Annotated in this window: 51 protein-coding genes (2 of these 51 only partly in view); 31 read left to right on the plus strand and 20 right to left on the minus strand. The window is 71.8% G+C overall.

Annotated features, from left to right (window positions below):
- The 5 genes from ACFWVC_RS06410 to ACFWVC_RS06430 form a co-directional block, all read right to left on the minus strand.
- On the minus strand, positions 1-1,155 hold the 5' portion of the coding sequence (locus tag ACFWVC_RS06410; RefSeq protein ID WP_384279586.1) for a SpoIIE family protein phosphatase. It extends 840 nt beyond the left edge of the window; the window shows 1,155 of its 1,995 coding nt (coding positions 1-1,155); the start codon lies at positions 1,153-1,155; its stop codon lies beyond the left edge, outside the window.
- Positions 1,156-1,856: 701 nt separating this feature from the next.
- Positions 1,857-2,543: a class I SAM-dependent DNA methyltransferase gene (locus ACFWVC_RS06415; protein ID WP_384278978.1), complete on the minus strand. Its 687-nt coding sequence runs from the start codon at positions 2,541-2,543 to the stop codon at positions 1,857-1,859.
- Between the two features lie 126 nt (positions 2,544-2,669).
- Entirely contained in the window at positions 2,670-3,353 is a 684-nt protein-coding gene (locus ACFWVC_RS06420) for a DUF402 domain-containing protein (RefSeq protein ID WP_384278981.1), read from the minus strand.
- Between the two features lie 97 nt (positions 3,354-3,450).
- On the minus strand, positions 3,451-4,851 hold the full coding sequence (locus ACFWVC_RS06425; protein WP_384278987.1) for a class II fumarate hydratase: 1,401 nt from the start codon (positions 4,849-4,851) through the stop codon (positions 3,451-3,453).
- Between the two features lie 189 nt (positions 4,852-5,040).
- Entirely contained in the window at positions 5,041-6,723 is a 1,683-nt protein-coding gene (locus ACFWVC_RS06430) for a fumarate hydratase (RefSeq protein ID WP_384278994.1), read from the minus strand.
- Positions 6,724-6,863: 140 nt separating this feature from the next.
- Between ACFWVC_RS06430 and ACFWVC_RS06435 the strand changes: the two genes are divergently transcribed.
- Together ACFWVC_RS06435 and ACFWVC_RS06440 are read left to right on the plus strand one after the other, a co-directional pair.
- Positions 6,864-7,538 carry a DUF1707 domain-containing protein gene (locus tag ACFWVC_RS06435; protein ID WP_384279001.1) on the plus strand — a complete coding sequence of 225 codons (675 nt, stop codon included), beginning with the start codon at positions 6,864-6,866 and terminating at the stop codon, positions 7,536-7,538.
- 335 nt (positions 7,539-7,873) lie between these two features.
- Positions 7,874-8,227 carry a WhiB family transcriptional regulator gene (locus ACFWVC_RS06440; protein ID WP_384279007.1) on the plus strand — a complete coding sequence of 118 codons (354 nt, stop codon included), beginning with the start codon at positions 7,874-7,876 and terminating at the stop codon, positions 8,225-8,227.
- Between the two features lie 148 nt (positions 8,228-8,375).
- Here the strand turns inward: ACFWVC_RS06440 and glpX are convergent, their stop codons facing one another.
- Positions 8,376-9,419, minus strand: a complete 1,044-nt coding sequence (glpX, locus tag ACFWVC_RS06445; RefSeq protein WP_384279014.1) for a class II fructose-bisphosphatase — start codon at positions 9,417-9,419, stop codon at positions 8,376-8,378.
- A 159-nt stretch (positions 9,420-9,578) separates the two neighbouring features.
- Here glpX and ACFWVC_RS06450 point away from each other — a divergent pair, with 159 nt between their 5' ends.
- A complete protein-coding gene (locus ACFWVC_RS06450; protein ID WP_384279020.1) occupies positions 9,579-10,109 on the plus strand; it encodes a DUF4245 domain-containing protein in 531 nt (176 codons plus the stop codon).
- A gap of 41 nt (positions 10,110-10,150) precedes the next feature.
- Here the strand turns inward: ACFWVC_RS06450 and ACFWVC_RS06455 are convergent, their stop codons facing one another.
- From ACFWVC_RS06455 to xseA, 3 genes are all read right to left on the minus strand, one after another.
- A complete protein-coding gene (locus ACFWVC_RS06455; protein WP_384279026.1) occupies positions 10,151-10,744 on the minus strand; it encodes a malonic semialdehyde reductase in 594 nt (197 codons plus the stop codon).
- A 142-nt stretch (positions 10,745-10,886) separates the two neighbouring features.
- Complete coding sequence (locus ACFWVC_RS06460; protein ID WP_384279034.1) at positions 10,887-11,150, minus strand: exodeoxyribonuclease VII small subunit; 264 nt, start codon at positions 11,148-11,150, stop codon at positions 10,887-10,889.
- 54 nt (positions 11,151-11,204) lie between these two features.
- Positions 11,205-12,413 carry an exodeoxyribonuclease VII large subunit gene (xseA, locus tag ACFWVC_RS06465; RefSeq protein ID WP_384279039.1) on the minus strand — a complete coding sequence of 403 codons (1,209 nt, stop codon included), beginning with the start codon at positions 12,411-12,413 and terminating at the stop codon, positions 11,205-11,207.
- A gap of 147 nt (positions 12,414-12,560) precedes the next feature.
- Here xseA and ACFWVC_RS06470 point away from each other — a divergent pair, with 147 nt between their 5' ends.
- The 3 genes from ACFWVC_RS06470 to ppgK are packed head-to-tail and all read left to right on the plus strand — an operon-like array spanning position 12,561 to position 14,597.
- Entirely contained in the window at positions 12,561-12,761 is a 201-nt protein-coding gene (locus ACFWVC_RS06470) for a hypothetical protein (RefSeq protein WP_384279043.1), read from the plus strand.
- Between the two features lie 28 nt (positions 12,762-12,789).
- Positions 12,790-13,815: a 4-hydroxy-3-methylbut-2-enyl diphosphate reductase gene (locus ACFWVC_RS06475; RefSeq protein WP_384279049.1), complete on the plus strand. Its 1,026-nt coding sequence runs from the start codon at positions 12,790-12,792 to the stop codon at positions 13,813-13,815.
- Positions 13,816-13,844: 29 nt separating this feature from the next.
- Entirely contained in the window at positions 13,845-14,597 is a 753-nt protein-coding gene (gene ppgK, locus ACFWVC_RS06480; RefSeq protein WP_384279055.1) for a polyphosphate--glucose phosphotransferase, read from the plus strand.
- Between the two features lie 70 nt (positions 14,598-14,667).
- Here ppgK and ACFWVC_RS06485 read toward each other — a convergent pair whose 3' ends face one another.
- Positions 14,668-15,066, minus strand: a complete 399-nt coding sequence (locus tag ACFWVC_RS06485) for a DUF6542 domain-containing protein (RefSeq protein WP_384279063.1) — start codon at positions 15,064-15,066, stop codon at positions 14,668-14,670.
- A 322-nt stretch (positions 15,067-15,388) separates the two neighbouring features.
- On the opposite strand from ACFWVC_RS06485, the gene ychF reads away from it, so the two are divergent.
- From ychF to ACFWVC_RS06505, 4 genes are all read left to right on the plus strand, one after another.
- Positions 15,389-16,477 (plus strand): redox-regulated ATPase YchF, encoded by a 1,089-nt coding sequence (gene ychF / locus ACFWVC_RS06490; RefSeq protein ID WP_384279067.1) that lies wholly within the window; start codon positions 15,389-15,391, stop codon positions 16,475-16,477.
- A gap of 180 nt (positions 16,478-16,657) precedes the next feature.
- Positions 16,658-16,942 (plus strand): hypothetical protein, encoded by a 285-nt coding sequence (locus ACFWVC_RS06495; RefSeq protein ID WP_384279074.1) that lies wholly within the window; start codon positions 16,658-16,660, stop codon positions 16,940-16,942.
- Entirely contained in the window at positions 16,924-17,337 is a 414-nt protein-coding gene (locus tag ACFWVC_RS06500; protein ID WP_384279079.1) for a DNA-binding protein, read from the plus strand. The genes ACFWVC_RS06495 and ACFWVC_RS06500 overlap by 19 nt, the downstream gene beginning before the upstream one ends.
- A gap of 108 nt (positions 17,338-17,445) precedes the next feature.
- Entirely contained in the window at positions 17,446-18,885 is a 1,440-nt protein-coding gene (locus ACFWVC_RS06505) for an ATP-binding protein (RefSeq protein ID WP_384279084.1), read from the plus strand.
- Between the two features lie 81 nt (positions 18,886-18,966).
- On the opposite strand, the gene ACFWVC_RS06510 is transcribed toward ACFWVC_RS06505, so the two are convergent.
- Positions 18,967-21,546: an alkaline phosphatase D family protein gene (locus tag ACFWVC_RS06510; protein ID WP_384279089.1), complete on the minus strand. Its 2,580-nt coding sequence runs from the start codon at positions 21,544-21,546 to the stop codon at positions 18,967-18,969.
- Positions 21,547-21,759: 213 nt separating this feature from the next.
- On the opposite strand from ACFWVC_RS06510, the gene ACFWVC_RS06515 reads away from it, so the two are divergent.
- Positions 21,760-22,359 (plus strand): hypothetical protein, encoded by a 600-nt coding sequence (locus ACFWVC_RS06515; protein ID WP_384279094.1) that lies wholly within the window; start codon positions 21,760-21,762, stop codon positions 22,357-22,359.
- On the opposite strand, the gene ACFWVC_RS06520 is transcribed toward ACFWVC_RS06515, so the two are convergent.
- Both ACFWVC_RS06520 and ACFWVC_RS06525 read right to left on the minus strand, forming a co-directional pair.
- Complete coding sequence (locus ACFWVC_RS06520) at positions 22,356-23,036, minus strand: response regulator (protein ID WP_384279100.1); 681 nt, start codon at positions 23,034-23,036, stop codon at positions 22,356-22,358. The genes ACFWVC_RS06515 and ACFWVC_RS06520 overlap by 4 nt on opposite strands.
- The gene (locus ACFWVC_RS06525) at positions 23,033-24,193 is read right to left on the minus strand and encodes a sensor histidine kinase (RefSeq protein WP_384279106.1); all 1,161 of its coding nucleotides are present in this window, start codon (positions 24,191-24,193) and stop codon (positions 23,033-23,035) included. Before ACFWVC_RS06525 ends, ACFWVC_RS06520 begins: the two co-directional genes overlap by 4 nt.
- Before the next feature lie 203 nt (positions 24,194-24,396).
- Between ACFWVC_RS06525 and ACFWVC_RS06530 the strand changes: the two genes are divergently transcribed.
- From ACFWVC_RS06530 to ACFWVC_RS06545, 4 genes are all read left to right on the plus strand, one after another.
- The gene (locus ACFWVC_RS06530) at positions 24,397-25,452 is read left to right on the plus strand and encodes a carboxymuconolactone decarboxylase family protein (RefSeq protein WP_384279111.1); all 1,056 of its coding nucleotides are present in this window, start codon (positions 24,397-24,399) and stop codon (positions 25,450-25,452) included.
- Between the two features lie 154 nt (positions 25,453-25,606).
- Positions 25,607-26,575 (plus strand): LPXTG cell wall anchor domain-containing protein, encoded by a 969-nt coding sequence (locus tag ACFWVC_RS06535; RefSeq protein WP_384279116.1) that lies wholly within the window; start codon positions 25,607-25,609, stop codon positions 26,573-26,575.
- Positions 26,576-26,720: 145 nt separating this feature from the next.
- Positions 26,721-28,007 (plus strand): M14 family zinc carboxypeptidase, encoded by a 1,287-nt coding sequence (locus tag ACFWVC_RS06540; protein WP_384279121.1) that lies wholly within the window; start codon positions 26,721-26,723, stop codon positions 28,005-28,007.
- A gap of 90 nt (positions 28,008-28,097) precedes the next feature.
- A complete protein-coding gene (locus ACFWVC_RS06545) occupies positions 28,098-28,853 on the plus strand; it encodes a GntR family transcriptional regulator (protein WP_384279126.1) in 756 nt (251 codons plus the stop codon).
- Between the two features lie 568 nt (positions 28,854-29,421).
- Here ACFWVC_RS06545 and ACFWVC_RS06550 read toward each other — a convergent pair.
- On the minus strand, positions 29,422-30,261 hold the full coding sequence (locus ACFWVC_RS06550; RefSeq protein WP_384279130.1) for a helix-turn-helix transcriptional regulator: 840 nt from the start codon (positions 30,259-30,261) through the stop codon (positions 29,422-29,424).
- Between the two features lie 146 nt (positions 30,262-30,407).
- On the opposite strand from ACFWVC_RS06550, the gene ACFWVC_RS06555 reads away from it, so the two are divergent.
- The 6 genes from ACFWVC_RS06555 to ACFWVC_RS06580 all read left to right on the plus strand — a co-directional run bounded on the left by ACFWVC_RS06555 (position 30,408) and on the right by ACFWVC_RS06580 (position 37,907).
- Complete coding sequence (locus tag ACFWVC_RS06555) at positions 30,408-31,115, plus strand: SDR family oxidoreductase (protein WP_384279137.1); 708 nt, start codon at positions 30,408-30,410, stop codon at positions 31,113-31,115.
- 189 nt (positions 31,116-31,304) lie between these two features.
- Positions 31,305-31,742, plus strand: a complete 438-nt coding sequence (locus ACFWVC_RS06560; protein ID WP_384279142.1) for an RpiB/LacA/LacB family sugar-phosphate isomerase — start codon at positions 31,305-31,307, stop codon at positions 31,740-31,742.
- Complete coding sequence (locus tag ACFWVC_RS06565; protein ID WP_384279148.1) at positions 31,739-31,909, plus strand: SPOR domain-containing protein; 171 nt, start codon at positions 31,739-31,741, stop codon at positions 31,907-31,909. The genes ACFWVC_RS06560 and ACFWVC_RS06565 overlap by 4 nt, the downstream gene beginning before the upstream one ends.
- Before the next feature lie 10 nt (positions 31,910-31,919).
- The gene (locus tag ACFWVC_RS06570) at positions 31,920-32,324 is read left to right on the plus strand and encodes a (deoxy)nucleoside triphosphate pyrophosphohydrolase (protein WP_384279153.1); all 405 of its coding nucleotides are present in this window, start codon (positions 31,920-31,922) and stop codon (positions 32,322-32,324) included.
- Between the two features lie 187 nt (positions 32,325-32,511).
- Positions 32,512-35,142: a SpoIIE family protein phosphatase gene (locus ACFWVC_RS06575; protein WP_384279161.1), complete on the plus strand. Its 2,631-nt coding sequence runs from the start codon at positions 32,512-32,514 to the stop codon at positions 35,140-35,142.
- A gap of 146 nt (positions 35,143-35,288) precedes the next feature.
- Positions 35,289-37,907: a SpoIIE family protein phosphatase gene (locus tag ACFWVC_RS06580; protein WP_384279166.1), complete on the plus strand. Its 2,619-nt coding sequence runs from the start codon at positions 35,289-35,291 to the stop codon at positions 37,905-37,907.
- A 31-nt stretch (positions 37,908-37,938) separates the two neighbouring features.
- Here the strand turns inward: ACFWVC_RS06580 and ACFWVC_RS06585 are convergent, their stop codons facing one another.
- The 4 genes from ACFWVC_RS06585 to ACFWVC_RS06600 are packed head-to-tail and all read right to left on the minus strand — an operon-like array spanning position 37,939 to position 41,774.
- Positions 37,939-38,709: a succinate dehydrogenase/fumarate reductase iron-sulfur subunit gene (locus ACFWVC_RS06585; RefSeq protein ID WP_384279170.1), complete on the minus strand. Its 771-nt coding sequence runs from the start codon at positions 38,707-38,709 to the stop codon at positions 37,939-37,941.
- Positions 38,706-40,619, minus strand: a complete 1,914-nt coding sequence (locus ACFWVC_RS06590; RefSeq protein ID WP_384279177.1) for a fumarate reductase/succinate dehydrogenase flavoprotein subunit — start codon at positions 40,617-40,619, stop codon at positions 38,706-38,708. The genes ACFWVC_RS06585 and ACFWVC_RS06590 overlap by 4 nt, the downstream gene beginning before the upstream one ends.
- Entirely contained in the window at positions 40,619-41,470 is an 852-nt protein-coding gene (locus ACFWVC_RS06595; RefSeq protein WP_384279183.1) for a hypothetical protein, read from the minus strand. The genes ACFWVC_RS06590 and ACFWVC_RS06595 overlap by 1 nt, the downstream gene beginning before the upstream one ends.
- Before the next feature lie 10 nt (positions 41,471-41,480).
- On the minus strand, positions 41,481-41,774 hold the full coding sequence (locus ACFWVC_RS06600; RefSeq protein ID WP_319658792.1) for a hypothetical protein: 294 nt from the start codon (positions 41,772-41,774) through the stop codon (positions 41,481-41,483).
- Positions 41,775-42,054: 280 nt separating this feature from the next.
- Between ACFWVC_RS06600 and ACFWVC_RS06605 the strand changes: the two genes are divergently transcribed.
- The 10 genes from ACFWVC_RS06605 to ACFWVC_RS06650 all read left to right on the plus strand — a co-directional run bounded on the left by ACFWVC_RS06605 (position 42,055) and on the right by ACFWVC_RS06650 (position 54,430).
- Positions 42,055-43,791: an ABC transporter family substrate-binding protein gene (locus ACFWVC_RS06605; protein ID WP_384279194.1), complete on the plus strand. Its 1,737-nt coding sequence runs from the start codon at positions 42,055-42,057 to the stop codon at positions 43,789-43,791.
- Positions 43,792-43,933: 142 nt separating this feature from the next.
- On the plus strand, positions 43,934-44,602 hold the full coding sequence (locus ACFWVC_RS06610) for a hypothetical protein (RefSeq protein ID WP_384279201.1): 669 nt from the start codon (positions 43,934-43,936) through the stop codon (positions 44,600-44,602).
- Between the two features lie 145 nt (positions 44,603-44,747).
- Positions 44,748-46,643 (plus strand): translational GTPase TypA, encoded by a 1,896-nt coding sequence (gene typA / locus ACFWVC_RS06615; protein ID WP_384279209.1) that lies wholly within the window; start codon positions 44,748-44,750, stop codon positions 46,641-46,643.
- A gap of 629 nt (positions 46,644-47,272) precedes the next feature.
- Positions 47,273-48,901: an ABC transporter substrate-binding protein gene (locus tag ACFWVC_RS06620; protein ID WP_384279216.1), complete on the plus strand. Its 1,629-nt coding sequence runs from the start codon at positions 47,273-47,275 to the stop codon at positions 48,899-48,901.
- A gap of 156 nt (positions 48,902-49,057) precedes the next feature.
- Complete coding sequence (locus ACFWVC_RS06625) at positions 49,058-49,990, plus strand: ABC transporter permease (RefSeq protein ID WP_384279223.1); 933 nt, start codon at positions 49,058-49,060, stop codon at positions 49,988-49,990.
- Positions 49,983-50,939 (plus strand): ABC transporter permease, encoded by a 957-nt coding sequence (locus ACFWVC_RS06630; protein WP_384279230.1) that lies wholly within the window; start codon positions 49,983-49,985, stop codon positions 50,937-50,939. The genes ACFWVC_RS06625 and ACFWVC_RS06630 overlap by 8 nt, the downstream gene beginning before the upstream one ends.
- Before the next feature lie 11 nt (positions 50,940-50,950).
- Positions 50,951-52,006, plus strand: coding sequence for an ABC transporter ATP-binding protein (locus ACFWVC_RS06635; protein ID WP_384279237.1), 1,056 nt, complete (start codon positions 50,951-50,953; stop codon positions 52,004-52,006).
- Positions 51,999-53,111: an ABC transporter ATP-binding protein gene (locus ACFWVC_RS06640; protein ID WP_384279246.1), complete on the plus strand. Its 1,113-nt coding sequence runs from the start codon at positions 51,999-52,001 to the stop codon at positions 53,109-53,111. Before ACFWVC_RS06635 ends, ACFWVC_RS06640 begins: the two co-directional genes overlap by 8 nt.
- Before the next feature lie 154 nt (positions 53,112-53,265).
- On the plus strand, positions 53,266-53,784 hold the full coding sequence (locus ACFWVC_RS06645) for a SigE family RNA polymerase sigma factor (protein ID WP_384279252.1): 519 nt from the start codon (positions 53,266-53,268) through the stop codon (positions 53,782-53,784).
- Complete coding sequence (locus tag ACFWVC_RS06650) at positions 53,777-54,430, plus strand: hypothetical protein (RefSeq protein ID WP_384279258.1); 654 nt, start codon at positions 53,777-53,779, stop codon at positions 54,428-54,430. The genes ACFWVC_RS06645 and ACFWVC_RS06650 overlap by 8 nt, the downstream gene beginning before the upstream one ends.
- 78 nt (positions 54,431-54,508) lie before the next feature.
- Here the strand turns inward: ACFWVC_RS06650 and ACFWVC_RS06655 are convergent, their stop codons facing one another.
- Positions 54,509-56,206 carry an ABC transporter family substrate-binding protein gene (locus tag ACFWVC_RS06655; RefSeq protein WP_384279263.1) on the minus strand — a complete coding sequence of 566 codons (1,698 nt, stop codon included), beginning with the start codon at positions 56,204-56,206 and terminating at the stop codon, positions 54,509-54,511.
- A 38-nt stretch (positions 56,207-56,244) separates the two neighbouring features.
- Positions 56,245-56,428: the 3' end of a dipeptide ABC transporter ATP-binding protein gene (locus ACFWVC_RS06660; RefSeq protein WP_384279271.1), read on the minus strand. 1,886 nt of this gene lie beyond the right edge of the window; only the last 184 of its 2,070 coding nucleotides appear in the window; its start codon lies off the right edge, out of view; it ends in the stop codon at positions 56,245-56,247.

Consider the following 56,428-nt stretch of genomic DNA (forward strand, 5'->3'; position numbering starts at 1 on the left):
CTCCTGCGGCGACAGGTCCAGGCCCGCCAGGGTCTGCACGGTGGTCCGCAGCTGACCCATGATCGCCGCCGAGGTCATGGAGTGGCCCATGACGTCGCCGACGACCAGCGCCACCCGGCTGCCGGGCAGCGGGATCGCGTCGTACCAGTCGCCGCCCACCCGGGCGGACTCGGCGGCCGGCAGGTAGCGGCTGGCGAGCCGCACCCCGGTGGGCTCCGGCAGGGAGTCCGGCAGCATCTCGCGTTGGAGGGAGTCGGCGATCGACGCCTCGCGGTCGTAGAGCACCGCCTTGTCCACGCCGAGCGCCGTGTGGGTGGCCAGTTGCGCGGCCACCAGCAGGTCGTCGGGGTCGAAGGCGGCCCGCTCGGGGCGGCGCAGCAGCACGGTCGCGCCGATCACCCGGCGGCGGCCGCGCAGCGGGGCCAGGATGGCGCGCCGGCCGGTCGGGAGGTCTAACGTGTCGGAGCCCGCGTCGGGGCAGCCGCCCACCAGTTCGAGGAGCGCGGCCGAGGCCTGCGGACTGTCGGAGAACACCGGGCGCACACCACGCAGCACCTCCGCCAGCGGCCCGTCCAGTGCCACGTTCACGACCTCGGCGGCCGCGCCGTACTGGCCCTCGGTGGAGGGGACCACCGGCATCAGCAGGCCCTCGACGGGCTGCTCGGTGTCGTCCGGCACGCGGTCGGTGCGGCGCAGCCGCAGCACGAGCGGGCCCGAGGGGCGCTCGTCGCCGACCGGCAGCGGGTCGCGCAGATAGACCAGGATCGCGTCGGCGAAGGCCGGCACCGTGGAGCGGCACAGGCCCAGCACGATCTCGTCCAGGTCCAGGCCGCGGGCGATGCGGCGGGTGGCCGCGCCGACGTAGCGCAGCCGCTCGGCCTCGGCCTGACCGGCCCGGCCGCGGTTCTGCGGGCCGACCTTCTTCAGCGGGCGGCCGGTGGTGGAGTCGTCGTCGACCGGGTGGCCGTCCGGCCGGCCGCCGGGGCCGCCGTGCCGGCCGCCCGAGCGCGCGGCGGGAACCCCGTTGTCCGGCATCCGCGCACGGGTGCGCGGCTCGCCGCCCTCGGGCTGCGCCGGACCGGGGGCGCCGGGCGTGCCCGGGGTGCTGCCGCCGGCGGCGGAGGCGCGGCGGCCGGGCTCGACCGGGGCGGCCATGGCGGTGGCCGCCCGCTGGTCGTGCGTGGAGGGGCGGTCCCACGGCTGGCCGGCGGGCCCGTCACCGGGGGAGCCGGGCGAGCCGGGGGAGCGCAGATGCGCGGACTGAGGGGCCCGGGCGCCGTCGGCGGCCGTGCCCGCGATCGTGTGCTGGACAACGGCGGCGCCCTCGCCCGCCACCACGCGGGCGGCCTGACGGTCTCTCACCTCGGCGGCTCTGCGGTCGGGCCGGGTGCCGCGGGTGCCTCGGCGGCCGGTCCGGCCGGTCTTGGCGGGGGCGCCGGCCTCACCGCCGGACTGCCGCTGGGCGGGGGGTACGGGCTGCAGGGACGAGGTGCCGGGGTCGGCTCCGGCCGTGCCGGGGGCCGTGCGCTTGGCCGCGCCCCCGGACCCGCCGCGCCGGGGCCGCCGGGGGCGGCCCGAGGCCGGGGCGGCCGGGGCGGAGGAGGGGACGGGTGCCTGGTGCTGTGCGGGCTGCGCCGTGCCGGACGCGGCCGTGGCGGTGTCGCCGGCCGCCGCGGCGTCCGGGGGAAGCCGGTAACCGGTCCGCGGATCCGGGACCGGTTCGGGGTCGCCCGGACGTGCCGGGCCGGCCGCTGTCGCCTGGGCGGCGGCCTGCTCAGAAATGCGCTCCGTGCTCACGCTGGTCGTTCCATCCGGTCGGGTGCGTCACGTGCGGGGCACGTGGCGGGGCGGCCGCGTCAGGCGGGTCGGCGGCAGTGCAGGAAGAGTTGCTCCTCCGGCGGCACTTCTGTGGTGTGCGGCGCGTAGGCGTACGACTCCTCCCTCAGGACCTCGAATCCTGCGTCGGCCACCACCTGGCGCAAATCGTCCCGTAGATAACCCGATACCCGGATGGTGTTACCAAGGAACGGAATCGGAAAGTCATCCACATCGGCTTCTACCATCGAAAGAGTGAACAGCCCGCCGGGGACGAGTAGATCGCGCACGGCCCGCAGGGCCAGCGGAATCTCGGCGCGGGAGAGCATCAGCAGCGAGAAGAAGGCGGTGACGGCTTCGAAGCGTCCCAGGTCGTGCCTGCCGTGGCGGCCGAAGGGGCCGCCGGGCCGCAGATCGGCGATGTCGGCCTGGTGGAAGGTGGCCGGCGGCACGTACTGACGGGCCAGCGACAGCATCACGGGGGAGAGGTCGATTCCGGTCACCTCGTGCCCGGCGTCGGAGAGCTGACGGCAGGTCGGCAGTCCGGTGCCGCATCCCAGGTCCAGCACGCGGGAGCCGGCCGGCAGCTGGGTCAGGAGCCACTCGCCGGCCGCGAGCTGACCCTCCTTGTGCGGGAAGGCCTCGTCGTAGCGGTCGCCTATGGCGTCGAAGGCCTCCGCCTGCCCGGTGCGGTCCAGCTGTATGTCCTCGTAGCCGCCGACTCCCACAGCCTGGGCCTCCCGTGATGACCTGCGTGACGTAGCGTCAAACTCTAGTGTGAGCCTGTGATTTGTGCAGCACTATGAGGCACGATCTTACGGTTGGGGCTGGGGGGCCCGGCAAGACTCACGCGGTCACCTTGCCGGACGGTCCCAGTCAACCGGAAGAGCCGGTACCGGCCACGCCGGATTCGGACGCCAGTGCTGCCAGCCCTCGTCGAAGGGGTGGCCCCACTCCCCGATGACACCCACCGCGCGCCGCCCGGCCTCGCGCACCCGCTCCGCCGTCGCGGCGGACATCAGGCCCGCGACCTGCGCCTGCTCGAACTCGTCCTCGTCCCGCCAGTGCCAGCCGCGGTCCGGGTCGACGTGGATGTCCAGGAAGTGGTCCTCGGAGTCCACGCCGCCCGACCAGCGGCGGCGCGGCTCCTCCAGGTTCACGTACCAGTTCTTGAAGAGCCAGCCCCGCTCCCAGAACAGCCACACCGACCACGGCTCCCCGGGGCGGGCCAGCTTCAGCACACCGGTGCCCCACCAGCGGTCGACACTCGTGGTGCGCGGCTTGAGGTAGCGCGTCTCCAGCGGCTCCTCGTGGATCGGCGTGCCGTCGGCGAGCACCGGCCGGACGCACTCGGTGCCCGGCGCCATCCAGACCGCCAGCAGCTCCGCGTCGTCGCGCACCACGGTCACCGGACGGCAGATGTGCACCCGGTCCGTCGCGTTGCCGCGGTAGCGCCACAGCACCTGATCGCCGGGCGACCAGTGGTGCTCGCCGTCGCCGTGCTCCGTACCCGGGTGAAGAAGGATGTCCGCCGTCATGGCGAGATCTTACGGACGACGTGTCACGGCGGCGTCACTTCTGCGCCGAGCCTTCGTCACGCGCGGTCGCGAAGAGTCACCGCGCGGACGGATTTCGTCACGGCCGGGTCATGCGCAGCACGTCCAGTGCCTCGTCCAGCTGCTCCAGGGTCAGCAGGCCCCGCTCGACGTAGCCGGAGTCCAGCACCACCTGACGGATCGTCCGGCGCTCGGCCAGCGCCCGCTTGGCGACCTTGGCGGCCTCCTCGTAGCCGATGTACCGGTTGAGCGGTGTGACGACGGAGGGGGAGGACTCGGCGTACTCGCGGGCGCGCTCGACGTTGGCCGTGATGCCGTCGACGGTGCGGTCGGCGAGCAGCCGGGAGACATTGGCGAGCAGCCGCACCGACTCCAGGACGTTCTTGGCGATCACCGGGAGCATCACGTTGAGCTCGAAGTTCCCGGCCGCGCCGGCCGCGGCGATGGTCGCGTCATTGCCCGTGACCTGGGCGGCCACCATCAGCACCGCCTCCGGGATGACCGGGTTGACCTTGCCCGGCATGATCGAGGAGCCGGGCTGGAGGTCGGGCAGGGCGATCTCGGCGAGGCCCGTGCGCGGGCCGGAGGCCATCCAGCGCAGGTCGTTGGAGATCTTGGTCAGCCCGACCGCGATCGTGCGCAGCTGGCCGGAGGTCTCCACGATGCCGTCGCGCGCGCCCTGCGCCTCGAAGTGGTCGCGCGCCTCGGTGAGCGGCAGGCCGGTGGCCCGCGCCACCTCCGCGATCACCGCGGCCGAGAAGCCGGCCGGGGTGTTGATCCCGGTGCCGACGGCCGTCCCGCCGAGCGGCAGCTCCGCCAGCCGTGGCAGCGACGCGCGCAGCCGCTCCACGCCGTAGCGCACCTGGGCGGCGTAGCCGCCGAACTCCTGGCCGAGGGTGACCGGCGTCGCGTCCATCAGATGCGTACGGCCGGACTTCACCACGTCCGCGAACTCGGCGGACTTGCGCTCCAGTGCCGCCGCCAGGTGCTCCAGCGCCGGGATCAGGTCGCCGGTCACGGCGGCGGTCGCGGCGATGTGGATGGAGGAGGGGAAGACGTCGTTGGAGGACTGGCTGGCGTTGACGTGGTCGTTGGGGTGCACGTCGCGGCCGAGCCGCTCGCTCGCCAGGGTCGCGATCACCTCGTTGGTGTTCATGTTGGACGAGGTGCCCGAGCCGGTCTGGAACACGTCGATCGGGAAGTGCTCGTCCCAGCGCCCGTCGGCGACCTCCGCGGCCGCCTCCTGGACCGCCTCGGCGACGTCCTTGTCCAGCACGCCGAGCTCCGCGTTGACCTTGGCCGCGGCCGCCTTGATCCGGGCGAGCGCCGCGATGTGGGCGCGCTCCAGCCGCTGCCCGCTGATCGGGAAGTTCTCCACCGCCCGCTGCGTCTGGGCGCGCCACTTGGCGTGGGCGGGAACGCGCACCTGGCCCATGGAGTCGTGTTCGATCCGGTAGTCGGCCGCACCCTGCTCGGACATCGCTGGAGTTCCTTCCCTCGGGACGGTTCCCAGCGTCCCACCGGCGCCGGGAGGTACTGGTGAGTAGGACAGTGGCGCGGCGCGATTCATTCCTCCCGCCGCCCCGGGGGCACACGTACCCGGGCGGCGCCGGAACACCTCCGCCCCCGGCACGAGGGCGCCGGGGGCGGAGAGGTTACGCGTGCAGCCTCAGGCGCCCGGACGCAGCGGGATGCTGGTGAACGTGGGCGCCGGCGCGGGATCGGTGAAGAAGTCGTTGCCCTTGTCGTCCACGACGATGAAGGCCGGGAAGTCCTCGACCTCGATCTTCCAGACCGCCTCCATGCCGAGCTCGGCGTACTCCACGACCTCGACCTTCTTGATGCAGTCCTGCGCCAGACGCGCCGCCGGGCCGCCGATCGAGCCGAGGTAGAAGCCGCCGTGGGCGGCGCACGCCGCGGTGACCTGCTGGGAGCGGTTGCCCTTGGCGAGCATGACCTTGGAGCCGCCCGCCGCCTGGAACTGCTCGACGTAGGAGTCCATGCGGCCGGCCGTCGTCGGGCCGAAGGAACCGGAGGCGTAGCCCTCGGGGGTCTTGGCCGGGCCCGCGTAGTAGACCGGGTGGTCGCGCAGGTACTGCGGCATCTCCTCGCCCGCGTCCAGCCGCTCCTTGATCTTCGCGTGCGCGATGTCACGGGCGACGACCAGCGGGCCGGTCAGCGACAGCCGGGTCTTGACCGGGTACTTGGACAGCTCCGCCAGCACCTCGTCCATCGGCCGGTTGAGGTCGACGCGCACGACGTCCTCGTCCGACAGGTGGTCGTCGGTGGTCTCCGGCAGGTACCTGGCCGGGTCGGTCTCCAGCTGCTCCAGGAAGACGCCCTCGGCGGTGATCTTCGCGACGGCCTGGCGGTCGGCGGAGCAGGAGACGGCGATGGCGACCGGCAGGGAGGCGCCGTGCCGGGGCAGCCGCACCACGCGGACGTCGTGGCAGAAGTACTTGCCGCCGAACTGCGCGCCGATGCCGATCTTCTGCGTGAGCTCGAAGACCTTCTCCTCCAGCTCCTTGTCCCGGAAGCCGTGCCCGGTGGGCGAGCCCTCGGCCGGGAGCTCGTCCAGGTAGTGCGCGGAGGCGTACTTCGCGGTCTTCAGCGCGAACTCGGCGGAGGTGCCGCCGACGACGATCGCGAGGTGGTACGGCGGGCAGGCGGCCGTGCCGAGCGAACGGATCTTCTCCTCCAGGAACTTCATCATGGAGGCCTCGTTCAGGACCGCCTTGGTCTCCTGGTAGAGGAAGGACTTGTTGGCCGAGCCGCCGCCCTTGGCCATGAAGAGGAACTTGTAGGCGCCGCCGTCGGTCGCGTACAGCTCGATCTGGGCCGGCAGGTTGGAGCCGGTGTTCTTCTCCTCCCACATGGTGATCGGGGCCATCTGGGAGTAGCGCAGGTTGAGTTTGGTGTAGGCGTCGAAGATGCCGTGCGACAGGGCTTCCTCGTCGCCGCCCTGCGTGAGCACGTTCTGGCCGCGCTTGCCCATCACGATCGCGGTGCCGGTGTCCTGGCACATCGGCAGCACGCCGGCCGCGGCGATGTTGGCGTTCTTCAGCAGGTCCAGGGCGACGAAGCGGTCGTTGGGGGACGCCTCGGGGTCGTCGAGGATGCGGCGCAGCTGGGAGAGGTGCGCGGGGCGCAGGTAGTGGGAGATGTCGTGCATGGCCTCGGCGGCGAGCGTGCGCAGCGCCTCCGGCTCCACCTTGAGGAAGGTCCGGCCGTCGGCCTCGAAGGTGCTGACGCCCTCGGAGGTGACCAGGCGGTACGGAGTGGTGTCCTCACCGAGGGGGAGCAAGTCGGTATAGGCGAAATCTGGGTGGGCCGGGCGGGACGAGGCGGGCATTTATGGACATCCTCACTGCGCTGCGTCGTAGAAGCCCGACAAGCGTAGAACGAGTGCGGGCCGCCGGGGGTGTGAGGTGACCCTCACTGGCGGGGACGGGGGCCTAGTCGCGATCTATCGCGTTTGTGTACCGTAGTCGCGTGGATGAGTCCTCGCTCCGGAAGCGTGAGCAGCAGCCCTTGAGTCCCCCTGTCGCCGAAGTCGATATCCGCGCGTCCGACGCGGACCGCGACCGGGTGGCCGACATTCTTCGTGACGCCCTGGCGGAGGGGCGTCTGACCACCGAGGAGCACTCGGAGCGGCTGGACGGCGTGTACGCGGCGAAGACCGTGGGCGAACTGGAGCCCTTCGTGCGGGACCTGCCGGTCCCCACGTCGGCGACCGCCCCGGCCCATGCCCCGGCGCCGCACTGGGTCCCCGACCACTCCGGGGAGAACCCCAACCTCGTCGGCATCCTCGGCGGCGCCGAGCGCAAGGGCCGCTGGCGCGTGGGGTCGAAGATCAACGCGGTCGCCATCATGGGCGGCGTGGTGATCGACCTCACGGAAGCGACCTTCACCGCGCCGGAGGTCGTCATCAACTGCACCGCCATCATGGGCGGGATCGAGATCAAGGTGCCGGAGAACGTCACGCTGCGCGGCGGTGGCGTCGTGGGCATCATGGGCGGCTCCGACGTCCAGGCGTACGAGGCTCCCGAGCCCGGTGCCCCGGTCATCAAGGTGCAGGGCCTGGCCTTCTGGGGCGGTGTGGAGGCCAAGCCGCGGCGCGGCAAGCGGGTCACGAGGAAGGACGGCCGCCCCGAGCTGGACTACTGACGGACCGTCACTCCGTCCCTTCTCCGGCCGGCGGTGCGCGGTGCGGCCCGCACCGCGCGTCGCCGACGTCCGGCCGGCCCCAAGAAGCCCGGTGGCGACCGCGGTTGCCACCGGGCTTCTTGATGGCCGGCGGCGCACCGTCCGGCACGGGCAGCGCACGCGCGGGCGTACGACCCTCCGGACACGGTGCGCATGAACGCGCGCACAGCGGGTAGGGCATGGGGACACGTCGCTCGCCGCCGGACCCTCCACGTCGACAACCCCGTGCCGACGCAGCGGGAAGGGCAGCGACGGGCAAGGGTGACACCAAGCCGAGCCGTCGTCAGGAGTATCCCGTGCTTCAACCGATCGAGCCCGCGGCAGCATCCAGTTCCTCCCCGAGTCACCCCCGGGACCTGGGCGGCCCATGGCATTCGGACGCGGCGTGCCACAGTGATGAGGCAGGTCTCTTCTTCGCCCCCTCCAAGGAGCCCACCGCGGCACGGCTGTCGCGCGAGGAGGCCGCCAAGCGGGTCTGCGCCCGCTGCCCGGTGATGCTGGAGTGCCGGGAGCACGCGTTGATGCAGCCGGAGCCCTACGGGGTGTGGGGCGGGATGACCGCGGCCGAGCGCAGGGTCGTGCTCGCGCGCCGGCGGCGCCGCGAGGCGGAGTTGCAGCGCCCGGCGCCGCGGATCGCCGCGGCGGGCTGACACGCTTTGGGGCCGGGAGCCCGCCGCTGGGCGGGCTCCCGGCCCCTGTGCGTACGGTGCCGGGCTTCTCGGTTTCCAGGGTTCCCGGTCTCCCGGTCTCCCGGTCTCCCGGTTTCCTGGTATTCCGGCCCCTCCGGCCGGGAGGCGGTCAGCGCGCGCGGTCGAAGTCGATCGTGCTGTAGGCGCGCAGCTTCGACAGCCGGTGCGTGGAGTCGATCTGGCGGATCGTGCCGGACTTGGAGCGCATGACCAGCGACTGGGTGGTCGCGGTCTCGGCGCGGTAGCGCACGCCTCGCAGCAGTTCGCCGTCGGTGATGCCGGTGGCGACGAAGAACACGTTGTCGCCCTGGACCAGGTCGTCCGTGTGCAGGACCCGGTCGAGGTCGTGGCCCGCGTCGAGGGCCCGCTTCCGCTCGGCGTCGTCCTTGGGCCAGAGCTTGCCCTGGATGGTTCCGCCGAGGCACTTGATCGCGCAGGCCGCGATGATGCCCTCCGGGGTGCCGCCGATGCCCATCAACATGTCGACGCCGGTGCCCTCGCGCACGGCCATGATGGCGCCCGCCACATCGCCGTCGGAGATGAACGTGATGCGCGCGCCGGTCTCGCGGATCTCCCTCGCCAGGCCCTCGTGCCGGGGCCGGTCGAGCACCACGACGGTCACGTCCTCGGGGGCGCCGCCCTTGGCCTTGGCGACCCGCCGGATGTTCACCGACGGCGGGGCGGTGATGTCGACGAAGTCGGCGGCCTCGGGGCCGGTGACCAGCTTGTCCATGTAGAACACGGCCGAGGGGTCGTACATCGCTCCGCGGTCGGCGGCGGCGAGGACGGCGACGGCGTTGGGCATGCCCTTGGCGGTGAGCGTCGTCCCGTCGATCGGGTCCACGGCGATGTCGCACTCAGCGCCGGTCCCGTCGCCGATCCGCTCCCCGTTGAAGAGCATCGGCGCCTCGTCCTTCTCGCCCTCGCCGATGACGACGACGCCGTTCATCGACACGGTCGAGACCAGGGTGCGCATGGCCTTGACGGCCGCGCCGTCCGCGCCGTTCTTGTCGCCCCGTCCCACCCAGCGGCCGGCGGCCATCGCGGCGGCCTCGGTGACCCGGACCAGTTCGAGGGCGAGGTTGCGGTCGGGGGCCTCGGGGCTCACTTCGAGCTGCGGCGGCATGTTGTGGTTTTCGTGCTGCTCGGTCATCACAGCGCACCTTTCTGTACGAGGACGGCCGGAAAAGAGGGTGGTACGACCTTATCCGCCAGGCGCCAGGATGAGCAGGCCGCCCGTCACATGAGCGCACCCGGGCTCATGCGGGACCCGGGCGGCGGGACGCTCCGGGGCATGAGGGACCATAGGGGCGTGGCAAAGAAGCGCGGCACCGAAACAGTGCGGGACATGGTGCTCTCGATGGCGGCGATCGGCGTCGTGGTCGCGATCATCTGGTTCTTCATCCCGCACGACGAGAACCACGACCCCGTCCAGGTGGTCGGCTACCGGGTCGAGCTCGACCAGGCGCGCCGCAGCGCCCCGTACCCGGTCGCGGCCCCCGAGGGGCTCGGCAAGGGCTGGCGGGCGACCTCGGTGACATACGAGGCGGCGAACCCCAAGGAAGTCCACTGGCACCTCGGCTTCCTCGACCCGCAGAACGAGTACGCGGCCGTCGAGCAGAGCAACGGGGCCATGGCGGCGTTCGTCTCGGCCACGAGCCATGACGCGCACAAGGTCGGCACGCGCACCGTCGGCGGCGAGTCCTGGGACCGCTACGAGGGCCCCAAGTACGACGCGCTGGTGCGCCGGGAGGGCGGGGTGACCACGATGGTCACCGGTACCGCACCGGCCGACCGGCTCGCGGAACTGGCCGCCGCGCTCCAGGAGCGCGGCGGCCAGTAGGGCCGGCTCCCGGCCCGCCGCGGGCCGGGGATCGCGGCGGCTCAGACGGTGGTGACGACCTCGTCGTAGGGCAGTCGCGGCGAGCGGTCGCGCCAGGCGTTCTCGCCCGCCTTGCCGATGTTCACCACGGCGAGGACGGAGTGGTCGCCCTCGGGGAAGAACTCCTTGTTGATGCCCTCGGCGTTGTAGCCGGTCATCGGGCCGGCGGCCAGACCGGCGGCGCGCACGCCGAGGATGAAGTAGCCGACCTGGAGCGCGGCGTTGAAGGCGGCCGACTGCTCACGGACCGGGCGCTCGCTGAAGAGCATCTCCTTGGCCTGCGGGAAGGCGGGGAACTGGACGGGCAGTTCCTCGTGGAACTCGTTGTCCGCGGCCAGGATGGCCACCAGCGGCGCGGTGGAGGTCTTGGCCCGGTTGCCCTCGTTCATGAGCCCGACCAGGCGCTCGCGGCTCTCCGCGGAGCGGACCAGCACGATGCGCAGCGGCTGCTGGTTGTAGGCGGTGGGCGCGTACTTCACCAGTTCGTACACGGCCTGGACCTGCTCGTCGGTGACCGGTTCGGTGGTGAAGGTGTTCGCGGTGCGCGCGTCGCGGAAGAGAAGGTTCTGGGCGGCGGTGTCGAGCTGGAGGCTCATGGGGGTCTACCTCTGGGTGTGGGGGATTCACCCTGTGCGGGTGTTTTTGGAACACCCGCCTCAACATAGGTGAAAATTCAACCATTCCCGGAGCGTGCGGTGACGCCCGTCACCGTACGGACACCTCGCCGTCGTGGCCGCGTCACTCCTCGGCGGACTCCCCGGCTCCCGGGCCGGCGTTCCCGGACGGCCGCTCCGCCGGCTCGCCGGACTCCTCCGCGAGGGCCGCGTCCAGGCGCGCGCGGGCGCCCTCCAGCCAGTCGCGGCACACCTTGGCGAGCTCCTCGCCGCGTTCCCACAGCGCGAGGGACTCCTCCAGCGTCGAGCCACCCGCCTCCAGGCGGCGGACGACGTCCACGAGTTCGTCACGGGCCTGCTCGTACCCGAGCGTGTCCTGATCTGCCATGGCCACAGCCTAGGGCCGCCCTCGGACAGCGTGGGGCCGCCGGCGCCGCACGGGTCAGCGGGTGACGCGGACCGTGAACTCGCCGTCGGCGACCCGGGCCCGCAGCTTCTCCTCGTCGGCCACCTCGCCGGCGGCCCGTACGACCCCGCCGTCCTCGCGTTGCAGGACGGCGTACCCGCGCTGCAGCGTCGCCGCGGGGGAGAGCGCGACGACCCGGGCCCGCGTGTGCTCCAGCTCGTCGTCCGCGCGGTCCAGGCGGTGCCGCAGATGCCGCCGCGAACGCTCCAGCAGCGCGGCCACCTGCTCCTCGCGCTCCTCGACCATCAGCAGCGGGCGCGCCATCGACGGCCGGCTCATCGCCGCCACGAGTCCGCGCTCCTCCCGGTCCAGCAGTCCGCGCATCACCCGCAGCGAGCGGTGCCGCAACTGCTCGACGCGGGTCAGCTCCTCGCCCACGTCCGGCACGACGCGCTTGGCGGCGTCGGTCGGCGTGGAGGCGCGCAGATCCGCGACCAGGTCCAGCAGCGGGGTGTCCGGCTCGTGCCCGATCGCGGACACCACCGGCGTACGGCACTCGGCGACCGCCCGCACCAGCCGCTCGTCGGAGAACGGCAGCAGGTCCTCCACGCTGCCGCCGCCGCGCGCCACGATGATCACGTCGACCTCGGGATGCGCGTCGAGCCCCTGCACCGCCTCGATCACCTGCGGGACCGCGTACGCCCCCTGCACCGGCACATTGCGCACCTCGAACCGCACGGCCGGCCAGCGCAGCCGCGCGTTCTCCAGCACATCGCGCTCGGCGGCCGAGGCACGGCCGCACACCAGGCCGATCAGCTGCGGCAGGAAGGGCAGCGGCCGTTTGCGCTCCGTCGCGAAAAGGCCCTCGCCCGCCAGCCGCTTCTTCAGCTGCTCCAGCCGGAGCAGCAGGTCGCCGACGCCTATCGGACGGATCTCCACCGCCCGCAGCGACAGCTGCCCCCGCGGCGCGTACCACTCCGGCCGGGCGTGCACGACGACCCGCGCGCCCTCGCCGACCGCGCCGTCGAAGGCGTCGAAGGCGGCGCGGCGGCAGGTCACGCTCAGCGAGATGTCGTGCGACGGATCGCGCAGCGTCAGGAAGACCACGCCCGCGCCGGGGCGCCGGGACAGCTGTGTGATCTGCCCCTCCACCCACACCGCGCCGAGCCGGTCGATCCAGCCGCCGATCAGCCGCGACACCTCGCCGACCGGGATCGGCGCCTCCGCGGACGTGTTCAGAGCCATACGCCGAGACTAGCCCCCGCCACGGACAGTGACCCCGCCCCCGGCCCGCCTCCGCGCCCCGCGCCCGACCCGAATGGCGCCCACCGCTGTCCGTCCCCCGGCCGGCGGCGCACGCTGGGGGCAGACCCACGTGCCCGGGAGGTCCCCATGCGCCGACACGGCCCGCCGCCGCCCCCGCGGCCGCCGCGCGTCGGCGGCGGCTTCCGTATCGGGCGCCGCGGCCCCGGCTGCGGCTGCTTCAGCTGCCTGACGGCGGTGGCCGCGGCGGTGGCCGTATCGGTGCTCGCGGGACGGCTGCCCGGCCTGCCGCGCGGGGCCCGCCGGGGGCGGCCCCGGCGCGTCGGATGACCTCCGTCACGCCCCGTACGATGGGCACATGACTGCTGCTGCCCGCCGAGTCCTGCTCGCCGCCCCCCGTGGCTACTGCGCGGGCGTGGACCGTGCCGTGATCGCCGTCGAGAAGGCCCTGGAACAGTACGGGGCCCCGATCTACGTCCGCCACGAGATCGTTCACAACAAGTACGTCGTGCAGACCCTGGAGCGGAAGGGCGCGATCTTCGTCGAGCGGACGGCGGAGGTCCCCGAGGGGTCGATCGTCATGTTCTCCGCGCACGGTGTGGCGCCGGCCGTCCACGACGAGGCCGAGCGCGGGAAGCTCGCGACCATCGACGCGACCTGCCCCCTGGTGACCAAGGTCCACAAGGAAGCCGTGCGCTTCGCCAACGAGGACTTCGACATCCTGCTGATCGGCCACGAGGGCCACGAGGAGGTCATCGGCACCTCCGGTGAGGCCCCCGACCACATCACGCTGGTCGACGGCCCGGGCGATGTCGCCAAGGTCGAGGTCCGGGACCCCTCCAAGGTGGTCTGGCTCTCCCAGACGACCCTGTCCGTGGACGAGACCATGGAGACGGTCGACGCGCTCAAGGAGAAGTTCCCGCAGCTCATCTCGCCCCCCAGCGACGACATCTGCTACGCCACGCAGAACCGCCAGCTGGCGGTGAAGCAGATGGGCGCCGAGGCCGATCTGGTGATCGTCGTCGGCTCGCGCAACTCCTCCAACTCCGTGCGCCTGGTCGAGGTCGCCAAGCTGGCCGGCGCCCGCGCGGCCCACCTGGTGGACTTCGCCGACGAGATCGACGAGGCCTGGCTGGAGGGGGTCGCCACGGTCGGCGTCACCTCCGGTGCCTCCGTTCCCGACGTGCTGGTCGAGCAGGTGCTGGAGTGGCTGTCGCAGCGCGGCTTCGAGGACGTCGAGATCGTCAAGGCCGCCGAGGAGTCGATCGTCTTCTCGCTGCCCAAGGAACTCCGCCGCGACCTGCGCGCCGAGGCCGCCGCCAAGGTGGCGGGACCGGCCGCCGGAACCGCCCCTGAGCAGGCGGGTCAGCAGTCCGAGGGGTGACCGTCCGTCCCACGCCGTAGCGTTGGGCCATGAGCGTTTTCGGTGTGGACATCGGCGGCTCGGGGATCAAGGGCGCCCCGGTAGACCTGGATCGCGGCGATCTGACGGAGGAGCGCTTCAAGGTGCTCACTCCGCATCCCGCGACGCCCGACGCGGTGGCGGACTGCGTCAAGGAGGTCGTCACCCATTTCGGCTGGCAGGGCCCGATCGGCGCGACGTTCCCCGGCGTGGTGACGCACGGCGTCACGCGCACGGCGGCCAACGTCGACAAGGCCTGGATAGGCAAGGACGCGGCCGGCCTGCTCTCGGAGCGGGTCGGCCTGCCCGTGACACTGCTCAACGACGCCGACGCGGCGGGCATGGCGGAGATGGCGTACGGCGCCGGCCGCGGCCGCTCCGGCACGGTGATCCTGCTGACCCTCGGCACGGGCATCGGCAGCGCCGTCTTCGTGGACGGCAAGCTGCTGCCCAACACCGAGCTCGGCCACCTGGAACTGCACGGGCACGAAGCGGAGAAGCGCGCCTCCACCAAGGTCAAGGAGGACGAGGACCTGACCTGGGAGCACTGGGCCCGCCGGGTCAGCAAGTACCTCGCGCACGTAGAGATGCTCTTCTCGCCGGAGCTGTTCGTCATCGGCGGCGGCGTGAGCCGCAAGGCGGAGAAGTTCCTCCCGCTGATCGAGGGCGTCGAGGCGGAGATCGTCCCGGCCACGCTGCAGAACAACGCGGGCATCGTCGGCGCGGGCATGGCGGCGGCCGCGGCGCTCACCCCCGCCGGATAGCGGTCCGGGACGCGGGAAAGGGGCGCGGGAACCGGGTGCGCGACGCGGGAGTGCGGGAGCGGGGCGCGGGTCAGTGGCGCTCGGCGCGCCGCGCCCGCGTCACGTAGGCCACCTTCCGCACGGCGGTGATCACGGCGGCGCACACCGTGCCGCCGTACAGCCACCCGGTCAGCGTGGCGAGCCCGGTGAGCAGCGCCATCACATGCCCGGTCAGTCCTCCGCCGCCGTCCGAGGTCACGGCCAGCGCGATGGTGAAGGCGATGGGCGCGCTCACCGGCGCCGCCGACAGGTCGTACGGCCGTACCCACACGCCGGCCGCGACGCAGGCCAGCAGGAAGACCACGCCGAACAGCGTGCCGGGCTCGCCGTTCATCAGGGAGTCCGCGGCGCCGCCGCACAGGGCGGTCAGCGTGATGAAGACCCCGGTGCCGAGCCCCGTCAGGCGGGACTCGCTCTGTCCCCGTCGCATTCCCCACAACGGGCCCCGGCGCGGCCCTCCGCCCACGGCGGTCGCGCCCGCGGGCCTGCGTGCCGGACGCGCGGCCGGCCTGACCGGCCGCGTGGCGGCACCGTTGTTGTGCGGCGTGCGCGCACTGTGTTGCTCCACGCACCCAACGTAGGCGCCCGGCAGGGGGGAAACGGGGTCAGGACACGACTTTTCAGCCCCACAGGGGGCGAGGCGGGCCGCGGGCGCCTCCAGGGTCCCCCGCTTCCGTAGACTGGTGGATCGGTCCGTCTCCGCCCGACCGGGCGCGCGGGCCCTCCACCCACCTCGCTAGGGAAGTCGTCACGTGTCGCTCACGATCGGAATCGTCGGCCTGCCGAACGTCGGCAAGTCGACCCTGTTCAACGCCCTGACCAAGAACGACGTGCTGGCGGCCAACTACCCGTTCGCCACGATCGAGCCCAACGTCGGCGTCGTCGGTGTCCCCGACCCGCGTCTGGACACGCTCGCGAAGATCTTCGAGTCGCAGCGCAAGCTCCCGGCCACGGTCGACTTCGTGGACATCGCGGGCATCGTCCGCGGCGCCAGCGAGGGCGCGGGCCTGGGCAACAAGTTCCTCGCCAACATTCGCGAGTCCGACGCGATCTGCCAGGTCATCCGGGCCTTCGTCGACCCGGACGTGGTCCACGTCGACGGCAAGGTGTCCCCGAAGGACGACATCGAGACGATCAACACCGAGCTGATCCTCGCCGACCTGCAGACCATCGAGAAGGTCCTGCCGCGGCTCACCAAGGACGCCCGTCTCCAGAAGGAGAAGGCGGCGGTGCTCGCCGCCGTCCAGGAGGCCCAGCAGATCCTCGAGGACGGCCGCACCCTCTTCTCCGCCGGCATCACCGCGGGCACCGAGAAGGGCGGTCTCCTGCACGAGCTGCACCTGCTGACCACCAAGCCCTTCCTCTACGTCTTCAACGTGGACGAGGACGAGCTGACCGACGACGCCTTCAAGGCCGAGCAGCGCGCCCTGGTCGCTCCCGCCGAGGCGATCTTCCTCAATGCCAAGATCGAGTCGGAGCTCATCGAGCTCGACGACGAGGAGGCCCTGGAACTCCTGCAGTCCATGGGCCAGGACGAGCCCGGCCTCGCCACCCTCGCCCGCGTCGGCTTCGACACCCTCGGCCTGCAGACCTACCTCACGGCCGGCCCGAAGGAATCCCGCGCCTGGACGATCAAGAAGGGCGCCACCGCCCCCGAGGCGGCCGGTGTCATCCACACCGACTTCCAGAAGGGCTTCATCAAGGCGGAGATCGTCTCCTTCGCCGACCTGGTCGAGTGCGGCTCCATCCCCGAGGCCCGCGCCAAGGGCAAGGCCCGCATGGAGGGCAAGGACTACGTCATGCAGGACGGCGACGTGGTGGAGTTCCGCTTCAACGTGTGACGGGTGACGTCCCACCACCTCGCCGATCCAGCGAACACGCAGGTCAAAAGGGGCCCGGCCTTTCGAGGCGGGGCCCTTGGCCTTTTCCCGTGCCGGGATCATGCCGGGCAGGCTCCTCCCGCTCGGGTGCGAGGAGCGCGGGCCGTGGCAGTTTTCCTACTCGTTTGACACACTAGGGGCATGGCCGAGACGACGTACAGCATCGGGGAAGGGCCCGCGACGCGGGTGAGTCTGTCGCTGCCGGAGGGGACCGCGGAGGCGATCCGGGCGCGGGTGGGCAAGCGGGAGTTCTCCTCCTTCATCGCCGCGGCGGTCGAGCGCGAGCTGCGCGGTCAGGTGCTGGACGAATACCTGGCGGACTACGAGAGCCGCAAGGGGCCGGTCTCCGAGCCGGCCCGTCAGCGGGCGCGACAGGTCTTCGATGAGGTCTTCGCCGAGGAGGGCGAGTGGCCCGCCGCAGGCTGAGTCACGAGGGGACGCTGGTCCTCGACAGTGAGGGGCTCTCGAAGCTGCTCGCCGACGACGAGCAGGTGGTGGCTCTGATCGCTGAGCCGCGTGCACGCGGCATAGAGGTCGTCATCAGCGCGCTCACCATCATCGAGGCCGTACACGCCCGCACGAACACGGCTGGCCTGAACTGGGTCCTCTCCGGGCTGAGAGCGGTCCCAGTGGGCGACGAAGAGGCGAGGGCGGCTTCGAAGCTGCTGATGGATGCCGGTTTGCATGGGCACAAACATGCGATTGACGCCGCGGTCGCCGAGGCCGCACTGCGGCAGCACCGCCCCGTGGTCATGCTGACCTCCGATGTCGACGACATGGCCAAGCTCTGTGGCGATCGAGTCCGGCTCGTGGCGGTGTGATTTCCCGCGCTGTGTCGGATCGGGCGCCCGATCCGGTGGTCGTTCGAGGGTAAGTAAGATTCAATCTACGTAAGAAGTCGTCTACGTGGATTGCTCCGGGGGTGCGTCGTGGAGTTCCAAGGCCGGGCCGGGGATCTCGAGCTGCTGGCCGAGCAGTACCGGGCTGTGGCGGAGGGGTCCGGAGCCACGCGGGGGCGGGCCGTGATCATGACGGGCCGGCGCCGGGTGGGGAAGTCGCGGCTGGTCCAGGAGTTCTGCGACCGCTCGGGAGCGCCGTACGTGGTGTTCCAGGCCACCCGGGGGCGCAACCCCGCGACGGAGCGCGCCGACTTCGCCGCGGCCCTCGCGCAGTCGCCGCTGCCGGGGGCGGAGCTGGTCGCAGGCCTCCAGGCGCAGGACTGGAACCAGGCGCTGCGCTCGCTGGCGCTCGCGGTGCCCGACGGCTCGCCCAGCATCGCGGTGATCGACGAGGTGCCCTGGCTGGTCGAGCAGGACCAGGAGTTCGAGGGCGCGCTCCAGACCGTCTGGGACCGTCATCTGTCCGCCAAGCCCGTGCTCCTGCTGCTGGTCGGCAGCGATGCGTCGGTGATGGAGGCACTGCAGTCGTACGGGCGCCCGTTCTTCGGCCGGGCGGCGAAGATGACCGTCCGCCCCCTGAACCTGGCCGATGTGCAGGCCATGACCGGGCTCGACGCCGCGGGGGCCGTCGACGCCCAGTTGATCACCGGGGGATTCCCCGAGATCGTGCAGTCATGGCGGCCGGGAATGGGGCGCACCGCCTTCCTCAAGGCGTCGGTCGCCAGTCCTCTCTCGCCCCTGATGGTGGCCGGCGAGCTGTCCCTGCTCGGTGAATTCCCCGAGGCTTCGCACTCCCGGGCCGTACTGGAAGCGGTGGGCAGCGGCGAGCGCACGTTCAGCGCGATCGCGACCCGGGCCGGCGGCGCCGGCGCGCTGCCGTCCGGCACGCTCTCCCCGCTGCTGGCCACGCTGCAGGCCAAGCGGGTCCTGGCCGCCGATCTCCCGCTGTCCGTCAAGCCGGACGGCAAGAACAAGCGCTACCGGATCGCCGACCCGTATCTGCGGTTCTGGCTGGCCTTCCTGGCACGCGCGATCCCTCTCATCGAGCGTGGCCGCGGTGACCTGGCACTGGAACGCATCGAGCGGTCATGGCCCACATGGCGCGGGCGAGCGGTCGAGCCGCTGGTCCGCGAGTCCTTGCTGCGTCTGATGCCCGACGGCCAGTGGCCCGGGACCGAGGCCGTGGGCGGTTGGTGGAACCGTCAGAACAATCCCGAGATCGACCTCGTCGGCGCGGACCGCGGGCCGGTGGCCCGGCAGGTGTCCTTCGTCGGGTCGGTCAAGTGGCTGGAGACCCAGCCCTTCGGCCGCCATGACTACGACGCCCTGGTGCGCGACATGCTCGCCGTCCCCGGTGCCGCCCCAGACACTCCGCTGGTCGCGGTCTCCCGCCGCGGGGTCGCCGACGGCCTGCCGCTGGCCGCGCACTGGGGGCCCGAGGACCTGGTCCGGGCGTGGCAGCCCCGGTAGCGCATGCCCGTACCCCCGGAGCGGTCCCCGGCTCGGTCGTCGAGCCGGGGACCGCGGTGCGTCCGGGGTCGGCCGGGACGGTCAGAGCGTGTTCAGCACGGCGAACGGGTCGAGCGCGGCACGGTTGTCGAGCGCGGTGATCCGGCGGCGCAGTGTGAAGCTCGCCCCCGGCTCGATCGTGACGCGGCGCTGGCTCATCGCCCAGATGTCACACGCGTACGCGGTGAACGCCTGGTCCTCGTAGATCAGACCGTAGGTCTGGCTGTCGGACCCGGTCATGCCGATCCACGGCGCGGTCGGCGCGTAGTCGGCGGGCGTACCGGTGGTGATGGTGCCGTGGCCGGGGACGCCGCTGCGCTGCCCGGTGCCGTCGTGGTCGATCACGTCGCCGATCCACAGGGTGCGGGCCACCGTGCCGCGGTTGGTGAAGACGCTCTCGGCGGTGATCCAGCGCTCACCCTCGAGGACGGAGTACTCGGTGACGACCGCGACGTCCGTGAAGGCGGTGCTCGCGCCGGTGGCCCTGATCCGGGCCTCGGCGCCGGTCGAGGAGACCACCTCGACGGACGTGGACTTCACCGTGCGCTGCTGCCAGGCGCTCGTGCCGCGCGGCTGGGCGGCGGAGGCGTAGGGCAGGTTGAACCAGTCGATCTGGTCCAGGTGGCCCACGGCGGCCATGTCCCGGGGCTTGCCGAGGGTGACGGGGGTCAGCTGCGAGTCCTCGGAACCGGCCGAGATCGCCAGCGCCAGGTGGTCGTTGGAGATCACCAGGTCGGAGACCAGGCCCTCGGACACCGGGCCGGGGATGGTGGTCCCCTTGCCGGCCCGCGCCCGCGCCCGGTCCGCCCGCAGGGCGACGCGGGTCTGCGCGCCGTCCTGCACGGTGGCGGTCACCTGGACGGGGTCGTAGCCGACGCCGTCGGCCACCACGGTGTAGACGCCGGGGACGGCGAAGGCGAGGAACTCGCCGTCCGCGCCGGTCGTGCTGGACACCACCGTCTTGCCGGCCGAGTCCAGCACCTTGACGCGCATGTTGGTGAGCGGGGTGCCGGTCCTGCTGTCGGTCAGACGGCCGGAGAGGCCGTCGCCGACGCCGTCGAGGCGGCGGGCGCCGGGGACGCCGTCGAGCACCTCGAACGCGGCGATCGTGTACGCGGGGGAGGCGGCGTCGCCCGCGTTCAGCACGATCCGCAGGTCCGCGCGCCAGCGCTGCGGGGTGATGTCGCAGATCACGTAGCCGCGGTAGGTGCCGTTGTAGAACTTCACGTGCGGGTTGGCCGCGAGACCCGCCCGGACGTCCGCGTCCCAGCCGGCACCAGAGGAGATGGAGGTGCCGACGAACTCGGTCGCGATGGTGCGGGAAGCCGGGTCGGCGAAGTCCTTCTTGAGGTCGTTCACCCAGTGCGTGTGCCAGTCGCCGCTGAGCACCACGGGGTTCTCGGGGCGCTCGGTGTCCAGGTAGTCCAGGATCCGGGAGCGGGCGGCGGGGTAGCCGTCCCACTGGTCCAGGTTGACGACCTTCGTCGGCCCCAGGTCGTAGTCGAACTCGGCCATGATGGTCTGCTGCGCGATGACGTTCCACTGCGCCTTGGACTTGCGCAGGCCCCGGAGCAGCCACTTCTCCTGCTCCGGACCGGTGAGGGTGGCCGCCGGGTCGCCGACCGCCTCGCAGGGGGTCTTGCGGCCGTCGCCGCAGGGCTGGTCGGTGCGGTACTGGCGGGTGTCGAGGACGCTGAACTCGGCGAGCCGCCCGAAGTCGAACCTGCGGTACATCAGCGCGTCGGGGCCGTCCGGCCGCTGCTCCCGGCGCAGCGGCAGGTGCTCGTAGTACGCCTGGTAGCCGTTGGCCCGGCGCTCCAGGAACGGCCTGCCGTCGCCGGCACCGCCGGGCACGTCACCCGCGTAGTTGTTCTGGACCTCGTGGTCGTCCCAGGTCACGAAGAACGGGAAACGCGCGTGGGCGTCACGGAGTTCGGGGGCGCTCTTGTACAGGGTGTGCAGCCGGCGGAACTCGGTCAGGCTGCCGTCGGCGGTCTCGTAGATGTAGTCGCCCAGGTGCATGACGAAGTCGAGCTCCTGCGCGGCCAGGTCGCGGTAGGCCGCGTAGTGGCCGCCGGCCCAGCTCTGGCAGGAAACGAAGGCGAAGCGCAGCTGGTCGACCCCGGACCCGGGCTTCGGCAGGGTGCGGGTACGGCCGACGCGGCTGTACACCCCGTTCACCAAGAAGCGGTACCAGTACCAGGTGTCGGGCGTCAGGCCCCTGGCCTCGACGTGCACGCTGTGCGCGGACTCCGGGACGGCGTTGGTGTGCCCGTCGTCGACGATGTGCTGGAACTCCTCGTCCCGCGCCACCTCCCAACTCACCTTGACCGGCACCGGTGCCATGCCGCCGGTCTCCGCGTCGAGCGGGTCGGTGACGAGCCGCGTCCACAGCACGACGCTGTCCTCGTCGGGATCGCCGGAGGCGACACCGAGCAGGAAGGGGGCCGGGTCGACCACGGCCGCGGCGCCGGTCACGGCGGTGGCGGTGGTCCCGGTCTCCGCGGCCGAGGCGGCTCCCATGGCCAACTGGCCCGCGGCGAGCGCGCCGAGGGTGGTGCCGCCCGCCGCCGCCAGGAACTTCCGGCGGTCGAAGGGAAAGATCGTAGGTGTGTCGGTCATGGACCGAGGGTCGTGGGACGAGGTGCCGCGGCGGTTGCGCGATCATGAATGGGGCGGGCACGCAAAACCACCGGGCGACGTCGTCCGCGGCCCGGCCGGACCGCCCGCCCCGCCGCCTGCCGGCGAGGGAGCGCGCGACCGGTGCGCGACACGCACGCGCCCCGGGCCGGGGCGAGTGTCGCGGGCACAGCCTGATGGGCCATACTGCCCGCCGTGGAGCAGAGCAGAGGTTCGAACATCCCGCTCGTACAGGCTGCCGGCATCGATCCGGCGTACGTCCCCGGCATTGTCGTGCCGGAGCCGGACGAGCCACAGGTCGCGTCCGCGGACCCGTCCGTGGACATGGTGAAGGCCGCGCCCGTGACGGACGACGCGCCGTCCGCCGCCGAGGAGGCCCCGGACGAGGACGTCCCCGCCGGGGACGCCGTCGCGGACGAGATCGCGCGCGGCGACGCGGAGCCGGACGACGATCCCGAAGGGGCGGACGACGGACCGGTGTTCGAGGTCGCCGACCGTCGCGGGTCGATCCGGGCGGACCGGGACGGCATCACGTTCCGGCTCGACGACACCGAGGCCGAGTTCGGCTGGGACGAGATCGGCGCGGTCGAGGTCGACGCCCCGCGGTGGGGGCGCAATTTCGGCGTCACGGTCTACCTGTCGCCGCGGCGCTGGTACGAGACCTGGGTCGAGACGCCGGCCCGGAGCCGGATGAAGACCTGGACCGAGGAGCTCGACGCCGTGCTCGACGCCTACTTCGAGAAGCCCGTGGAGTCCGCGGCGTCCGAGGAAGCCGGGGCGCCGGCCGGCGCCTAGGGCGGTGGCCCGGCGACCGGGGACTTGGGTGTGATCAGCCCCGACTCGTAGGCGAACACGACCAGTTGGGCCCGGTCGCGGGCGCCCAGCTTGGTCATGGCCCGGCTGACGTGGGTCTTGGCGGTCAGCGGGCTGATGACCATGCGCGCGGCGATCTCGTCGTTGGCGAGCCCGCGTGCCGCGAGCGCCACCACCTCGCGCTCGCGGTTGGTCAGCGCCTCCAGGCCCGCCGCGTGCGCCGCGTCCGGCGGCCGGGAGACGAACTCGGCGATCAGACGGCGCGTGATGGCCGGGGAGAGCAGCGCGTCGCCGCGCTGCGCGACATGGATGGCCTGGACGAGGTCGGCGGGCTCGGTGTCCTTCAGCAGGAAGCCGCTGGCGCCGGCGCGCAGCGCGTCGAAGACGTACTCGTCCAGGCCGTAGTTGGTCAGGATGACGACGTGGACGCCCGCGAGGCGCGGGTCGGCGGCGATGCGCCGGGTGGCCCCGATGCCGTCGAGCACCGGCATCTGGATGTCGAGGAGTACCACGTCCGGCACGTGCCGCTCGGCGAGCGCGACGGCCTCCCGCCCGTCGGCCGCCTCCGCGACGACCTCGATCCCGTCCTCGGCGTCCAGCAGGGCGCGGAACCCGGCCCGCATCAGCGCCTGGTCGTCGACGATCAGCACCCGGATCACGTCGCCGCCTCCAATGGCAGTTCGGCCCGTACGGTGAACCCGCCCTCCGGCCGCGGGCCGGCACGCAGCCGCCCGCCGAGCGCGGTGACGCGCTCCCGCATCCCGGTGAGGCCGACGCCGGGCACCGGCTGCGATTCCGGCGCCGCCGTGCCGTCGTCGTCGACCTGGACGACGAGCTGCCGGTCGGCGTACTCGATGCGGACCGTGGCGCGCGGCCGCGGACCGGCGTGCCGGGTGACGTTGGTCAGCGCCTCCTGCACGATGCGGTACGCGGCCCGGTCGACGCCGTCCGTCAGCGGCCGCTCCCGGCCGCTGACGGTGACGCTGGTGGGCAGTCCGGCGGTACGGGAGCGCTCGGCCAGGTCGCCGATGCGGTCCACGCCGTGGCCGCCCCCGCCGCCGCGCAGCACCTCCAGCGTCGCCCGCAGCTCCCGCATGGCCTCGCCGCTCGCCTCCTGGATGGCGAGCAGGGCCTCGGGGGCCTCCTCGCCCCGCTTGCGGGCCAGGTGGACGGCGACGCCCGCCTGGAGCTTGATGATCGAGATGCTGTGGGTGAGGGAGTCGTGCAGTTCCCGGGCGATGCGCAGCCGTTCCTCGCCGGCGCGGCGCAGCGCCGCCTCCTCGCGGGTGCGTTCCGCCTCCAGCGCGCGCCGCTCCAGCTGCTCCAGATACGCGCGGCGGTGCCGGCCCACCACCGCCATGGCGACCGAGGCCAGGAACCAGCCGAGCAGCAGCGCGGTCGACTGCGCCGCGGTGGGCGCGGGCTGCCCCGAGGCCAGGTAGCCGCCGAGGAAGCCCAGCACCGACAGCTTCACCGGCAGCCGGCGGCCGCCGGCCCTGACCGCGATGTGCACGGCGACCAGCACCGGGAAGGCCGCCGACGGCCCGGGGTGCACCCGCAGCGCGTACGCGAGCATGCAGCCCGTGCACAGCAGCAGCGCGGGCACGGGCGCGCGGCGGCTGCCGGTGACGGCCAGGGCGCCGACGAGGGCGAGGGCGAGGTCCAGGGCGTTCGCGGGGGCCGGCACACCGGGCAGCAGGAGGACGTCGGCGACGAGCACAAGGCCCAGCAGCCCGTCGAAGAGGCCGCCTTGCCACCCCCGCAACTCCAGCGTGCCCTCGCGGACCTGACGTGCGATCAGCCTGGCTCCTCCCATGGCGGCACCCTAACCGGGTCCCGCCTCCGGCACGTCCTCCCGGAAGACGGCTCCCGCGCTACTCCCCGGGGAGTAGCGCGGGCCCGCGACGCCGCCCGCGCAGCAGTGCCACGTCACTTCCCGGGGACGACGACCCGGGAGCCGGTCCGGGTCCACGATCGAGACCCGCGAACGCCCCGACGACCCAGGAGGAGGCAGCGCCCGTGCCCGCACCCTTCCGACTCACCACCCCCGCGCCCCCGGAGACGCTCACCGGGCGGTCCGCCGCGGTGTACGCCCAGCTGGCCACCGACTTCGGCATCCGGCGGGCGCCCACCTTCGTGGTGCTGTCGCCCGCCCCGGACCTGCTGGCCGCGACCTGGGCCGTGCTGCGCGAGTCGCTGCTCGCGGGCCGCGCCCCCCGCACGGCCAAGGAACTCGTCGCGCTGGGGGTGTCGCAGGCCAACCGCTGCCCCTTCTGCGTGGACGCGCACACCGTCCTGCTGCACGCCACCGGCGACCACCGCCTCGCCGAGACCGTCGCCCGCGGCGGCACACCCGCCGACCCGGAGCACGCCGCGCTGCTCGCCTGGGGGAAGGCGACCCGGACCGCCCTCGGACCGGAGGCGTCCGAGCCGGCGGCGGAGCGCCCCTTCGGCGCCGCCGGGGCACCGGAGTTCATCGGCACCGCGCTGGCCTTCCACTTCATCAACCGCATGGTGTCCGCGCTGCTCACCGACGACATGCTGCCCGCCGGGCTGCAGCGGCTGCGGCTGGTGCGCAGTGCCGGCGGCCGGGCGCTGGCCCGTACCGTGCGCAGGGAACTGGAGCCCGGTACGAGCCTGCCGCTGCTGCGCGGGGTGGCTGCCGGGCCGCCGCCGGACTGGGCCGGGGACGCGCCCGTGGGGCCCGCGTTCGCCGCGCTGCGGGAGGCGGCCGGACGGGGCGGGGAACGTCTCGGCGAGCAGGCCCGGGCCGCCGTGGTCGCGGCCGTGGACGCGTGGGACGGTTCGCACCCGCCGCTGGGCGGCGGCTGGATCGCGCGCTGGACGGCTCCGCTGCCGGCGGCCGGGCGCCCCGCCGCGCGGCTGGCGCTGCTCGCCGCGCTGGCCCCGTACCGGATCACCGAGGCGGACGCCGAGGCGTGGCGCGCGGCCGACCCGGACCCGTACGACGCGGATCTGGTGCGGCTGGTGGCGTTCGGCGCCTTTTCCGCCGTCTCCCGGATCGAAACCTCGATTCAACGACCTTTTCAGCGGGCCAGGTTGACAGGCCCTTGACGCAGACACGACGATGCGTGGTGCCACTGGGGCCGTAGTGCCCGGTGTGCACCTCGACCTCCGCCCGGCGACGCCTCGGCCTGCTCGCACACGGGGACGGCTGCCGTCATTTCGCGCTACCGCCGGGCCACGCAACGCAAGATTGGGTACCCGCATGTCCATATCGCGACGCGTCACCATCGGACGGCTGCTCGGTGTGAGTGCCGCCGCCGTCGCCCTCTCCGCGGCCGGTGCCACCTCCGCCTGGGCGGCTGACTGCCCCGGCGGCAAGGGCTGGGACAAGGGCGGCCACCACACCTACAAGCCCGGCCACGGAGGCGGCACCAAGACCAGCACCGACCGCTGCGAGTTCTCCCTCGACGGCAACGACTGGTACGCGTCGGTGAAGGTCGACGACGTCACCCTCAAGCCCGCCGAGGACGGAAAGGTGCACGTCAAGGTGCGCGTCGCGGACGGCTCCTCGTCCTGCACCGTGTCCCTGGCCTCGTACCGCACGCACGGCGCGACCTTCGAGACCTCCGGCAAGCAGGTGTTCCACGACTGGGACACCGTGACCATCACCAACGGCACCGACACGCTCGACGTGGCCGTCCCGGACGTCACCTGCTTCGCCCAGGTCGATCTGTACTACGGCAACAAGAAGTACGACGGCGTCACGGACGCCAACGACGGCTACGAGCACGGCCCGCTGCCCGAGGGCCCGGACCACGCGGTCATCGGCGACAAGAAGATCGCCTGGTGGAACGGCGGCACCAAGGACTGCTCCACGCAGAACGTGCCGTCCACGCCGCCGACCACCGCCCCGCCGACCACCCCGGCCGGCGGCGGCGACGAGACCACCACGCCGCCCGCCTCGGTCACGCCGTCCGCCTCCGCGCCGGCCTCCGAGACGCCCCCGGCGTCCGAGACGCCGTCCGCGTCCGCCTCCGAGTCCGCCTCCGCGTCGGCCTCCAGCCCGGCCGCGGTCGACGCCGCCCAGTCCCCGAACGGTGACTCCGGCGACCTCGCCGAGACCGGCTCCGGCAACGTCGGCATGGTCTCCGCGGCCGCCGCGCTGCTGCTGCTCGCCGGCGGTGCCGTCGTGTTCGCCTCGCGCCGCCGCCAGGCCGCCCGTCGCCACTGACACTCCGGCAGGGAAGGGGGTACGGCTGCGTCAGGCGCCGTACCCCCTTCGCCGGTGCGAGGCGACCACGCCTACGCGTACTAGCCCCGGGTTCGCGGGCATTGGAACAATCCAGTGCGACCGTTCGACCACAGCGGGGGGCTGTATGACATACCCGGGGGAGACCACCGCCGGTGACCGGTACCCGACCGTGGACGAGGTCGCCGCGGCGGCCAGGGCCCTGACCCTTCGCAGGCCCGATCTGTGCCGGGTGCGGACGGTGGGGACCTCCCGGGCGGGGGAGCCGCTGCTCCTGCTGTCGGTGGGCCACGGACGGCGCAATGTGCTGGTCGTGGCCGGGCCGCACGCCAACGAGATGGTCGGCGGCGCCACCGCGCTCCGGCTGGCCCGGTGGGTGACCGCCGATCCCGCGCTGCGCGAGGGCGCCGACGCGTCCTGGCACTTCCTGCTGTGCGCCGACCCGGACGGCGCGCGGCTCAACGAGGCCGTCCCGGACGGCGGGTTCACGATGCTCGGCCACTACCGGCACTTCTTCCGGCCGCGCGCCGCCGAACAGCCCGAATGGCTGCCCGCCGACGGCTCGCTGGCCGGCGCGCTGCCCGAGACCCGGGCGCTGATCTCGGTCATCGACGAGCTGCGTCCGGTGCTGCAGTGCTCGCTGCACGGCATCGACGTCGGCGGCAGCTTCATCCAGGTGACCCGGGCCATCCCCCGGCTGGCCGAACGGATCGCCAAGTCGGCCGCCGAGTTCGACATCCCGCTGGAGGCCGGCTCCTCCGACGCCTTCCACTGGCCGAGCCCGGGCCCCGGCGTCTACGTGATGCCGCCCCCGGGCGGACCGCGCGAGGACGCCAGCAACTCCACATGGACCTACGCCCACCGCTACGGCGGCGTCACCGCGATCGCCGAGGTGCCGATGTGGGCCTGCGACCGGGCCGGCGACACCTCCCCGCACCCCGCCGCCGACGAGGCGCTGCGCGCCGCGGGCGTCGCGCTGCGCCGGGCGAGCGACCACGTCGACGGGCTCATCGGCGAACTGCTGCCCTGTCTGCCCGCGGACGGCGGGCCGCTGCTGCGGGCGGCGCGCGAGATCGTCGCCGTCGGACCGCAGCTGGCCGCCGACTGGGACCCCGCGCTGCGCACCGCCTCCGCGCCGCCGCTGCCGGCGATGACCCGGGCCCGGGTCAGCAGCGTCGAGATCTACGCCCAGCGCCTGCCGCTGCGCGCCGCGGCCATGCTGCTGCGACTCGCCCGGGGCGCCGAGCCGTCCCAGGCCGCGGCCGCCGCGGTGCGCGAGCGCCTGGAGCGGCTGGTCGCCGACTGGTGCCGGGCGTACGAGACCGCGCACCGGGCGCGCTGGGTCCCCGTCAGGCATCAGGCGGAACAGCACGCCAGGGTGGTTCTCGCGGCGTTCGAGCTGTTGCCGGGATGACGCGACAGAAGTAATCCGATGGGCAAGACTTGCGACTGGCAACGGTGTGTTGTCAAGCTGTTGCACACAGTCAACCCGAGGGAGGGGCACGTGCCTTTCGGTGAGCAGCCCGCGTACCTTCGCGTCGCCGAGGATCTCCGCCAGAAGATCCTCGACGGCACGCTCCCTCCGCACACCCGCCTGCCCTCGCAGGCCCGCATCCGCACCGAGTACGGGGTCTCGGACACCGTCGCGCTGGAGGCCCGCAAGGTCCTGATGGCCGAGGGCTTCGTGGAGGGCCGTTCCGGCTCCGGCACGTACGTCCGCGAGCGCCCCGACCCGCGGCTGATCGTCCGTACCGGCTACCGGCCGGCCGGCGGCCAGGCGTCGCCGTTCCGTCAGGAGCAGGCGGACGAGAGCTTCAAGGGCAGCTGGGAGGCGAACAGCTTCCAGGACGCGGCCGGCCCGCGGGTCGCCGAGCGGCTGGGCATCCAGCCCGGCGACCGCGTGATGCGCACCCGCTACCTCTACCGCGCCGAGGGCGAGCCGATGATGCTCGCCACCTCGTGGGAACCGCTGTCCGTCACCGGACGCACGCCCGTGCTGCTGCCGGAGGAGGGCCCGCTGGCCGGGCAGGGCGTGGTCGAGCGCATGGCGGCCCTGGACGTCGTCGTCGACAACGTCGCCGAGGAGGTCGGCGCCCGCCCCGGCCTCGCGGAGGAGACCGCGGTGCTGGGCGGCGTGCCGGGCCACGTCGTCATCGAGATCCGCCGCACGTTCTACGCCTCCGGCCTCCCCGTGGAGACCGCCGACATCATCGTCCCGGCCGAGCGCTACCGGGCGTCCTACCGCATGCCGGTCAAGTGACGCCGGCGTAGCGCGTGCCGCGTGCGGCGCGGCCGCCGAGGGGTGACGGCACGTCACGGCTAGGTGGCCTTCGGCCCGGTGCCGGCGCCCCGGGGGCGTGGCCCCGGCACGGGCGAGGGTTCGCGTGGCGTCCGGGCCCGTGCCCGTGTGCGGTGGTGTGCTCGGGGCGTCGCGATCGTTTCCGGGCTTGCGCCGCGTCCGTGGCGCCGGCGGACGGCCGTACGACCAGGGCGCCTTCCTGCGGGCCGCGCCTTCGTGCCTGGAGCCGTCCGATGTGGGCCTGCCGGCCCGGGGGCGGACGTCGGGAGTGAGCGCCGACTGCCGCACCCGGCTGGAACAGAGGGACGCGAGGTGTCCTGCCGCCCCTGCGGGGCGGAGGGCGACGGCGCGGCGCCATTCAGGGCCCGCAACGCCGTGCGGCGTGCGATCCGCGCGGCGGGCTCGAACCCGCGGACGATGCCGCGGCCATCGGGGTGCGCGGGGTTGTCCGCCCGCCGCGGACCGGGTGCCGGGCGGGCATGCGGTGATCCGTCGGTCGGGATGCCGCCCGTCCCGGGGCCCGGTGCGGTCAGCCCACCAGGGACTGGGTGCCGAGGACGGTGAGGAGGGCGAGGCGTTCGGCGTCCTCGGTGGCGGGCTCGGCGGTGTAGATCATGATGCGCAGGTCGCTGCCGGCCACGGTGAGCACATCGCAGTCCAGCCGCACCGGGCCCACCTCCGGATGGTCGATGGTCTTGTGCGCGGCTTCGTGGCGGCCGATCACCCCGGAGTCCCAGTGGGCGGTGAAGCGGTCGCTGCGTGCCCGCAGGTCCGTGATCAGCTGCCGCAGCCGCTGGTCGGACGGATAGCGTGCGGCGGCCGCGCGCAGGTCGGAGACCACCGCCGTCTCGAACGCCTCCAGGCCCTCCACAGGGTGCCGGGCGCGGCTGCTCAGGCCGAGGAAGTGCCGCCAGACGCCGTTGCGCTCGTTGCCGCGCCAGCCGGAGGGGTCGCCCATCAGGGCCGCGTACGGCGGGTTGTACTGGAGCAGCGTCCAGGAGGCGTCGTAGACCGCGACGGGCGTGCCAGCCATACGGTCCAGGAGCCGGTGGACGCTCGGGGCGATGTACGCGGGCACCGTCTCGGGCCCCGGCGGCGCCAGCCCGGCCAGCTCGAACAGGTGGGCGCGCTCGGTCGGGGACAGCCGCAGGGCACGGGCCATGGCCTCCACGACCTGCGCCGAGGGGTTCGAGGCCCGGCCCTGTTCCAGCCGGGTGACGTAGTCGACGGAGATCCCGGCGAGCTGGGCCAGCTCCTCGCGGCGCAGCCCGGCCGCGCGCCGGTGGCCGCCCGTGGGCAGGCCGGCCGCCTCCGGGGACACCTTGTCGCGCCACCGCCGCACCGCACTGCCGAACTCCGCTGTCGCCATGCCCCCAGTGTGCTCCCCGGGCGCGGTATCGCCCTGGTACCGCGAGTCCCAGGAACGCGGGACGACTGTCTGCGCGGCGCGCCCCGCCGCACGCTGGAGGCATCCGTCATCTGCCTACCGACCCCCCCCGACACAGGAGCGACACCATGCCGACCACTCTCATCACCGGCGCCAACAAGGGCCTCGGGTACGAGACCGCCCGCCGTCTGATCGCCGAGGGCCACACCGTCTGGATCGGCGCGCGGGACGCCGGGCGCGGCCGGGAGGCCGCCGAGCGGCTGGGCGCGCGCTTTGTCGTCCTCGACGTCACCGACGACGCCTCGGTGGCGGCCGCCGCGCGGACGGTCGAGGCCGACGGCGGGCTGGACGTGCTGATCAACAACGCCGGCATCGAGGTGCGCCGGGCGGACAACAGCGTGGTGCCCACCGTCGAGACCACCGCCGACGCGATGCGGCAGACCTTCGAGACCAACGTCTTCGGCGTCGTGCGGGTCACCCACGCCTTCCTGCCGCTGCTGCGCGGGTCCGCGGCCCCGGTCATCGTCAACGTCAGCAGCGGACTGGCGTCGCTGCACCACGTCTCCGACGCGGACCAGCCGGCGTACCTGTTCCCAGGCCTGGACTACCCGGCGTCCAAACTGGCGGTCAACATGATCACCGTGCAGTACGCGAAGGCCCTCCCGGACTTCCGGGTCAACGCGGTGGAGCCCGGTTTCACCAAGACCGATCTGAACGGCAACACCGGCTTCCAGACGGTCGAAGAGGGCGCGGAGATCATCGTCCGCATGGCGACGGTCGCCTCCGACGGCCCGACCGGCGGCTACTTCGACCGCAACGGCGTACTGCCGTGGTGACGAGTCATCAGATCGCACATCCCGGCGGCGTTTGGGGGCGGCCGGAGGCGCCGCCGGGGCGCGCGGGGGAGTCCGGAGGGCGCGAACGAGAGGCCCATCTGAGTCAACTCCCAATCGAACATGGCCCGATCGAGTCGAATACCGTCCGAACGTGTCCGACGCGTCACGTTGAGGCGTAGGCTCCGGCATATGCGCATCGCCGTTTCCTCGGACATGGACGAGCCTGTGGCGCGGCTGCTCGTCGACGAACTGCGCGGCCGCGGCCACACCGTCCTCCCGCACGGCGCACTCCGCGCCGGTGACCGCGAGGACTGGGCCTGGAGCGCCGAGAGCGCCGCCCGGGACGTCGCCGAGGGCCGCGCCGACCAGGCCGTGGTCTGCTGCTGGACCGGTACGGGAGCCTCCATCGCCGCCAACAAGGTGCCGGGCGTCCGCGCCGCCCTGTGCGTCGACGCGTACTCCGCCGACGGCGCCCGCACATGGAACGACGCCAACACCCTCGCGCTCAGCCTGCGGCTGACCAGCGGACCGCTGCTCCGGGAGATCCTCGACGCCTGGTTCGCGGGCGGTCCCAGCGCCGAGGACGACGACCGCGCCAACGTCGCGCACCTGGAGGAGATCCGATGAGCGGCGAGCTGGTGTGGGTCGTCATACGTCAGGACGACAACGGCAACCGCTACCGCGTCGGCCGCTACGCCACCCGCCAGGAGGCCGAGCGCGTCGCGGACACGCTCGACGCCCGCGGGCACAAGCAGCTCTACCTGATCGAGCGCATCGACCGCCGCGCGTCGTAAGGTTCCGCGCATGACGACGCGCGACGTGACGGTGGTGGTCGGTGCCGCCCTGCTCGACGACGGCAGGCTGCTCGCCGCCCGGCGCACCGCCCCGCCGGAGCTGGCCGGCCGCTGGGAGCTGCCCGGCGGCAAGACCGAACCCGGCGAGACCGCGCGGGACGCGCTGGTGCGGGAGCTGCGCGAGGAGCTGGGCATCGAGGCGGAACCGCTGGAACGCGTCCCGGGCGAGTGGCCGCTGAAACCGGGGTACGTCCTCCAGGTCTGGACGGCGCGCATCCTCACCGGGGAGCCCCGGCCGCTGCAGGACCACGACGAGCTGCGCTGGCTCGCCCCCGACCGCGTCGACGAGGTCGACTGGCTGGACCAGGACCGGCCGGCCGTGGCCTGGGCGGCGGCGCGGGCGTCCGGGCACTGATGCGCCGCCGTCCTGTCACCGCTGTCGTCCCCGCGGTCCGCGTCGCGCCCGCCTTCCCCGTCGTACCCGCGCCGGCCACCGCCCCGCGATACGCGACCCGGAATATCGGGTATGGGCTGATTGATGCGCCCATGACGCTCCGGCGGGCATCCGCCGGACACCTCGCAATCGTCTGGGGCCCCCACCCATGACAGGGAGCGACGACTCCACGCAGGACAGGGAGGGCACGCAGGAACCTGCGCGGCCCGGGGCCGGGGCGCCGCGTGCGCGCGGACTCGCGGGGCCGCAGCCGCCACCCGCCCCCACCACCGCGGGCAGCCTCCTGGACACACTGCGGCTGGCCGTGATCATGCTCGACACCTCCGGGCGGGTCCTGCTGTGGAGCCCGCTCGCGGAGGAGATGCTCGGCTGGGCGGGCGAGCACATCGTGGGGCGCCGGGTCGGCACCCTCCTGGCGACCGGCGCACCGCCGCCCGCCCGGGGCGCCCGCCGGCTCGCCGCCGTTCCGGCCCCGGGCCCGGCGGAACGCATCCTGGAGGAGCTGCTGCGCTCGGGGAGCTGGGACGGCGTCCTGTGGCTGCGCCATCGCGACGGCCACCGCGTCCAGGTGGAGGCCAGGGCCTCGATGCTGGTCGACGGCGACGGCCGCCATTTCGTGCTCGCCTCGGTCGCCGAGAGCAGCCGCATCCGCACCCTGGAGCACGACCTCGCGGCCCTGGACCCGCTCTTCGACTCCTCCCCGCTCGGCGTCGCCATCTTCGACACCGACCTGCGCTACATCCGCATCAACGACGCCCTGACCCGGATGAACGGCGTCCCCCGCGAGCAGACGCTGGGCCGCCGGGTCGAGGAGGTCGTGCACAAGGACGCCGCCGAGGAACTGGCCACGCTGCAGCGGCATGTGCTGGCCACCGGGCGGGCGGTCATCGACGTCGTGATCCCGGGGCCGGCCTCCGGATGGCGGTCGGTCTCCTACCACCGCCTGGAGGACCGGGCGGGCCGGGTGCTCGGCATCAGCTGCACCGTCATGGACGTCACCGAACGCCAGCACTCCGCGGCGAAGATCGAGCGCGCCCGGCGCCGGCTGGCGCTGCTCAACGACGTCGGCTCGCGGCTGGCGGACCTGCTGGACGTGCGGCGGATCGCCGAGCAGCTGGCGCAGACCCTGGTGCCCCGGTTCAGCGACTACAGCGGGGTCATCCTGCACGCCAACGTGCCGGACGGCGGCGAGCTGCCCGGCGCCCCGTACGGGGACGCCACCCAGATGCGCCAGCTGGGCATCGGGGCGATCAAGGAGGGGCCGCTCGTCGACCGGATGCTCGGCCTCGGCAAGGTCATCCAGGTCGACCGGGCGTCGATCTTCGGCGCCGTGCTGCACACCGGCAGGCCCGCCCTGGTGCAGAGCCCGCGGGAACTGCGCGAGACGATCACCACCTACCCCGGCGACCCCAAGGTGCAGGCCGCGGTCGACCTCGGCATCCACTCCCTGATCGTGGCCCCGCTGCGGGCCCGCGGCATCGTGCTGGGCCTGCTGGTGGTCAGCCGGGCCGGCGGGCGCGAGCCCTTCGACGCCGAGGACCTCGCGCTGGCGATGGAGCTCGCCGACCGCTCCGCCGCCGCCCTGGACAACGCCCGCCTCTACATCCGCGAGCGCGAGGGCGCGCTGATGCTCCAGCGCAGCCTGCTGCCGCAGAGCGTCCCCGAACCCCCCGGCGTGGAGCTGGCCTTCCGCTATGTGCCGGGCAGTTCGGGCGCCGCCGCGGGCGGCGACTGGTTCGACGTGATCCCGCTCGCGGGCGGCCGGGTGGCGCTGGTCGTCGGGGACGTCATCGGGCACGGGCTGCGGGCCGCGGCGACCATGGGGCGGCTGCGCACGGCGGTGCGCACCCTGGCGGCGATGGAGATGGCGCCCGAGGAACTGCTGCGGCGGGTCGACGACCTCGGGGACGACCTGGCGGGGGACACGGCCGAGGGCTGGACGGCGACGTGCGTCTACGCCGTCTACGACCCCTCCACACGGCGGCTGACCGTCGCGCGTGCCGGGCATCCGCCGCCGGTCCTGGTCGTCCCGGGAACCGGCGGGAGCCACGGCGGCAGTGGCGTCAGCGGTGTCAGCGGCGCGGACGGCGCCGGCCGGGCGTACGAGGCGCGGCTGACGGACACCCCGGCCGGGGTGCCGCTCGGCGTCGGCGGGGTGGAGTTCGAGTCGGTGGAATTCGACGTCCCCGACCAGGCCGTGCTGGTGCTCTACACCGACGGCCTGATCGAGGCCCGCGACGAGGACATCGACGTCGGCCTGGACCGGCTCCGCGCGGTGCTCGCCCGGCGCCCTCCGCACTCCCTGGAGGCCACCTGCGACGACCTGCTGGCCACCCTCGCGCACGGCCGCGAACCCGACGACGTGGCCCTGCTGGTGGCCCGCCTCGGCGGCCTGCCCGAGGGCAGCACGGCCGCCTGGACCTTCGCCGCCGAGCCGAGCGCGGTCCGCCAGGCCCGGCGGCTCGTGCGGGACACCCTGACGCGGTGGGAGCTGCGGGAGCTGACCGACGTGACCGCGCTGCTCGTCAGCGAACTGGTCACCAACTCCCTGCGCTACGCCCACGGGCCGATCGGCGTCCGCATGGTGCGGGGCACCTCGCTGCTGGTCGAGGTCTCCGACCCGCTGCCCGATCCGCCACGCGAACGGTCCGCCGGCGCGGAGGACGAGGGCGGCCGGGGACTCCAGCTCGTGGCCCGCGCCTCCCGGCGCTGGGGGACGCGTCACGGGCCGCTGGGGAAGACCGTCTGGTTCGAACTCGCGCTGCCCGTACCGGCGTGACCGCCTCTCGCACGGTTCGGCGCGCTGGAGCAGGGTAGTTCAAGTGGGGCACCGGTGGGATCGGTACGCCTTGAGATGATGCTGTGATCGACAAGAGCATGTGCGGAACGGGGGTAATGCTGAATACTCGGCACCAGCCGGTCCGTATGTGTGAGCTGGAGGGGTCGGGCGTGAGCGATGAGCCATCGGGGGCCGTTGGGCCCCGGAACCCTGAGGCCCTGCCGCATAGCGCCTGGCAGTCGAGCCCGCCCGGGTCGATCTACGACTACATCCGGGTCGCGTCCTTCTCCCTCGGCCCCGACGGGCGGATCGATCAGTGGAGCGAGCGCGCCGAGGAGTTCTTCGGGGTGCCCGCCGCCGATGCCCTCGGCAAGGACCCGATCCGCGCCTTCGTACCCGAGGACCTCCGGGAGCGCGCGCACGAGCGCGTCGCGGAGATCCTCGACGGCCGCGAGTGGACCGGCGTCGTCCCCTACCGCGACAAGGCCGGCCAGGAGGGCCTCGCCGAGGTCTACGTCATGCCCTCCCGCGGCGAGACGAACGGCCGCGGGGCGCTGTGCATCGCCGTCGACATGCGGGTGCTGCGCCAGATCGAGACCGATCTCGCCTCCTCCCAGGCGGTGTTCGGCCAGTCGCCGATGGGCTTCATCCTCTTCGACACCAACCTGCGGCTGCTGCGCGTCAACGAGCGCTTCGCCAGCGTCTTCGGCCGCACGCCGGGCGGCCACCACGGCCGCAGCCCGCACGACTTCCTCTCCCGCGTCGAGGCCGACCGGCTGACCGCCGCGCTCAAGCAGGTGCTGGACAGCGGCGACCCGGTGCTGGACATGACGATCGTCGGCACGGTCCCCGCGGCCGGCGGGGCGAGCAGCCGCCGGCGCTGGGCCATCTCGCTGTACCGGCTGCACAGCGGCAGCGGGCGGCCCATCGGCGTCGCCGGACTCGCCCAGGACGTGACCGGGCGCCAGCGCGCCGAGCGGGAGGCCGCGCACACCCGCCGCAATCTCGCGCTGCTCAACGAGGCCGGCCGGCGCATCGGCAGCTCCCTGGACCTGGAGACCACCGCCCGCGAACTGCTCGACGTCGCCGTGCCGCACTTCTGCGACCTGGCCTCGGTCGACCTCTACCAGGCCCTCCTGGTGGGCGAGGAGGGCCCGGTCGGCACCGCCGACGGCAGCGGCGAGGTCCGCCGGGTGGCCTTCGCCAGCGCCGTCTCCGACGCCCCGGTGACCCGGCTGGGCGGGGAGCACGGCAGCAGCCCGGTCTCGGTGGGAGCCGTGCACCGCTATCCGTTCAACTCCCCCTGGGCGGGCGCCCTGCGCACCGCTCAGACCCAGGTCATAGCCGGCGACGGCGGCGACTCCGAGGTGGAGCTCGGCGAGCTGGGCGGCGGACTCGTCCAGTCGACCCTGGCGGTGCCGGTCGTCGCCCGTGACACCGTGCTCGGCCTGGTGCAGTTCGCCCGCGCCAAGGGCAGCGAGCCGTTCTCCGAGCGCGACCGCATGATCGCCGAGGAACTGGCCGCCCGCGCCGCCATCTTCATCGACAACGCGCGGCTGTACCGCCGCGAGCACGAACGCGCCCTGATCCTCCAGCGCAGCCTGCTGCCCCCCGGCAACCCCGAGGCCGCGGGCCTCGACATCGCCTGCCGCTATCTGCCGGGCAACATGGAGACCGAGGTCGGCGGCGACTGGTTCGACGTCATCGAGCTGCCCGGCCACCGCACCGCGCTCGTCGTCGGCGACGTCATGGGCCGCGGCCTGCGCGCCGCCGTCGCCATGGGCGAACTGCGCACCGCGGTGCGCACCCTGGCGCTGCTCGACATCGAGCCCGCCGACGTCCTGACCGCCCTGGACGAGGTCGCCCGCGGCCTCGGCGGCAGCGGCGAGGGCCGCACCAGCCGGCACGGCAAGGAGGCGGACTCCTCCGACCTGTCCGAGGTCTACCTCGCCACCTGCGTCTACGCCGTCTACGACGCCATCACCCGCCGCGTCACCATCGCCAACGCCGGCCATCTGCCGCCCGTCCTGGTCGAGCCCGGCGAGCCGGCGATGATGCTGGAGGTACCCACCGGCATGCCGCTCGGCGTCGGCGGCGAACCCTTCGAGGAAGTCGAGGTCGACCTCCCCGACGGCGCGCTGCTGGCCCTGTACACCGACGGCCTGGTCGAGTCCCGCAGCCACCCCCTGGACGAGGGCCTACGAGCCTTCCGCATGGCGCTCGACGACCCCCAGCGCCCGCTGGAGGACGTCTGCGACCACATACTGGCCCGGCTCGACACCGCCCACGGCGAGGACGACATCGCCCTGCTGATGGCCCGCGTGCACGGCCTGCCCGCCGACTCGGTCGGCGACTGGACGCTGGAGCCGACCCCCCGCTCGGTCGCCAGAGCCCGCGAACTGGCCCGCGACTGCCTGCTGTCCTGGGATCTGGCGGCCCTGGTGGACACCACCGAACTGCTCGTCAGCGAACTGGTCACCAACGCCCTGCGGCACGGCCACGGCGACATCCGGCTGCGCCTGCTGCGCGACCGCACCCTGGTCTGCGAGGTCTGGGACGACGCCCTCGTGCAGCCCCGCCGCCGGCGCGCCCGCGCCACCGACGAGGGCGGCCGGGGCCTGCAACTGGTCTCGCTGCTCAGCACGCGCTGGGGCTCACGCCGCACGCACCGCGGCAAGACGGTCTGGTTCGAACTCGCGCTGCCCACCGACGGCGGCGGCACCTCGGGGGAGGACACGATCGAGGCGCTGCTCAGCCTGTTCTGAGCAGCGCCCCGGTGAACGCGGACCCGGCCGGTCAGCTGCTGCGGCGGCGGATCTTGTCGCCCAGCCAGACCAGCGGGTCGTACTTGCGGTCCACCGCGCGCTCCTTGAGCGGGATGAGCGCGTTGTCGGTGATCTTGATGTGCTCGGGGCACACCTCGGTACAGCACTTGGTGATGTTGCAGTAGCCGAGCCCGTGCTCCTCCTGGGCGGACCGCTTGCGGTCCAGACCGGCCTCCTCGGCCGCGTCCAGCGGGTGCATGTCGAGTTCGGCCACACGCATCAGGAAGCGCGGGCCCGCGAAGGCCTTCTTGTTCTCCTCGTGGTCACGGACGACGTGGCAGGTGTTCTGGCACAGGAAGCACTCGATGCACTTGCGGAACTCCTGTGAGCGCTCCACGTCCTCCTGGAACATCCGGTACTCGCCCGGCGCGACCCCCTTGGGCGGGACGAAGGAGGGGATCTCGCGCGCCTTCTCGTAGTTGAAGGACACATCCGTCACCAGGTCCCGCACGACCGGGAAGGTGCGCATCGGGGTGACCGTGACGGTCTCCTCGCGACTGAAGACCGACATACGGGTCATGCACATCAGCCGCGGCCGGCCGTTGACCTCCGCGCTGCACGAACCGCACTTGCCCGCCTTGCAGTTCCACCGCACCGCCAGGTCGCCGGCCTGGGTGGCCTGGAGGCGGTGGATGATGTCGAGGACGACCTCGCCGTCGTGCACCTCGACCTCGTAGTCCCTGAGCTCACCGCCGTCGGCGTCACCGCGCCACACCCTGAAGTGCCCCGAGTATGTGCTCACCGGTCCAGCTCCTCGTCCGTCAGGTACTTCAGCAGTTCGTCCTTCTCGAACAGCGCGAGCAGGTCGTCGCGGATCGGGACCGACTCGCGCCGGTCGACGGAGACCTCGCCGAAGGCGTTCGCCGGATCGGAGAGCCGGCACACCAGGTTGAGCTTGCGCCAGCGCCGGTCCATCTCCGGGTAGTCGTCCCGGGTGTGCCCGCCGCGAGACTCCGTGCGCTCCAGCGCCGCCCGCGCCACGCACTCGCTGACCAGCAGCATGTTGCGCAGGTCGATCGCCAGGTGCCAGCCGGGGTTGAACTGCCGGTGCCCCTCGACCCCGGCCCGCCGGGCCCGCACCCGCAGGGCCGCCAGCCGGGTCAGCGCCTCCTCCATCTCGTTCTGCTTGCGGATGATGCCGACCAGGTCGTTCATCGTCTGCTGCAGTTCCTGGTGGAGGGAGTACGGGTTCTCCGCGACCTCGTCCGCGACCGTCTCGGCCTCCGCGCTGAACGGGCGCAGCGCCTCCGCCGCGGCGGCGTCGATCTGCCACTCCGCCACCGCGGGGCGGGCCCCGCCGAGCCCGGACGCGTACTCGCTCGCGTGCAGGCCCGCGCGCCGGCCGAAGACCAGCAGGTCGGACAGGGAGTTGCCGCCGAGCCGGTTGGAGCCGTGCATGCCACCCGCGACCTCACCGGCCGCGAAGAGGCCCGGCACCCCGGTGGCTGCCGCCGTGTCCGGCGCCACGTCCACGCCGCCCATCACGTAGTGGCAGGTGGGGCCGACCTCCATCGCCTCGGCGGTGATGTCGACATCCGCCAGCTCCTTGAACTGGTGGTGCATGGAGGGCAGTTTGCGCCGGATGACCTCGGCGGGCAGCCGCGTGGAGACATCCAGGAACACACCGCCGTGCGGGGTGCCGCGGCCCGCCTTGACCTCGGAGTTGATCGCGCGGGCCACCTCGTCGCGGGGCAGCAGCTCGGGCGGGCGCCGGTTGTTGTCCGGGTCCTCGTACCAGCGGTCGCCCTCCTCCTCGCTCTGCGCGTACTTCTCCTTGAAGACGTCCGGGATGTAGTCGAACATGAACCGCTTGCCGTCGGAGTTGCGCAGCACCCCGCCGTCGCCGCGCACCGACTCGGTGACGAGGATGCCCTTCACCGAGGGCGGCCAGACCATCCCCGTGGGGTGGAACTGCACGAACTCCATGTTGATCAGCGGCGCCCCGGCCAGCAGCGCCAGCGCGTGCCCGTCGCCGGTGTACTCCCAGGAGTTCGACGTCACCTTGAAGGACTTGCCGATGCCGCCGGTGGCCAGCACCACGGCCGGCGACTCGACCACGAAGAAGCGCCCGGACTCCCGCACGTAGCCGAAGATCCCCGACACACGGTCGCCGTCCTTGAGCACCCGGGTGACCGTGCACTCCTGGAAGACCTTCAGCCGGGCCTCGGGGTCGCCGTACTCGGCCTGGTCCTCCTGCTGCAGCGAGACGATCTTCTGCTGGAGGGTGCGGATCAGCTCCAGGCCGGTACGGTCGCCGACGTGTGCCAGCCGCGGGTACTCGTGGCCGCCGAAGTTGCGCTGCGAGATCTTCCCGTCCTTGGTGCGGTCGAAGAGCGCACCCCAGGTCTCCAGTTCCCACACCCGGTCGGGCGCCTCGCGGGCGTGCAGCTCCGCCATCCGCCACTGGTTGAGGAACTTGCCCCCGCGCATGGTGTCGCGGAAGTGCACCTGCCAGTTGTCGTGCGGATTGACGTTGGCCATGCTCGCCGCGATGCCGCCCTCGGCCATGACGGTGTGCGCCTTGCCGAAGAGCGACTTGCAGATCACGGCGGTGCGCATGCCCTGCTCGCGCGCCTCGATGGCGGCGCGCAGCCCGGCCCCGCCCGCGCCGACCACGACGACGTCGTAGGCGTGCCGTTCGACTTGCGTCATCAGAAGAACCTCGGATCGTCGAACGCCCCACTGGCGACCAGATAGACGTAGAAGTCGGACACCGCCACGCTGATCAGCGAGGCCCAGGCCAGCCCCATGTGGTGGCGGTTGAGCCGCCCCACCCAGGTCCACGCGCGATATCGCACCGGATGCCGCGAGAAGTGCTTCAGCCGTCCGCCGACGATGTGCCGGCAGGAGTGGCAGGAGAAGGTGTACGCCCAGATCAGGGCGATGTTCACCAGCAGCACCAGGGTGCCGAGGCCCATGTGCCCCCACGCGCCGCGCCCGTCCCGGAAGGCGAGGACGACGTCGTAGCTGAGGATCGCGGCCACCGGGATCGCGAAGTAGAAGAAGTACCGGTGGATGTTCTGCAGGATCAGCGGGAAGCGGGTCTCACCGCTGTACCCCGCGTGCGGCTCGGCCACCGCGCAGGCCGGCGGCGAGGCCCAGAAGCCCCGGTAGTACGCCTTGCGGTAGTAGTAGCAGGTCAGCCGGAAGCCCAGCGGGAAGATCAGGACGAGCAGCGCCGGGGACAGGCCCCACCAGTCGCCGAAGATCGGCCAGCGGGCGCCCAGCGGCATGTCCACGCAGTTCGACCCCAGACAGGGGGAGTAGAACGGCGAGACGTACGGCTCCGCGTAGTAGTGCGCGTTCGCGAAGGCGCGCCACGTCGAGTAGACGACGAACGCGGTCAGGCCCAGCGCGGTCAGCAGCGGTTGCAGCCACCAACGGTCGGTGCGCAGGTGGCGGGCGGGAATGGCGGCGCGCCCGGCGGACAGGACGCCGTGGCGCGCGGGTGGAGCGGGTGGAGGCGGTTCGGTTCCGGGTTCGGTTCCGGTGTCTGTGGCCAAAGGTGGCTCCCTAGGGCGCTCGGCGGTCCGGCGCCCCCAGCCCTTCGTCCTCCGCGCCGGACCAGAATGAGGGGTCGTACGGCGTGTCGGGGATGGTCACCATCTCCGGGCGCGGCTTCTGCCCCGTGTGCGTGGTGCTGACGCTGTCGCGCAGCAGCGCGAGGTCGTCGCTCAGGTGCTTGGTGTCGGCGCGCACGCGCCGCATGTCAAGACTGTCGCCGACCTGCTGCTCGAGCCGGGAGACGGCCCTTCCGAGCTCGTCCAGCCGACGCTGTACCGATGTCAGATCGTCCTGCAGGGACATGACTGTCCTCACCTCCGCCACGGTGCGGTGCACGGCGCTAGCGCCTGCCGAGTGTTGCGCGTCACAGTCGCGCTTGGGAAGAGATCTGCCGTGATTCTCCCACTCATGGGGGGCGTACGCCCGGCGCCGCGCGCCCCGTTGGGCCGGGCGGGTGGGAGCCGGGAGGCGTGCGTCGTGTCGAACACGAGGGGGCGTGATGATCGCTTTCAGTGAGGTGCGATAAGCCGCAAATATCGCCAGATGGTCATGGTCATGGTCCCGGTCGCGGAGGTACGCAACGATGGCCCGCAGCGCCCCCCTCTCCCCTCCCGCGCTCGCCACCGCGCTGACCCTCGCGCTGGCGACGCTCGCCGGTTGCTCCGCCGGCCGTGAGGACCCGCTCGCCGGGACCGACCTCGCCTCGGCGCCGCGCAGCGCGGTGCGCGACGGAGGCACTCTGCACTGGGCCGTCGACGCCGCGCCCGCCACGCTCAACGCCTTCTCGGCCCCGGCCGACGACACCACCGACATGGTGGCCGCGGCGGTGCTCCCGGCGACCTTCCGGCTGGACGGCAGCGGACGGCCGCAGCGGGACGCCGACCTGCTGGAGTCCGCGGAGGTCGTGGAGCGCGAGCCGCGCCAGGTCGTGTCGTACAAGCTCAACCCGAAGGCGGTCTGGAGCGACGGCCGGGCGGTGTCCACCGCCGACTTCGCCGCCCAGTGGAAGGCGCTGCGCGGCAAGGACGAGGCCTACTGGGCCGCCCGCAACGCCGGCTACGACCGCATCGCCTCGGTCGCGCAGGGCAAGGACCCCGGCGAGGTGCGGGTCACCTTCTCCCGTCGCTTCGCCGACTGGCAGTCGCTCTTCACCCCGCTCTACCCCAAGTCCGTCACCGGCACCGCCGCGGCGTTCAACGACTCCGCCCGCCGCGCGCTGCCGGTGGCCGGGGGCCCGTTCGCGGTGCGGAAGGTCACCGGCAAGGACGTCACCCTGGTCCGCAACCCCCGCTGGTGGGGCGACCGGGCGCGACTGGACAAGCTGGTGCTGACCGCCGTGCCGGCGCACCTGCGGGCCGCGGGCCTGGCCGACGGCACGCTGGACATGGCCAAGGTGGACCGCACCCCGAAGATCAAGCATGTGTCCGTGTACCGGACGCGCTCGGCCTCTTATACGCAGCTCGCCCTCAACGGCGCCGACGGCCCGCTGGCCGACGAGCGGGTCCGACGCGCCGTGGCCCGCGCGATCGACCGCCAGGAGATCGCGCGCTCGGTGCTCAAGCCGGTCGGCCTGCCCGACGAACCGCTCGGCAACCACCTGCTGCTCGCCTCCCAGGCCGGGTACGCGGACCACAGTTCCGCCCTCGGCGAGTCCGACCCCAAGGCGGCCCAGGCCATGCTCGCCGACGCGGGCTGGCGCCGCACCGCCCTGGCCCCCGCAGGTCCGGCCCGGCGCAACGTGGCGGCGCCCGAGCACAAGGTCCGGGTCACGGTCGTCGAACCCTCCACCACCGTGCTGCGCAAGGACGGCAAGGCGCTCACGCTGCGCTTCGTGCTGCCGGAGTCCAACAAGGCCCTGGACGCGGTCGGCGGCCGCATCGCCGCCATGCTCTCCGGGATCGGCGTCCGCACCGAGATCCAGAAGGTCTCCGACGAGAGCTTCCTGCGCGACCACCTGGCCGCCGGCGACTTCGACCTGGCGCTGTACTCCTGGCCCGGCACGGCCTTCCCGGCCACCGACACCCGGCCCATCTACGCCAAGCCCGAGGCCGGCCCGGACGGGAGCCTGGTCGTCGCACAGAACTTCCCCCGGGTCGGCACCGACCAGATCGACCAGCTTCTCGACCAGGCCTCCGGCGAGCTCGACCCGGACACCGCCCGGGACCTCGCGGCCCGCGCCGACGCCCGCATCTGGGCCGTCGCCGGCTCCCTCCCCCTCTTCCAGCGGCCCGAACTGATCGCCCTGCGCTCCTCGGTCCTCAACGCGGGCGCCTTCGGCTTCGCGACCCCGCGCTTCCAGGACATCGGCTTCAAGAAGTAGGGGCCCGCACCCCGGGGGCGGGGAGGGGAGAACGGAACCGGTCTCAGATGTTCCTCAAATGACGGGAGCGCCCCGGCACCGCGGGGAACGATCGTCGCGACCGCACCACACCACGGGGACATCATGAAAACGGGGGGACGCCATGAGGCGTTGGACAGCGGGCTGCGCGGTGATCGCGGCCATCGCGGCCACGGGTGCGTGCACCGCGACGGAACCGGCGACGGGGGCGCGGACCGCGCCCCCGCAGCCGGTGAAGGTGGCGACGGCAGAGCGGGCCTGTGAGGACGGCCGGTACACATGGTTCAACATCGAGCGGCCGCGACGGCTCACCGGCCTGACCGCGCCGGAGACGAAGGGGAAGGGCGGCGGCACGCTGCACCACCCGATGCGGCGCCTGTCCAGGCCCGTGACCTTGGTCACCGCCGTGGGCCCGGCGCTCTCCTCGCGTGACGTGCTGTTCTCGCTGGCCCTGCGGATCGGCGAGGCCGGGCCGGACGACGAGCCCGGGAACCTCGCGTTCACCGAGGCGGGCCGCAGGCCCGAGGGCTTCGACGGCGTCACGACTCCGGCGGGTGCGGGCCGTTTCGTGCGGTGGGCGGATGTGCGGGCCGTGGAGGCGGACTTCCGCTACACCTGTCCCGGTGGGACGACCACCACCGGGCACGCCGAGAGCTGGACGATCCAGGGCGAGGGCCTCCTCGACTGCGAGAGGCACATCGGCGGCGGCAGCGGGAGTCCGGCCTCGCGGGCCCTGGCCCGCGAGGCGGCCCGGCTGTCCTGCGGACCGGATGCGGCGGCCGCCCGGCCCTGAGCGCGGGCGGCCGATCATGCCCGGGCGGTCGTTACCGTCCGGGCCCCGTACCATGGGGTGAGGCCGTGGCTTGACTCGCCCGGCGGGCTGGTGTGCCGACGAGGGCACGCCGCCCCACCTACCTACCCGGGAGAAGCGCCCCAGTATGCCCACGCGCAACGACATTCGTAATGTCGCCATCGTCGCCCACGTCGACCACGGCAAGACGACGCTGGTGGACGCCATGCTCAAGCAGGCCGGAGCCTTCGCCGCGCACCAGCATCTGGACGACCGGATGATGGACTCCAACGACCTGGAGCGCGAGAAGGGCATCACCATTCTCGCGAAGAACACGGCCGTGAAGTACCACCCCAAGGGTGGCGGCGACCCCATCACGATCAACATCATCGACACCCCCGGCCACGCCGACTTCGGTGGCGAGGTCGAGCGCGGCCTGTCGATGGTCGACGCGGTCGTGCTGCTGGTGGACGCCTCCGAGGGCCCGCTGCCGCAGACCCGCTTCGTGCTGCGCAAGGCGCTGGCCGCGAAGCTGCCGGTCATCCTCTGCATCAACAAGACCGACCGCCCGGACTCCCGGATCGACGAGGTCGTCAACGAGACGTACGACCTGTTCCTGGACCTGGACGCGGACGAGGAGCAGATCGAGTTCCCGATCGTCTACGCCTGCGCGCGTGACGGCGTGGCCTCGCTGACCAAGCCGGAGAACGGCACCGTCCCGGCCGACAGCGACAGCCTGGAGCCGTTCTTCTCCACGCTGCTCGCGCACGTGCCGGCCCCGGCGTACGACGAGGCCGCGCCGCTGCAGGCGCACGTCACCAACCTCGACGCCGACAACTTCCTGGGCCGCATCGCGCTGCTCCGTGTCGAGCAGGGCGAGCTCAAGAAGGGCCAGACGGTCGCGTGGATCAAGCGTGACGGTTCGATCGCCAACGTCCGCATCACCGAGCTGATGATGACCGAGGCGCTCACCCGCAAGCCCGCCGAGAAGGCCGGCCCGGGCGACATCTGCGCCGTCGCCGGTATCGCCGACATCACCATCGGCGAGACGCTGGCCGACCCGGAGAACCCGATCGCGCTGCCGCTGATCACGGTGGACGAGCCGGCGATCTCCATGACCATCGGTGCCAACACCTCCCCGCTGGTCGGCCGCGGCCCCGGCGGCAAGGGTGCCGACAAGTCGGCGGTCAAGGACCGCAAGGTCACCGCCCGTCTGGTCAAGGACCGTCTGGAGCGCGAGCTGATCGGTAACGTCAGCCTCCGGGTCCTGCCGACCGAGCGCCCCGACACCTGGGAGGTGCAGGGCCGCGGTGAGCTGGCGCTGGCCATCCTCGTCGAGACCATGCGCCGGGAGGGCTTCGAGCTGACCGTCGGCAAGCCGCAGGTGGTCACCCGCGAGGTCGAGGGCAAGGTCCACGAGCCGGTCGAGCGCATCACCATCGACGTGCCCGAGGAGCACATGGGCGCCGTGACGCAGCTCATGGGCACCCGCAAGGGCCGGATGGACAACATGTCCAACCACGGCTCGGGCTGGGTCCGCATGGAGTTCATCGTCCCCTCCCGCGGTCTGATCGGCTTCCGTACCGAGTTCCTGACCGGAACGCGCGGCACGGGTATCGCCCACTCGATCCACGAGGGCCACGAGCCGTGGTTCGGCCCGCTGGTGACCCGTAACAACGGCTCCCTGGTCGCCGACCGTGCCGGTGCCGTCACCGCCTTCGCGATGACGAACCTCCAGGAGCGCGGTGTGCTCTTCACCGAGCCGGGCACCGAGGTGTACGAGGGCATGATCGTCGGCGAGAACTCCCGCGCCGACGACATGGACGTCAACATCACCAAGGAGAAGAAGCTCACCAACATGCGCTCCTCCTCCGCCGACTCCTTCGAGGCGATCGTCCCGCCGCGCAAGCTCTCCCTGGAGCAGTCCCTGGAGTTCTGCCGCGACGACGAGTGCGTCGAGGTGACCCCGGAGACGGTCCGCATCCGCAAGGTCGTCCTGGACCAGAAGGAGCGCGGTCGTACCGCCTCCCGCGCCAAGCGCTGACGCAAGGCCCCGGACACCGGCCCCGGTTGCCCGTTCCCACGGGCGGCCGGGGCCGGTGCCCTTTGTGTGACCCGTGCCATGACGGCGCGCGGCGGGCCGGCGCACCTGTGAGCCGGGCCACGCCCGGCGCCTTCCACGGGCGGCCGTTGTGACCGATGTCACCGCCGCAACCACCCGGCATACCGGGCCTCGTGGCCGCGGCGGAGTGTCGCGGTTACGCCAATGGCGCGGCCGCGACAGCACGTTCCGTGGCGGTCCGTCAGCCCCGTACATTCGCGTGGAATCCACGCGGTTCGCGGCAAGTGTTTTTCATCAGCCGACGTCCGAATACCGGACAGTGTTCACCGTTACTTGTGTTACAAGTCCGTTTCGTCGGTGTCTGTCTACAATCCAAATGTCCGAATTGCGAAACTGTTTTGGACCGGTTGTGACCAAAACGAGATCGTAAGTGTGTGGTTCGTAGGCCCAACGTGACCGATAGTTGGAGCCGTTGAGCTCGGGTCAATGGGTCCAAGCGCTTATGGGGAGCGCCGACTCACGAGCACAGGCAGCCGTAGTCCACTGTCAGGGGTGTCAGTGGGGTCCGGCGCCTTTCACGTACGGACAGTGACTCCTGAGGAGGCAAACCCATGCGCGGTGCCAAGAGCGCCACCTGGGTCGCAGGTGCGATCATCGTTGCTATGGCTGCTACCGCTTGCGGTGGTGGCGGCGGCGACAAGGGAAGTAACGACGCCGACGGCGGCTTCAACCCCAACGGCAAGTTCTCCGTCGAGGTGGGTGAGCCGCAGAACGCTCTGGTGCCTTCCAACACCCAGGAGAGCAACGGCGGCATCGTTGTGGACTCGCTGTTCTCGCAGCTGGTCGACTACGACCCCCAGGGCAAGATCATCATGTCGAACGCCAAGTCGGTCGACACCAAGGACAACAAGACCTTCACGGTCACCCTGAAGGACGGCTGGACCTTCCACGACGGCACCCCGGTGACCGCGGAGTCCTACGTCAAGGCGTGGAACTGGGGCGCCAACGTCAAGAACGACCAGCTCAACTCGTCGTGGTTCGCCGACATCAAGGGCTACGAGGACGTTCACCCGGAGAAGGGTGACCCGAAGTCCGACGAGATGTCCGGTCTGAAGGTCGTCGACGACAAGACCTTCACCATCGAGCTGACCACGCCGATCCCGTACTACGTGTACAAGCTCGGCTACACGGCGTTCTCGCCGCTGCCCGACTCCTTCTTCAAGGACCCGAAGGCCGCCGGCGAGAAGCCGGTCGGCAACGGCCCGTACCAGTTCGTCAGCTGGGACCACAAGAAGAGCATCGTGGTCAAGCGGTTCGACGCCTACAAGGGCGAGAACAAGGCGAAGAACGGTGGTGTGACGTTCAAGAACTACACCACCCTCGAGGCCGCCTACGAGGACCTGAAGTCGGGCAACGTCGACGTCCTGCGTCAGATCGCCCCCAAGGACCTCCCGGTCTACCGTGACGACCTCGGCGACCGCGCCGTGGACCAGCCGTACTCGGCCATCCAGTCCATCGTCCCGGCCTTCTACTCCAAGCAGTGGAAGAACGTCGACCCCAAGGTCATCCAGGGTCTGTCGATGGCGATCGACCGCGACACCATCACCAAGACCGTGCTCCAGGGCACCCGTGAGCCCGCCACCGGCTTCGTCGCCAAGGGCGTGCTGGGCTACCAGGACAACGTCGGCGGCGACGTGTTCAAGTACGACCCGGCGAAGGCCAAGGAGCTCATCAAGGAGGGTGGCGGCGTCCCGGGCAACTCGATCTCCATCCAGTACAACGCGGACGGCGGTCACAAGGACTGGGTCGAGGCTGTCTGCAACAGCATCACCAACGCCACGGGCATCAAGTGCGTCGGCGACTCCAAGGCCGACTTCCAGAGCGACCTGGACGCCCGCACGGCCCACGAGGTCAAGTCGATCTACCGCAGCGGCTGGGTGCTCGACTACCCGGTGAACGCGAACTTCATCCGTGACCTGTACGGCACCACGTCGGGTGGCAACCAGTCGGGCTTCTCCAACAAGGCGCTCGACAAGCTGATCGAGGAGGCGGACACCGCCCCCACCCTCGACGACTCCGTCGCGAAGTACCAGGAAGCCGAGAAGAAGATGGTCGAGCTCATGCCCGCCATCCCGCTCTGGTACTACAAGGTCAACGCCGGCTACTCGGAGAACGTGACGGGCGTCAAGTACGCCCAGAACGGTGACCCGATCCTCACCGGCGTACAGGTCAAGAAGTAACCACTCGCGTAGTGAGCACACCGGCGCGGGACTGACGACAACGTCGGACGCGCGGGGTGCAGGCAGTGGCTGGGGGGCCCTTCTCCCGTCTTCCGTCAATCGGAGGACGGGGGAAGGGCCCATCTCTGCTGCCGCGGCGACTGACATGGAGGCACGATGGGGCGTTATGTCGCACGACGACTGCTCCAGATGATCCCGGTTTTCATCGGGACGACTCTGCTGATCTTTTTCATGGTCTATGCCCTGCCCGGCGACCCCGTAAGGGCGCTGTTCGGTGACAAGGCAGCGGATCCGACGACTGTGGCGCGACTGCGCCACGACCTCGGGCTCGACCAGCCGATCCTGAAGCAGTACTGGGATTACATGACCGGCATTCTTCTGCACTTCGACTTCGGCAACCAGATTGCCAGCGGTCGGCCGGTGCGGGACGTGCTCGGTGACGCCTTCCCGGTGACGATCCGACTCGCGGGGCTCGCCTTCGTGATCGAACTGGTCGTGGGCATCGCGCTCGGCGTCTGGGCCGGCATGCGTGCGGGCAAGCTCGCCGACTCGGCGGTACTGATCTTCACCCTGCTGCTGATCTCGGTCCCGGTCTTCGTCCTCGGCTTCATCTTCAAGCTGGTATTCGCCTACCAGCTCGGCTGGGTGACACCGAACGTCCAGGACGACTCGAACTACGGGCAGTTGCTGATGCCGGCGATTGTGCTGGCGAGCCTCTCGCTCGCCTATGTGGCCCGGCTCACGCGTACGTCCATAGCCGAGAACCTGCGCGCGGACTACATGCGGACCGCCATCGCCAAGGGCCTGCCCCGGCGTCGCGTGGTCGGTGTGCACCTGATGCGCAACTCGATGATCCCCGTGGTCACCTTCCTCGGCACCGACATCGGCGCCCTGATGGGCGGTGCGGTCGTCACCGAGGGCCTGTTCAACATCCACGGCATCGGCGGCACCATCTACGAGTCCATCGTGCGCCGTGAGGGGACCACGCTGGTCGGTCTGGTCACCGTCCTCGTGCTGGTCTTCCTCGTCACCAGCCTGCTCGTCGACCTGCTCTACGCGGTCCTGGACCCGAGGATCCGTTATGCCTGACGTGACCAAGACCGCCGTGGAGAACGCGGACCCGATGGCGACGACCGCAGCGGACGCCGCCGCCGTCGTGGACCCCAAGGCCGAGAAGGCCCGCAGCCTGTGGGGCGACGCCTGGAGCGACCTGCGGCGCAACCCGTACTTCGTGGTCTCCGCCGTGCTGATCCTCCTGCTGCTGGTCATCGCCGCCTTCCCGGGCCTGTTCACCAGTGCCTCGCCGACCTACGGCGACCTGCGGAACCACTACCTGAGCAAGCCGCAGTACGGCCACGTCTTCTCCCCCGAGTGGCTCGGCTACGACGGCCAGGGGCGCAGCGTCTACGCGCGTATGATCTACGGCACCCGCGCCTCCATCGAGGTGGGCGTCTGCGTGACGATCCTGGTCACCCTGCTGGGCGGCCTGGTCGGCATGATCGCCGGTTACTTCGGCGGCATCGTCGACTCGATCCTCTCCCGGATCACCGACGTCTTCTTCGCCATTCCCTTCCTGCTCGGCACGATGGTGGTCCTGAACTCCTTCACCGACCGCACCGTCTGGGTCGTGGTCGGGGCGCTGGCCTTCCTCGGCTGGACGCAGATCACGCGTGTCATGCGCGGTTCGGTGATCACCATCAAGCAGGCGGACTACGTCCACGCCGCCAAGGCACTGGGCGCGAACACCAGCCGGATCCTGCTGAGGCACATTCTTCCGAACGCCGTCGCCCCCGTGATCGTGGTCGCCACCATCGCGCTCGGCGGCTACATCTCGGCCGAGGCCACACTGTCCTACCTGGGACTCGGACTGCCCTCGACGGTGGTCTCCTGGGGCCAGGACATCTCCGGTGGTGCCGCGCAGATCCGTACGGCGCAGTACATCATGCTGTACCCGTCGATCATGCTCAGCATCACGGTCCTGGCGTTCATCATGCTCGGCGATGCGGTCCGCAACGCCCTCGACCCCAAGCTGCGCTGAGGGAGGCGTACGTGACCATCATCGACAAGAACGCGGAGGTGCCCGCTCCCCGAACAGGGGACGCCGGCACCCCCCTGCTGGAAGTCCGTGATCTGCACGTGGAGTTCCACACCCGCGACGGCATCGCCAAGGCCGTCAACGGCGTGAACTACACCGTGTCGGCCGGCGAGACGCTCGCCGTGCTCGGTGAGTCCGGCTCCGGCAAGTCCGTGACCGCGCAGGCGATCATGGGCATCCTCGACATGCCGCCCGGCAGGATCCCGCAGGGCGAGATCCTCTTCCGCGGCCAGGACATGCTCAAGATGTCCGGCGAGGAGCGCCGGAAGATCCGTGGTCGCAAGATCGCCATGATCTTCCAGGACGCGCTGTCCTCGCTCAACCCGGTGCTCACCGTCGGCTACCAGCTGGCCGAGATGTTCCGGGTGCACCAGGGCATGTCCAAGAAGGACGCCAAGGCCAAGGCCATCGAGCTGATGGACCGGGTCCGCATCCCGGCCGCCAGGGAGCGGGTCAACGACTACCCGCACCAGTTCTCCGGCGGTATGCGCCAGCGCATCATGATCGCGATGGCGCTGGCCCTGGAGCCGGACCTGATCATCGCCGACGAGCCGACCACCGCGCTCGACGTGACGGTGCAGGCCCAGGTCATGGACCTGCTCGCGGACCTGCAGCGCGAGTTCAACATGGGTCTGATCCTCATCACCCACGACCTGGGTGTCGTCGCCGACGTCGCCGACAAGATCGCCGTGATGTACGCGGGCCGCATCGTCGAGACGGCGCCGGTCCACGAGATCTACAAGCGCCCGGCCCACCCCTACACCAAGGGTCTTCTGGAGTCGATCCCGCGCCTGGACCAGAAGGGCCAGGAGCTCTACGCGATCAAGGGTCTGCCTCCGAACCTGCTGCGCATCCCCACCGGTTGCGCCTTCAACCCGCGTTGCGAGATGGCGCAGGACATCTGCCGCACCGAGGTCCCCAAGCTCCTCTCGGTGACCGAGCGGGACGGCAGCGAGCTGCCGGGCCGCGGCAGTGCGTGCCACTTCTGGAAGGAGACGATCCATGGCTGACGTCACCAACAACGGCGAGGCCGTCTCCGACGAGGTGGCCGCGGTCGAGGCCGCGCTCGCGAAGCCGGTCCAGCGCGGAGAGCCGATCCTCCAGGTGCGCAACCTGGTCAAGCACTTCCCGCTGACCCAGGGCATCCTGTTCAAGAAGCAGGTCGGCGCCGTCAAGGCCGTCGACGGTGTCTCCTTCGACCTGTACCAGGGCGAGACCCTGGGCATCGTGGGCGAGTCCGGCTGTGGCAAGTCCACGGTCGCCAAGCTGCTGATGAACCTGGAGCGCGCCACCGCAGGCGAGGTCTTCTACAAGGGCCAGGACATCACCCGGCTGTCCGGACGGGCGCTCAAGGCCGTCCGCCGGAACATCCAGATGGTCTTCCAGGACCCGTACACCTCGCTCAACCCGCGTATGACGGTCGGCGACATCATCGGCGAGACCTTCGACATCCACCCCGAGGTGGCCCCGAAGGGCGACCGGCGCCGCAAGGTGCAGGACCTGCTGGACGTCGTCGGCCTCAACCCGGAGTACATCAACCGGTACCCGCACCAGTTCTCCGGCGGCCAGCGGCAGCGCATCGGCATCGCCCGCGGTCTGGCGCTCAACCCGGAGATCATCATCTGCGACGAGCCCGTCTCGGCGCTGGACGTCTCCGTGCAGGCGCAGGTCATCAACCTGATGGAGAAGCTGCAGGACGAGTTCAACCTGTCCTACATCTTCATCGCGCACGACCTGTCCATCGTCCGGCACATCTCCGACCGCGTCGGCGTGATGTACCTGGGCAAGATGGCCGAGATCGGCAGCGACACCGCGATCTACGACCACCCCACCCACCCGTACACCCAGGCGCTGCTGTCGGCCGTGCCGGTGCCGGACCCCGAGGCGCGCGAGCACCGCGACCGCATCATCCTCACCGGTGACGTGCCGTCCCCGGCCAACCCGCCGTCCGGCTGCCGCTTCCGCACCCGCTGCTGGAAGGCACAGGACCGCTGCGCGACGGAGGAGCCCCTGCTGGCGATCCCGGAGCGCTTCAAGGACGTCAAGACCCCGGCCGCGCACGACTCGGCGTGCCACTTCGCCGAGGAGAAGGACGTCGTCCACGCGACGGTCTGAGTACGGCCCGTAGCGTCCGAAGGGCGCCCACGCGATCATCGCGTGGGCGCCCTTCCGCGTGTAACGTCCCCGGGCTCCCAGGCGTGTTCCTCAGTGAGAAGCCTGCAACCGGTGACGACGGACGACGACGGACAGGGAACGGGGACGGGGGCCGATGCCGAAGAGGCCGGACGAAGAGGAGTTTGACGCCTTCTACGCCACCACGGCCAAAGGTCTGGTCGCCACGGTCTACGCGATGACCGGTGACCTGGCGGAGGCCGAGGACGCGGTGCAGGAGGCGTACGCGAGGGCCTGGCAGAGATGGGACCGGCTGACCCGGGAGGGCGATCCGCTGCCCTGGGTCCGCACGGTGGCCTCGCGCCTGGCCATCTCCACCTGGCGGCGCACCCGCAACCGCCTGCGGGCCCAACTGCGCCACGGTCCGGCGCCCGACACGCCCGCGCTCTCCGCGGACCGGGTCGCCCTGGTGGCCGCTCTGCGTGAACTCACCCCGGACCAGCGGCGGGTGGTGGTGCTGCACCACCTGCTGGACCTGCCGGTGGAGGAGGTGGCCCGCGAGACGGGAGCGTCCAGCGGTGCGGTGCGCACCCGGCTGAGCCGGGCCCGCAAGGTGCTCGGCACGCTGCTCACGGACATCGACACGAACGACGAGGGGGTGGCCACGCATGGCTGAGGTCGAGGAACTGCTGGAGGGCGTCCCGGTGCGCCTCGCGCCGGCGCAGGCGGTGCGGGCCCGGGGCGAGCGCCGCCGGGCGCGGCAGCGGCTGGGCGGGGCCGCGGTCGTGGTGGTCGCCGCCGTGGCGGTGGGCGTCGGCTCGTGGGCCGCGCAGAGCCCGCCACGGGACACACCGCCGGCGGCGACGCGCACGGAGAACCCGTTCGTGGTGGGGGGTGTGGTGCGGCTGCTGCCGGCGAACAGCGTGGCCTACTTCAAGACCCGCGCCTGGACCGCCGACGCGGTCACGTCGGACTCGGCCGGGCTGCCGTCGGTCGGGCTCGACGGGGTGTGCGGCGGCACGGTGGGCGCGGACCCCGCCGCCGGGCAGCAGTTCGCCCGGACGTACACCGGCAAGGGGGGCGCCAGGGCCCGGCACCGTATCGCGGAGTACGCCGACTCCGGCCTGGCCCAGGACGCGATCCGGGGGATGGACCACCGGCTCGCGCAGTGCGGGGTGCGGCAGACCGGGGAGGGCGGTGGGGACCGCCCCTGGGTCCAGTACGCGGGCACCACGGGGGACGGCACGCAGCTCCGGGTCAGCCTGGAGCGCGCGGGCGCGTGGGTCTCGGTCGTCGAGATCCAGTTCGCCGCGCGGTCCTGAGACGGGCGGGGACCGGGCGGGGAACGGGTCCGCCCCGCCGCCGTGGGAACGGTGGCGGGGCGGACCCGTGGCAGCTGCTTACTTGGTGTAGCCGATGTTCTCGTAGCGCAGGTCCTGGAAGCCGTAGGCACCGATGTTGACCAGGTTCTTCTGGACGGCGTAGATGTCGGGGCGCTGGTACAGCGGCAGCAGGTTCGCCTGCTGCCAGATCAGGACGTCGGCCGCGTTGGCGTCGGTGATGGCCTGGGCCGGGTCGGTGTCCGCCGCGGCCTTGTTCATGGCCGTGTCGAGCTCGTCGCTGCCCACGCCGGTGTAGTTCTGCTGGATGTTGTCACCGACGGGCTTGGCGTAGATCGACTTGGTCGACGACACCGGGAAGGCGGTGCCGAGCCAGGAGAAGGCCGTCAGGTCGAAGTTGCCGGTGTTGACGTACTTGTCGAAGAACTCCTGGACCGGGACGGTCTTGATGTTCAGCTTGATGCCGACCGCCTTGAGCATCGGCTGCATCAGCTTGCCCTCGTTGGCGGAGGTGCTGACGTTCGCCGGGATGACGAAGTCCAGCTCCAGGGTCTTGCCGCCCTTGGTGCGGAACTCGCCGTCCTGCTTCCAGCCGGCCTCGTCCAGCAGGCTCTTGGCCTTGGCCTGGTCGAAGACGCCGACGCCGGCCGCGTTGTCCTTGTACCCCTTCTGGTTGGTGACGAAGAAGTGGTTGTTCAGGGGCTTGGGGTCCCAGTCCAGTCCCTGGAGGTCGGACTGCGCGATGGCGTCGCGGTTGAGGGCGGACATGATGGCCTGCCGCACCTTGACGTCCTTCAGGTTCGGGTGCGAGCCGTTGAAGGTGATGTGGCGGTAGTTGGGGCCGGCCGCCTTGCGGATCTCGGCGCCCTTGACCTGCTGGGCCTGCTTGTAACCGGCGGCGTCGGGGCCGACGTTGAAGAAGCCGATCTCGCCGTTGGCGAAGGCGCCGGCCTGGGCGTCGGCGTCCAGGGCCCGGTAGATGATCTTGTCGAGCACGGCCTTGTTGCCCCACCACTTGTCGTCGCGGACGACGGTGAGGGTCTTGGTGGTCTTGTCGATGCCCTGGAACTTGAACGGGCCGGCGGTGACCGGGATCTTGCCCAGGTAGCCGGAGTTGAAGCCGTCCGGGGTACCGATGACCGAGGCCGGGTAGAGCGGGCTGAACAGGCTCTTCCAGTCACCGAAGGGGCTGTCGAAGGTGACCACGACCTCCTGGTCGGTCTTGCCCTTCGCGACGCTGCTGATCAGCTCGTAGCCGGTGCTGGAGGAGATCTTGTACTTGGCGTCCTTGCCGTTCATCGCCTTCCAGCTGGCCTCCCAGTCCTTCCAGGACAGGGCCGTGCCGTCGGACCACTTGGCCTTGGGGTTGATCTCGTAGGTGACGACCTGCTTGCCGGAGCTGTCGTCCACCTTCGCCGAGGTGAGGTAGTCGGGGTTCGGGGTCACCGTGCCCGTCGCGTCCGACAGCATGGTGATCGGGATCAGGGCGCGCTCGACGTCCAGGCCATCCGCGAGCGTGCCGTCGACCTCGTTGTAGTTGAAGTTCTCGGCGATCTCGGCGACCGGCCAGTTGAGGGTGCCGCCCTCCTTCAGCTGGTCGCGGTCGGTGGCCTTGATGTTGTTGGCGCTGGACTTGGGCACCGAGTTCTTCTTGGCCGCGGCGCTGTCGCCGCCGTCGTCGCCGCCGCATGCGGTGAGGACCAGCGCGCCGGCGGTGGCCAGCGCCACCATGGCGATGGACGTACGAGTTCTGTTCAACGGACTCTCTCCTCTAACGGGGTGGGACAACGAGGGGGTCAGACGACAGTGACCGCGGCGGCGTAGTGGCAGGCCGCGTTGTGGTCGCCCGCCAGGGCGGAGGGTGACGGGTCCTCGTCGCGGCAACGGCCGCGCTGGACCTCGTCGAGGGCGGCGAACTTCGGACAGCGGTTGCGGAAGCGGCAGCCGGTGGGCACATCGGTGGGACTGGGCAGATCGCCG

Source organism: Streptomyces sp. NPDC058691, from assembly GCF_042714775.1.
Lineage (GTDB): Bacteria > Actinomycetota > Actinomycetes > Streptomycetales > Streptomycetaceae > Actinacidiphila.

What these genes read in the sequence shown, in the direction of transcription:
- ACFWVC_RS06625 (WP_384279223.1), top strand. Translation starts at nt 49,058, where the DNA reads ATGGGGCGTTATGTCGCACGACGACTGCTCCAGATGATCCCGGTTTTC.
- ACFWVC_RS06525 (WP_384279106.1), bottom strand. Translation starts at nt 24,193, where the DNA reads ATGGGAGGAGCCAGGCTGATCGCACGTCAGGTCCGCGAGGGCACGCTG.
- ACFWVC_RS06620 (WP_384279216.1), top strand. Translation starts at nt 47,273, where the DNA reads ATGCGCGGTGCCAAGAGCGCCACCTGGGTCGCAGGTGCGATCATCGTT.
- ACFWVC_RS06460 (WP_384279034.1), bottom strand. Translation starts at nt 11,150, where the DNA reads ATGGCAGATCAGGACACGCTCGGGTACGAGCAGGCCCGTGACGAACTC.
- ACFWVC_RS06580 (WP_384279166.1), top strand. Translation starts at nt 35,289, where the DNA reads ATGTGTGAGCTGGAGGGGTCGGGCGTGAGCGATGAGCCATCGGGGGCC.
- ACFWVC_RS06540 (WP_384279121.1), top strand. Translation starts at nt 26,721, where the DNA reads ATGACATACCCGGGGGAGACCACCGCCGGTGACCGGTACCCGACCGTG.
- ACFWVC_RS06605 (WP_384279194.1), top strand. Translation starts at nt 42,055, where the DNA reads ATGGCCCGCAGCGCCCCCCTCTCCCCTCCCGCGCTCGCCACCGCGCTG.
- ACFWVC_RS06565 (WP_384279148.1), top strand. Translation starts at nt 31,739, where the DNA reads ATGAGCGGCGAGCTGGTGTGGGTCGTCATACGTCAGGACGACAACGGC.
- ACFWVC_RS06570 (WP_384279153.1), top strand. Translation starts at nt 31,920, where the DNA reads ATGACGACGCGCGACGTGACGGTGGTGGTCGGTGCCGCCCTGCTCGAC.
- xseA (WP_384279039.1), bottom strand. Translation starts at nt 12,413, where the DNA reads ATGGCTCTGAACACGTCCGCGGAGGCGCCGATCCCGGTCGGCGAGGTG.
- ACFWVC_RS06475 (WP_384279049.1), top strand. Translation starts at nt 12,790, where the DNA reads ATGACTGCTGCTGCCCGCCGAGTCCTGCTCGCCGCCCCCCGTGGCTAC.
- ACFWVC_RS06650 (WP_384279258.1), top strand. Translation starts at nt 53,777, where the DNA reads ATGGCTGAGGTCGAGGAACTGCTGGAGGGCGTCCCGGTGCGCCTCGCG.
- glpX (WP_384279014.1), bottom strand. Translation starts at nt 9,419, where the DNA reads ATGACCGAGCAGCACGAAAACCACAACATGCCGCCGCAGCTCGAAGTG.
- ACFWVC_RS06425 (WP_384278987.1), bottom strand. Translation starts at nt 4,851, where the DNA reads ATGTCCGAGCAGGGTGCGGCCGACTACCGGATCGAACACGACTCCATG.
- ACFWVC_RS06550 (WP_384279130.1), bottom strand. Translation starts at nt 30,261, where the DNA reads ATGGCGACAGCGGAGTTCGGCAGTGCGGTGCGGCGGTGGCGCGACAAG.
- ACFWVC_RS06610 (WP_384279201.1), top strand. Translation starts at nt 43,934, where the DNA reads ATGAGGCGTTGGACAGCGGGCTGCGCGGTGATCGCGGCCATCGCGGCC.
- ACFWVC_RS06430 (WP_384278994.1), bottom strand. Translation starts at nt 6,723, where the DNA reads ATGCCCGCCTCGTCCCGCCCGGCCCACCCAGATTTCGCCTATACCGAC.
- ACFWVC_RS06645 (WP_384279252.1), top strand. Translation starts at nt 53,266, where the DNA reads ATGCCGAAGAGGCCGGACGAAGAGGAGTTTGACGCCTTCTACGCCACC.
- ACFWVC_RS06420 (WP_384278981.1), bottom strand. Translation starts at nt 3,353, where the DNA reads ATGACGGCGGACATCCTTCTTCACCCGGGTACGGAGCACGGCGACGGC.
- ACFWVC_RS06575 (WP_384279161.1), top strand. Translation starts at nt 32,512, where the DNA reads ATGACAGGGAGCGACGACTCCACGCAGGACAGGGAGGGCACGCAGGAA.
- ACFWVC_RS06560 (WP_384279142.1), top strand. Translation starts at nt 31,305, where the DNA reads ATGCGCATCGCCGTTTCCTCGGACATGGACGAGCCTGTGGCGCGGCTG.
- ACFWVC_RS06640 (WP_384279246.1), top strand. Translation starts at nt 51,999, where the DNA reads ATGGCTGACGTCACCAACAACGGCGAGGCCGTCTCCGACGAGGTGGCC.
- ACFWVC_RS06630 (WP_384279230.1), top strand. Translation starts at nt 49,983, where the DNA reads ATGCCTGACGTGACCAAGACCGCCGTGGAGAACGCGGACCCGATGGCG.
- ACFWVC_RS06485 (WP_384279063.1), bottom strand. Translation starts at nt 15,066, where the DNA reads ATGCGACGGGGACAGAGCGAGTCCCGCCTGACGGGGCTCGGCACCGGG.
- ACFWVC_RS06495 (WP_384279074.1), top strand. Translation starts at nt 16,658, where the DNA reads ATGGCCGAGACGACGTACAGCATCGGGGAAGGGCCCGCGACGCGGGTG.
- ACFWVC_RS06510 (WP_384279089.1), bottom strand. Translation starts at nt 21,546, where the DNA reads ATGACCGACACACCTACGATCTTTCCCTTCGACCGCCGGAAGTTCCTG.
- ACFWVC_RS06455 (WP_384279026.1), bottom strand. Translation starts at nt 10,744, where the DNA reads ATGAGCCTCCAGCTCGACACCGCCGCCCAGAACCTTCTCTTCCGCGAC.
- ACFWVC_RS06555 (WP_384279137.1), top strand. Translation starts at nt 30,408, where the DNA reads ATGCCGACCACTCTCATCACCGGCGCCAACAAGGGCCTCGGGTACGAG.
- ACFWVC_RS06535 (WP_384279116.1), top strand. Translation starts at nt 25,607, where the DNA reads ATGTCCATATCGCGACGCGTCACCATCGGACGGCTGCTCGGTGTGAGT.
- typA (WP_384279209.1), top strand. Translation starts at nt 44,748, where the DNA reads ATGCCCACGCGCAACGACATTCGTAATGTCGCCATCGTCGCCCACGTC.
- ppgK (WP_384279055.1), top strand. Translation starts at nt 13,845, where the DNA reads ATGAGCGTTTTCGGTGTGGACATCGGCGGCTCGGGGATCAAGGGCGCC.
- ACFWVC_RS06590 (WP_384279177.1), bottom strand. Translation starts at nt 40,619, where the DNA reads ATGACGCAAGTCGAACGGCACGCCTACGACGTCGTCGTGGTCGGCGCG.
- ACFWVC_RS06600 (WP_319658792.1), bottom strand. Translation starts at nt 41,774, where the DNA reads ATGTCCCTGCAGGACGATCTGACATCGGTACAGCGTCGGCTGGACGAG.
- ACFWVC_RS06470 (WP_384279043.1), top strand. Translation starts at nt 12,561, where the DNA reads ATGCGCCGACACGGCCCGCCGCCGCCCCCGCGGCCGCCGCGCGTCGGC.